The sequence below is a fragment of the Mesorhizobium sp. WSM3626 genome, assembly GCF_000513935.1.
Taxonomy (GTDB): domain Bacteria; phylum Pseudomonadota; class Alphaproteobacteria; order Rhizobiales; family Rhizobiaceae; genus Mesorhizobium; species Mesorhizobium salmacidum.
Genome location: NZ_AZUY01000044.1, coordinates 1 through 52,975, shown reverse-complemented (window position 1 = coordinate 52,975; position 52,975 = coordinate 1). Strand labels below are relative to the sequence as shown.

General features: G+C 63.5%; 50 protein-coding genes. 26 read left to right on the top strand and 24 right to left on the bottom strand.

Features of this window, described 5'->3' with window-relative positions; genetic code table 11:
• A partial coding sequence (locus M653_RS0124735; protein ID WP_027145745.1) for a transposase occupies positions 1 to 270 on the top strand: 270 nt, incomplete at its 5' end.
• A 125-nt stretch (positions 271 to 395) separates the two neighbouring features.
• On the opposite strand, the gene M653_RS0124730 is transcribed toward M653_RS0124735, so the two are convergent.
• The 5 genes from M653_RS0124730 to mnmE form a co-directional block, all read right to left on the bottom strand.
• Complete coding sequence (locus M653_RS0124730) at positions 396 to 1,280, bottom strand: ParB/RepB/Spo0J family partition protein (RefSeq protein ID WP_027145744.1); 885 nt, start codon at positions 1,278 to 1,280, stop codon at positions 396 to 398.
• A 67-nt stretch (positions 1,281 to 1,347) separates the two neighbouring features.
• On the bottom strand, positions 1,348 to 2,148 hold the full coding sequence (locus M653_RS0124725) for a ParA family protein (RefSeq protein ID WP_031240355.1): 801 nt from the start codon (positions 2,146 to 2,148) through the stop codon (positions 1,348 to 1,350).
• A gap of 55 nt (positions 2,149 to 2,203) precedes the next feature.
• Entirely contained in the window at positions 2,204 to 2,836 is a 633-nt protein-coding gene (rsmG, locus tag M653_RS0124720) for a 16S rRNA (guanine(527)-N(7))-methyltransferase RsmG (RefSeq protein WP_027145743.1), read from the bottom strand.
• Positions 2,833 to 4,752 (bottom strand): tRNA uridine-5-carboxymethylaminomethyl(34) synthesis enzyme MnmG, encoded by a 1,920-nt coding sequence (gene mnmG / locus M653_RS0124715; protein WP_027145742.1) that lies wholly within the window; start codon positions 4,750 to 4,752, stop codon positions 2,833 to 2,835. Before mnmG ends, rsmG begins: the two co-directional genes overlap by 4 nt.
• Positions 4,753 to 4,950: 198 nt before the next feature.
• Positions 4,951 to 6,273: a tRNA uridine-5-carboxymethylaminomethyl(34) synthesis GTPase MnmE gene (mnmE, locus tag M653_RS0124710; RefSeq protein ID WP_027145741.1), complete on the bottom strand. Its 1,323-nt coding sequence runs from the start codon at positions 6,271 to 6,273 to the stop codon at positions 4,951 to 4,953.
• A gap of 71 nt (positions 6,274 to 6,344) precedes the next feature.
• Between mnmE and M653_RS01000000133390 the strand changes: the two genes are divergently transcribed.
• On the top strand, positions 6,345 to 8,408 hold the full coding sequence (locus M653_RS01000000133390) for a thioredoxin domain-containing protein (protein WP_051442790.1): 2,064 nt from the start codon (positions 6,345 to 6,347) through the stop codon (positions 8,406 to 8,408).
• 59 nt (positions 8,409 to 8,467) lie between these two features.
• Here M653_RS01000000133390 and rho read toward each other — a convergent pair whose 3' ends face one another.
• From rho to hemE, 3 genes are all read right to left on the bottom strand, one after another.
• Positions 8,468 to 9,733 (bottom strand): transcription termination factor Rho, encoded by a 1,266-nt coding sequence (gene rho / locus M653_RS0124700; protein ID WP_027145740.1) that lies wholly within the window; start codon positions 9,731 to 9,733, stop codon positions 8,468 to 8,470.
• Between the two features lie 166 nt (positions 9,734 to 9,899).
• Positions 9,900 to 10,436, bottom strand: coding sequence for a protoporphyrinogen oxidase HemJ (gene hemJ / locus M653_RS0124695; protein WP_027145739.1), 537 nt, complete (start codon positions 10,434 to 10,436; stop codon positions 9,900 to 9,902).
• Positions 10,436 to 11,467: a uroporphyrinogen decarboxylase gene (hemE, locus tag M653_RS0124690; protein WP_027145738.1), complete on the bottom strand. Its 1,032-nt coding sequence runs from the start codon at positions 11,465 to 11,467 to the stop codon at positions 10,436 to 10,438. Before hemE ends, hemJ begins: the two co-directional genes overlap by 1 nt.
• Before the next feature lie 404 nt (positions 11,468 to 11,871).
• Here hemE and M653_RS0124685 point away from each other — a divergent pair, with 404 nt between their 5' ends.
• The 5 genes from M653_RS0124685 (at position 11,872) to dnaQ (ending at position 15,762) form a co-directional block, all read left to right on the top strand.
• Positions 11,872 to 12,693: a pyruvate, water dikinase regulatory protein gene (locus tag M653_RS0124685; protein ID WP_027145737.1), complete on the top strand. Its 822-nt coding sequence runs from the start codon at positions 11,872 to 11,874 to the stop codon at positions 12,691 to 12,693.
• A gap of 48 nt (positions 12,694 to 12,741) precedes the next feature.
• On the top strand, positions 12,742 to 13,341 hold the full coding sequence (locus M653_RS0124680) for a Maf-like protein (RefSeq protein WP_027145736.1): 600 nt from the start codon (positions 12,742 to 12,744) through the stop codon (positions 13,339 to 13,341).
• Complete coding sequence (locus M653_RS0124675) at positions 13,334 to 14,191, top strand: shikimate dehydrogenase (protein WP_027145735.1); 858 nt, start codon at positions 13,334 to 13,336, stop codon at positions 14,189 to 14,191. The genes M653_RS0124680 and M653_RS0124675 overlap by 8 nt, the downstream gene beginning before the upstream one ends.
• The gene (coaE, locus tag M653_RS0124670) at positions 14,188 to 14,781 is read left to right on the top strand and encodes a dephospho-CoA kinase (protein ID WP_027145734.1); all 594 of its coding nucleotides are present in this window, start codon (positions 14,188 to 14,190) and stop codon (positions 14,779 to 14,781) included. Before M653_RS0124675 ends, coaE begins: the two co-directional genes overlap by 4 nt.
• 252 nt (positions 14,782 to 15,033) lie before the next feature.
• Positions 15,034 to 15,762: a DNA polymerase III subunit epsilon gene (gene dnaQ / locus M653_RS0124665; RefSeq protein WP_027145733.1), complete on the top strand. Its 729-nt coding sequence runs from the start codon at positions 15,034 to 15,036 to the stop codon at positions 15,760 to 15,762.
• 20 nt (positions 15,763 to 15,782) lie between these two features.
• Here the strand turns inward: dnaQ and M653_RS0124660 are convergent, their stop codons facing one another.
• The 6 genes from M653_RS0124660 to M653_RS0124635 form a co-directional block, all read right to left on the bottom strand.
• Positions 15,783 to 16,733 carry an alpha/beta hydrolase gene (locus M653_RS0124660; protein ID WP_027145732.1) on the bottom strand — a complete coding sequence of 317 codons (951 nt, stop codon included), beginning with the start codon at positions 16,731 to 16,733 and terminating at the stop codon, positions 15,783 to 15,785.
• 18 nt (positions 16,734 to 16,751) lie between these two features.
• Positions 16,752 to 17,432: an isochorismatase family protein gene (locus tag M653_RS0124655; protein WP_027145731.1), complete on the bottom strand. Its 681-nt coding sequence runs from the start codon at positions 17,430 to 17,432 to the stop codon at positions 16,752 to 16,754.
• Between the two features lie 262 nt (positions 17,433 to 17,694).
• Positions 17,695 to 18,999: a Xaa-Pro peptidase family protein gene (locus tag M653_RS0124650; protein ID WP_027145730.1), complete on the bottom strand. Its 1,305-nt coding sequence runs from the start codon at positions 18,997 to 18,999 to the stop codon at positions 17,695 to 17,697.
• 314 nt (positions 19,000 to 19,313) lie between these two features.
• Positions 19,314 to 20,279, bottom strand: coding sequence for a GlxA family transcriptional regulator (locus tag M653_RS0124645; RefSeq protein ID WP_027145729.1), 966 nt, complete (start codon positions 20,277 to 20,279; stop codon positions 19,314 to 19,316).
• Positions 20,280 to 20,447: 168 nt separating this feature from the next.
• Positions 20,448 to 21,617 (bottom strand): PLP-dependent aspartate aminotransferase family protein, encoded by a 1,170-nt coding sequence (locus tag M653_RS0124640; protein ID WP_027145728.1) that lies wholly within the window; start codon positions 21,615 to 21,617, stop codon positions 20,448 to 20,450.
• Positions 21,614 to 23,056: a pyridoxal-phosphate dependent enzyme gene (locus tag M653_RS0124635; protein ID WP_027145727.1), complete on the bottom strand. Its 1,443-nt coding sequence runs from the start codon at positions 23,054 to 23,056 to the stop codon at positions 21,614 to 21,616. Before M653_RS0124635 ends, M653_RS0124640 begins: the two co-directional genes overlap by 4 nt.
• A gap of 601 nt (positions 23,057 to 23,657) precedes the next feature.
• On the opposite strand from M653_RS0124635, the gene M653_RS0124625 reads away from it, so the two are divergent.
• On the top strand, positions 23,658 to 24,428 hold the full coding sequence (locus M653_RS0124625) for a type 1 glutamine amidotransferase domain-containing protein (RefSeq protein ID WP_027145726.1): 771 nt from the start codon (positions 23,658 to 23,660) through the stop codon (positions 24,426 to 24,428).
• Between the two features lie 554 nt (positions 24,429 to 24,982).
• Here M653_RS0124625 and M653_RS0124620 read toward each other — a convergent pair.
• Positions 24,983 to 26,332, bottom strand: coding sequence for an FAD/NAD(P)-binding protein (locus M653_RS0124620; RefSeq protein WP_027145725.1), 1,350 nt, complete (start codon positions 26,330 to 26,332; stop codon positions 24,983 to 24,985).
• 31 nt (positions 26,333 to 26,363) lie between these two features.
• The gene (locus tag M653_RS0124615) at positions 26,364 to 26,885 is read right to left on the bottom strand and encodes an Rrf2 family transcriptional regulator (protein WP_027145724.1); all 522 of its coding nucleotides are present in this window, start codon (positions 26,883 to 26,885) and stop codon (positions 26,364 to 26,366) included.
• Between the two features lie 629 nt (positions 26,886 to 27,514).
• Between M653_RS0124615 and tauA the strand changes: the two genes are divergently transcribed.
• The 8 genes from tauA (at position 27,515) to M653_RS0124575 (ending at position 34,469) form a co-directional block, all read left to right on the top strand.
• On the top strand, positions 27,515 to 28,528 hold the full coding sequence (tauA, locus tag M653_RS0124610) for a taurine ABC transporter substrate-binding protein (protein ID WP_027145723.1): 1,014 nt from the start codon (positions 27,515 to 27,517) through the stop codon (positions 28,526 to 28,528).
• A gap of 110 nt (positions 28,529 to 28,638) precedes the next feature.
• Positions 28,639 to 29,412, top strand: coding sequence for a taurine ABC transporter ATP-binding protein (locus tag M653_RS0124605; protein ID WP_027145722.1), 774 nt, complete (start codon positions 28,639 to 28,641; stop codon positions 29,410 to 29,412).
• Positions 29,409 to 30,269, top strand: coding sequence for an ABC transporter permease subunit (locus M653_RS0124600; RefSeq protein WP_027145721.1), 861 nt, complete (start codon positions 29,409 to 29,411; stop codon positions 30,267 to 30,269). The genes M653_RS0124605 and M653_RS0124600 overlap by 4 nt, the downstream gene beginning before the upstream one ends.
• A gap of 19 nt (positions 30,270 to 30,288) precedes the next feature.
• Entirely contained in the window at positions 30,289 to 30,477 is a 189-nt protein-coding gene (locus M653_RS0124595) for a hypothetical protein (RefSeq protein WP_027145720.1), read from the top strand.
• Positions 30,478 to 30,702: 225 nt separating this feature from the next.
• Complete coding sequence (locus M653_RS0124590; RefSeq protein ID WP_027145719.1) at positions 30,703 to 31,656, top strand: sulfonate ABC transporter substrate-binding protein; 954 nt, start codon at positions 30,703 to 30,705, stop codon at positions 31,654 to 31,656.
• Positions 31,657 to 31,733: 77 nt separating this feature from the next.
• Complete coding sequence (gene ssuD, locus M653_RS0124585; protein ID WP_027145718.1) at positions 31,734 to 32,891, top strand: FMNH2-dependent alkanesulfonate monooxygenase; 1,158 nt, start codon at positions 31,734 to 31,736, stop codon at positions 32,889 to 32,891.
• Positions 32,888 to 33,664 (top strand): ABC transporter permease subunit, encoded by a 777-nt coding sequence (locus tag M653_RS0124580; RefSeq protein WP_027145717.1) that lies wholly within the window; start codon positions 32,888 to 32,890, stop codon positions 33,662 to 33,664. Before ssuD ends, M653_RS0124580 begins: the two co-directional genes overlap by 4 nt.
• A gap of 7 nt (positions 33,665 to 33,671) precedes the next feature.
• A complete protein-coding gene (locus M653_RS0124575) occupies positions 33,672 to 34,469 on the top strand; it encodes an ATP-binding cassette domain-containing protein (RefSeq protein WP_027145716.1) in 798 nt (265 codons plus the stop codon).
• A 48-nt stretch (positions 34,470 to 34,517) separates the two neighbouring features.
• Here M653_RS0124575 and M653_RS1000000137400 read toward each other — a convergent pair whose 3' ends face one another.
• On the bottom strand, positions 34,518 to 34,700 hold the full coding sequence (locus tag M653_RS1000000137400) for a hypothetical protein (RefSeq protein WP_027145715.1): 183 nt from the start codon (positions 34,698 to 34,700) through the stop codon (positions 34,518 to 34,520).
• 309 nt (positions 34,701 to 35,009) lie between these two features.
• On the opposite strand from M653_RS1000000137400, the gene M653_RS0124565 reads away from it, so the two are divergent.
• From M653_RS0124565 to M653_RS0124550, 4 genes are all read left to right on the top strand, one after another.
• Positions 35,010 to 35,378, top strand: coding sequence for a septal ring lytic transglycosylase RlpA family protein (locus M653_RS0124565; protein WP_027145714.1), 369 nt, complete (start codon positions 35,010 to 35,012; stop codon positions 35,376 to 35,378).
• Between the two features lie 293 nt (positions 35,379 to 35,671).
• Positions 35,672 to 36,949: a polyhydroxyalkanoate depolymerase gene (locus M653_RS0124560; RefSeq protein WP_027145713.1), complete on the top strand. Its 1,278-nt coding sequence runs from the start codon at positions 35,672 to 35,674 to the stop codon at positions 36,947 to 36,949.
• Positions 36,950 to 37,108: 159 nt separating this feature from the next.
• On the top strand, positions 37,109 to 37,723 hold the full coding sequence (locus M653_RS0124555; RefSeq protein WP_027145712.1) for a transglutaminase-like cysteine peptidase: 615 nt from the start codon (positions 37,109 to 37,111) through the stop codon (positions 37,721 to 37,723).
• A gap of 216 nt (positions 37,724 to 37,939) precedes the next feature.
• Positions 37,940 to 38,179 carry a hypothetical protein gene (locus M653_RS0124550; RefSeq protein ID WP_027145711.1) on the top strand — a complete coding sequence of 80 codons (240 nt, stop codon included), beginning with the start codon at positions 37,940 to 37,942 and terminating at the stop codon, positions 38,177 to 38,179.
• A gap of 96 nt (positions 38,180 to 38,275) precedes the next feature.
• On the opposite strand, the gene M653_RS0124545 is transcribed toward M653_RS0124550, so the two are convergent.
• The 4 genes from M653_RS0124545 to M653_RS0124530 are packed head-to-tail and all read right to left on the bottom strand — an operon-like array spanning position 38,276 to position 41,023.
• Positions 38,276 to 38,644 (bottom strand): helix-turn-helix transcriptional regulator, encoded by a 369-nt coding sequence (locus tag M653_RS0124545; protein WP_027145710.1) that lies wholly within the window; start codon positions 38,642 to 38,644, stop codon positions 38,276 to 38,278.
• Positions 38,645 to 38,666: 22 nt separating this feature from the next.
• The gene (locus tag M653_RS0124540; RefSeq protein ID WP_027145709.1) at positions 38,667 to 39,197 is read right to left on the bottom strand and encodes a Smr/MutS family protein; all 531 of its coding nucleotides are present in this window, start codon (positions 39,195 to 39,197) and stop codon (positions 38,667 to 38,669) included.
• Complete coding sequence (locus tag M653_RS0124535; RefSeq protein WP_027145708.1) at positions 39,194 to 40,294, bottom strand: murein transglycosylase A; 1,101 nt, start codon at positions 40,292 to 40,294, stop codon at positions 39,194 to 39,196. The genes M653_RS0124540 and M653_RS0124535 overlap by 4 nt, the downstream gene beginning before the upstream one ends.
• A 21-nt stretch (positions 40,295 to 40,315) precedes the next feature.
• Positions 40,316 to 41,023, bottom strand: a complete 708-nt coding sequence (locus M653_RS0124530) for a Tim44/TimA family putative adaptor protein (protein WP_027145707.1) — start codon at positions 41,021 to 41,023, stop codon at positions 40,316 to 40,318.
• A gap of 200 nt (positions 41,024 to 41,223) precedes the next feature.
• On the opposite strand from M653_RS0124530, the gene M653_RS0124525 reads away from it, so the two are divergent.
• From M653_RS0124525 to M653_RS0124515, 3 genes are all read left to right on the top strand, one after another.
• Positions 41,224 to 41,721 (top strand): FxsA family protein, encoded by a 498-nt coding sequence (locus tag M653_RS0124525; RefSeq protein WP_027145706.1) that lies wholly within the window; start codon positions 41,224 to 41,226, stop codon positions 41,719 to 41,721.
• A 389-nt stretch (positions 41,722 to 42,110) separates the two neighbouring features.
• Positions 42,111 to 42,608: a protein-export chaperone SecB gene (gene secB / locus M653_RS0124520; protein ID WP_027145705.1), complete on the top strand. Its 498-nt coding sequence runs from the start codon at positions 42,111 to 42,113 to the stop codon at positions 42,606 to 42,608.
• Positions 42,609 to 43,090: 482 nt separating this feature from the next.
• Positions 43,091 to 44,731 (top strand): ABC transporter substrate-binding protein, encoded by a 1,641-nt coding sequence (locus tag M653_RS0124515; protein WP_027145704.1) that lies wholly within the window; start codon positions 43,091 to 43,093, stop codon positions 44,729 to 44,731.
• Positions 44,732 to 45,596: 865 nt separating this feature from the next.
• Here the strand turns inward: M653_RS0124515 and M653_RS1000000137395 are convergent.
• A complete protein-coding gene (locus M653_RS1000000137395; protein WP_027145703.1) occupies positions 45,597 to 46,109 on the bottom strand; it encodes a hypothetical protein in 513 nt (170 codons plus the stop codon).
• Between the two features lie 203 nt (positions 46,110 to 46,312).
• Here M653_RS1000000137395 and M653_RS1000000136895 point away from each other — a divergent pair, with 203 nt between their 5' ends.
• Both M653_RS1000000136895 and M653_RS0124495 read left to right on the top strand, forming a co-directional pair.
• Positions 46,313 to 46,786 (top strand): hypothetical protein, encoded by a 474-nt coding sequence (locus M653_RS1000000136895; protein WP_140715754.1) that lies wholly within the window; start codon positions 46,313 to 46,315, stop codon positions 46,784 to 46,786.
• The gene (locus tag M653_RS0124495) at positions 46,783 to 49,512 is read left to right on the top strand and encodes a hypothetical protein (RefSeq protein ID WP_156938258.1); all 2,730 of its coding nucleotides are present in this window, start codon (positions 46,783 to 46,785) and stop codon (positions 49,510 to 49,512) included. The genes M653_RS1000000136895 and M653_RS0124495 overlap by 4 nt, the downstream gene beginning before the upstream one ends.
• Before the next feature lie 28 nt (positions 49,513 to 49,540).
• Here M653_RS0124495 and lepA read toward each other — a convergent pair whose 3' ends face one another.
• Entirely contained in the window at positions 49,541 to 51,346 is a 1,806-nt protein-coding gene (gene lepA, locus M653_RS0124490; protein WP_027145701.1) for a translation elongation factor 4, read from the bottom strand.
• Between the two features lie 207 nt (positions 51,347 to 51,553).
• Between lepA and M653_RS0124485 the strand changes: the two genes are divergently transcribed.
• Positions 51,554 to 52,636 (top strand): pilus assembly protein TadG-related protein, encoded by a 1,083-nt coding sequence (locus M653_RS0124485; RefSeq protein ID WP_027145700.1) that lies wholly within the window; start codon positions 51,554 to 51,556, stop codon positions 52,634 to 52,636.
• 37 nt (positions 52,637 to 52,673) lie between these two features.
• Here the strand turns inward: M653_RS0124485 and M653_RS01000000133385 are convergent.
• On the bottom strand, positions 52,674 to 52,975 hold a 302-nt coding region (locus tag M653_RS01000000133385), incomplete at its 5' end, for an ISAs1 family transposase (protein ID WP_032935988.1).

The following is a 52,975-nucleotide window of genomic DNA, read 5'->3' as shown; positions in this document are numbered from 1 at the left end:
CTGGCCGGCCTGGCTCCGATCGCCAATGACAGCGGCAAGCGCAGCGGCCGAAGACCGGTGCGTGGCGGCCGTGCGGGACCGCGAGGCGTCCTCTTCCTCGTTGCCAGCATCGTTGCCAAATATGATCCGCATCTGGCCGCTTTCCAGCAAAGGTTGCAGGCNGCCGGAAAGGAAAAGATGGTCATCCGCATCGCTCTCGCCAGAAAGCTGCTCGTCATTCTCAATGCAAAAGCACGCGATGCGCGAAGCGAGTTCGCAAATGCAACTTGACACCTCAGATAGTCGCTCATCCGTCGCCTTCGGCGACACCTTCTCCCACAAGGGGAGAAGGCAAGAAGGGAAGACCGCGCAAAACATTCGCCGGCTAAATACCAGCCTATAATCGTCGGGCCGCTTTAATCCTGTTTCAACCGGCGGCACAGCTCATCCAGCTGTTCCAGGCTTCGATACGCAACGCGCAGCACGCCACCCTTGCCCTTGTGGTCGACCGTGACGATCATGCCGGTCGTATCGGTCAGCAGCTTTTCCAGGGCCAGCGTGTCGGCGTCCTTTTCGACGGCCGGCGCGGCTGACCTGGTGCCGTTGGAACTGGTGCCGGCCGGCATCTGCGCCAGCGCCTCGGCCTGGCGCACGGAAAGACCCTCCTCGACAATGCGCTTGGCAAGGCCGGCCGGATCCTCCGCCGTGACCAGCGTGCGGGCATGCCCGGCCGACAGCGCGCCGTCGACCAGCATGTCGCGGATCACGTCGGGCAGCTTCAACAATCTCAAAGTGTTGGCGACATGGCTGCGGCTCTTGCCGATCACCTGGCCGAGATCGGCCTGGGTGTAGCCATGGTCGTCGATGAGTTGCTGGTAACCCTGTGCCTCTTCGACCGGATTGAGGTCGGCGCGCTGGACGTTCTCGATGATCGCCAGTTCCAGCGCCGTGCGGTCGTTGACTTCGCGGATGATGACCGGGATCTCGGTCAGCCCGGCACGCTGCGCCGCACGCCAGCGCCGCTCGCCGGCGATGAGCTCGTAGCGGCCCGCCTGCGTCGGCGACGGCCGCGCCACGACCGGCTGCACCACGCCATGCTCGCGGATCGACTGGGCGAGATCGGTCAGTTCGGCATCGCCAAAATGCCGGCGCGGATTTCTCGGGTTTGGGCTGAGAAACTCGATCGGCACCTTGCCGTCGGCGCTCATGCCGGGCTTTTCCGGTGCGGCCGGGCGATCGATCTCGCCGATCAGTGCCGCCAGTCCGCGTCCCAGTCTTTTCCTCGAGAGATCTTCGCTCATCTTTATTCCACGTCTATTTCAGATCGTTTCGGTATCGTATCGGCTGTTGATTATGCGGCCGACCTAATCAAGCAGCGCGCAATTTACGCTCGCGGCGGATCACTTCGGAGGCCAGTTGCAGATAGGCCTGGCTGCCGGAGCATTTCAGGTCGTAGAGGATCGCCGGCTTGCCATAGGACGGCGCCTCCGACACCCGCACATTGCGCGGAATGATGGTCTCATAGACCTTGTCGCCCATATGCTCGCGCACATCCTGCACCACCTGGTTGGCGAGGTTGTTGCGGCCGTCATACATGGTCAGCACGATGCCCTGGATGGTGAGATCCGGATTGATCGAGCGACGCACCTGCTCGACCGTTTCGAGCAGCTGGCTGAGACCCTCCAGTGCGAAGAACTCGCATTGCAGCGGCACGAGAACGGAATCGGCTGCCGCCATTGAATTCAATGTCAGAAGATTGAGCGAGGGCGGGCAATCGATCAGCACGTAGCCGAAGGGCGCTCCGCGCTCGGTCGCCGCGCGCAGCGCATTGCGCAGTTTGAGCACCCGGTCCGGCGCCGAAGCGATCTCCATCTCGATGCCGAGCAGGTCGAGCGTCGACGGCACGATCGACAGGCCGGGCACCGCGGTCGGGATGGCGGCGGCCTCCAGCTCCAGTTCGCCGGTCAGCACATCATAGGACGAGACCGTCCGGTCCTTGCGATCGATGCCGAGGCCGGTGCTGGCATTGCCTTGCGGATCGAGATCGACGATCAGCACTTTTTCGCCGATTGCCGCCAGCGCGGTGGCCAGGTTGATGGCGGTCGTGGTCTTGCCGACACCGCCCTTCTGGTTGGCTACGGTGATGATTCGAGGGCCGTTCTTCATCATGGGTTTATGCCAGAAATTCATCTTTGGGTCGCCGAATAATCAGACCGGTCTCGGTTCAGACAGGTCGCACATTGGACAATTCGAGGATGACGCCGCTGGCGTCGGTCACGCTTGGATGTTCTACCAGATCGAAAGTCCACCGGTTAACGCTTTCTTGCACTTCGGCGCGGTAATCCCGGCCTTTGTGGAACAGCGCGCGCGCCCCCGAGGTCAGCCATGGCGCGGACAGGTCCAGCAGGACCGAAAGCGGGGCCAGCGCCCGCGCCGTGACGATTTGCGGCTTCGAAACAAGCACATGGCTGTCCTCGATGCGGCGCGCCACGACCCGCGCCGGCAAGCCGAACTGACCGATGACGGTCTGCAGGAACGAGGCCTTCTTGCGGTTGCTTTCGACCAGATCGATGCTGGCCCCCGGGCGCTCGGCGAGCAGAAAGGCCATGACAAGCCCGGGAAATCCGCCGCCGGAACCAATATCGACCCAATGCGTGGCTTCGGACTCTATCCGTGCAAGCTGCGCACTGTCCAGGATGTGGCGTTGCCAGACATCACCGGAGGTCGATTGCGCGACGAGATTGATGCTGCGGTTCCATTTCTGGAACATCTCTTCGAACGCCACCAGGCGATCGAATGTTTCACGTGAAACCGGACCGGCGGCCTCCTGCAGGCTCTCGCGGGAGAAAGACCTCACGCAACGTCCCTCTGCTCGGCCTTTTCAGCGGTTTCCCCCTTCTGTGCGGTTTCCCGCTTCTGCGCTGTTTCCCAATGACGGACATGCGCGACAATGACCGCCAGCGCCGCCGGCGTCATGCCTTCCATGCGCTGTGCATCGGCGATGGAGCGCGGCCGGCGCGCCTGCATCTTCTGCTTCAGTTCATTGGACAGCCCTGGCACGCCGGCGAAATCAATGGCGTCCGGGATCAGCCGGCTCTCCTCATGCCGTATCTGCGCGACATCTGTGCATTGGCGGTCAAGATAAACCGAATATTTCGCTTCCGTTTCGAGGCGGTCCGCGGTCCTGACGTCGATGTCGCCAAATTTTGGCTCGACCCGGCTTAGCCAGGCAATATCGACGCCGGGATAAGCCAGCAGTTCAAAGCCGGACCGGCGCACGCCATCGCGATTGATCTCCAGGCCGTGCCGTGCCGCCTCGTTCGGCGTCATGGTCAGCGAAAGCGCCAACTGGCGCGCTTCGTCAAGCCGGCGCGTGACGTCGCCATAGCGCTGCAGCCGCCGCGCCGAAGCGATCCCCAGCGTCTGCGCCACCGGCGTCAGCCGCTCATCGGCGTTGTCGGCGCGCAGCGACAGCCGGAACTCGGCCCGCGAGGTGAACATCCGGTAGGGCTCGCTGATGCCGCGACTGGTCAAATCGTCGACCATCACGCCGATATAGGCCCGGGTGCGGCTGAGCACGACCTGTTCGCCGCCCGCGGCGCGGCGCGCTGCGTTGAGGCCGGCGAGCAGGCCCTGCCCGGCGGCCTCTTCATAGCCGGTCGTACCGTTGATCTGCCCGGCGAGAAAGAGCCCGGCAACGCGCTTGGTCTCGAGCGTCTGATGCAGTTCGCGCGGATCGACATGATCATATTCGATGGCATAGCCCGGCTGCAGCATGACAGCGCGCTCCAGCCCCGGAATGGTCTTCAGGATGTCGAGTTGAACATCTTCCGGCAGCGAGGTCGAAATGCCGTTGGGATAGACCGTGTGGTCGTCGAGCCCTTCCGGTTCGAGAAATATCTGGTGCCCGTCGCGGTCGCCGAACTTGACGATCTTGTCCTCGATCGAGGGGCAATAACGCGGCCCAATGCCTTCGATCGAGCCGGAATACATCGCCGAACGGCCAAGATTGGCGCGAATCACCTCATGCGTCGCCGTGGTCGTGCGCGTAATGCCGCAATCGATCTGCGGCGTCACGATGCGGTCGGTCATCAGCGAGAACGGCACCGGGTTCTCGTCCGCCGCCTGGCTTTCCAGCGAAGCCCAGTCGATGGTTCGCCCATCCAGGCGCGGCGGCGTGCCGGTCTTGAGCCGCCCGAGCCTGAAACCGGCGCGGTCCATTGTCGCCGACAGTCCCATGCTGGCCTTCTCGTTCATGCGGCCGGCGACAATCTTCTTTTCGCCGATGTGAATGAGCCCGCGCAGGAAGGTTCCTGTGGTCAGCACCACGGCGCCGCAGGCAAGCCGGCGGCCGTCCGCCAGGAGAACCGCTGCTATCTTCCCATCGGAAATCTCAAAGTCGAGAACTTCGCCCTCGACGACCTCAAGATCGTTCTGCTGCCGAATCGCTTCCTGCATGGCAAGGCGATAGAGTTTTCTGTCGGCCTGTGTGCGAGGTCCGCGCACCGCAGGACCCTTGCGGCGGTTGAGCAGACGAAACTGGATGCCGGCGGCGTCCGCCACGTGGCCCATCAGCCCGTCCATGGCGTCGATCTCGCGCACAAGATGCCCTTTGCCCAGCCCGCCGATTGCAGGGTTGCACGACATTACACCGATCGTGTCGAAACGCAGCGTCACCAGCGCGGTGCTGGCGCCGGCGCGCGCCGCGGCACTGGCCGCCTCGCAACCCGCATGGCCGCCGCCCACCACAACCACATCATAGTGATCGGTCATCTTACATAAGTCCCGGACTCAAAAGAGATCAGCGACACATGTCCCCGCGAAACGGGACTGTCAAGAAAACTTCCGCGCGACGTTTCACGTGAAACAGGGAAACCCTGCTTCTGTCCGCGTTTCACGTGAATCACCGCCAAAGATGTTTCACGTGAGTCAATCGGAGCCCTGCCAACGACCATGCGTGTTTCACGTGAGTCATTTCCCGATGCAGAACTGGGAAAAGATCACGTCGAGCAAGTCTTCGACGTCCACCGCACCCACGATACGCCCCAGGCGATCCGCTGCCAGGCGCAGCTCTTCAGCGCGCAGTTCCTGTGGCGTCCCCTCATCGGCGGCGCGATGCAGATGCCGGTTCGCCGCACCGAGCAACTCGACATGGCGCAGCCGCGATGGCAGCACATCGCCGGCATCGCCGGCCGCCTGCGTGGCGCGGCGCCCGATCTCCGCCAGCAATTCATCCACACCCGTCCCTTCCACCACCGATATGCCAAACTCGTAGCGCCGGGCCGCATCGTAGGCCCCATTAAGCAAGTCGAGCTTGGTGCCGACGCGCAATGCCGGTGTCGACATCGGCATCGTACCGGCGTCCTTGGGGTCCGCGGCGTCCTCGAGCAAAAGCAAGAGATCGGCGCGATCCGCCTTGGCTTTCGCCTTCTCGATGCCGATCGCCTCGATTTTGCCGGGCGCTTCCCGCAACCCCGCCGTGTCGGTCAGTCTGACACGCAGACCTTGGAGATCGAGAACGACCTCCAGCAGGTCGCGGGTGGTGCCGGGTTCATCCGTTACAATAGCCGCATCGCGGCGCGCCAAGGCGTTGAATAGGCTCGACTTGCCGGCATTGGGTGCACCGAGGATGACGACTTCGAAGCCGTCGCGAATGATTTCGGCGGCGTGGAATCCGGCTATGTGGCGGTCAATCTCTGATATCATCGACCGCACGTCGGACCAGACCGCATCCGAAACGGAACCCGGCACATCATCCTCATCGGCAAAGTCGATCTCGGCTTCGATCATCGCCCGCGCATGGATCAGGCGTCGGCGCCAGCCGATATAAAGCTCACTCTGCGCGCCCTCGGCATTCTGGACGGCGAAGCGCCGTTGCGCTTCGGTCTCGGCGTTGACGATATCCGCCAGCGCCTCCGTCTCGACCAGGTCGACCTTCCCGTTCAGAAAGGCGCGGCGCGTGAATTCTCCGGGTTCCGCGTGCCTGACGCCGTCAAATCCTCCGATTGTCTCCAACATTCTGGCCACCACGGCGCGGCCGCCATGAACATGGAACTCGGCGACGTCCTCGCCGGTAAAGCTGGCCGGCCCGGGGAAGAAGACGACCAGCCCGGTGTCGAGAACCGCTCCATCCGTCGCCTTGAACTTGCGCAGCACCGCCGTGCGCTCCTTAACCACACCACCGGCAATCGTTTCGACAACGAATCGAGTCCGAAGGCCGGATATCCGCAGCACGGCGACCCCGGCCGGAAGCCGGCCGCTCGACAACGCCACGATCGAATCGCCTGAAATCATTTGCCCGCTCTACCGAACCGCCCTAGCTATCGTGTCATCACCCATCCCGAGTGCCTCGAAAGTTGGCCATTGTGACATTGCCCGCGCAAAACCTGCTTGCCGACGAGGCCAGCCCCTATCTGCAGCAGCACAGCGGCAATCCCGTGCATTGGCGGGGATGGTCACCGGCATCGCTGGAAGAGGCAAAGGCGCTGGACAGGCCTATCCTGCTCTCCGTCGGCTACGCCGCCTGCCATTGGTGCCATGTCATGGCCCATGAAAGCTTCGAGAACGACGACGTCGCCGCCGTCATGAACCGTCTGTTCGTCAATATCAAGGTCGACCGCGAGGAGCGCCCCGACATCGACCAGATCTATATGGCCGCACTGTCCTCGATGGGCGAGCAAGGCGGCTGGCCGCTGACCATGTTCCTGACGCCCGATGGCAAGCCGTTCTGGGGCGGCACCTATTTCCCGCGCGAGCCGCGCTATGGCCGGCCGGGGTTCATCCAGGTGATGGAAGCGGTCGACAAGGCGTGGCGCGAAAAGAGGGCGAGCCTGCACCAGAGCGCCGACGGCCTGACCTCCCACGTCGAGGCGCGGCTCTCCGCCACGCATTCCAAGGCGCTTCTCGATCGCGATACGCTGTCCGATCTCGCCGGCCGCGTCAGTGGCATGATCGACCGCGATCACGGCGGCCTCGCCGGCGCGCCGAAATTCCCGAACGCGCCGTTCATGCAAACGCTGTGGCTGTCCTGGCTGCGCGACGGCAATGCCGCGCATCGCGACGACGTGCTCATCGGCCTCGAACATATGCTGAGCGGCGGCATCTACGATCACATCGGTGGCGGCCTCAGCCGCTACTCGACGGATGCCGAATGGCTGGTGCCGCATTTCGAGAAGATGCTCTACGACAACGCCCAGCTCATCCGCTTCTGCAATTGGGCTCTTGCGGCGACCGGCAATGATTTGTTCCGGGTACGAATCGAAGACACGGTCGACTGGCTGCTGCGCGAAATGCGCGTCGATGGCGGCGCCTTTGCCGCCAGCCTCGACGCCGACAGCGAGGGCGAGGAGGGCCTGTTCTACACCTGGAGCAGGGAGGAGATCGAATCTGTCCTTGGTGCCGCTTCACCATTGTTTTTCAAATATTTCACGCTTTCCAGCCCACCCGGCTGGGAGGGCAAGCCGGTTGTCCATCAAACCCTCTCCCAGCAAGCGCTTGGGGTGACCGACCGCGAACAGCTGGTGCCGCTCAAGGCAAGGCTTCTCGCAGCCCGGGAAGAACGCGTCAGGCCTGGCCTGGACGCAAAGACCCTTACCGACTGGAACGGCCTGATGATCGCAGCACTCGCGGAGGCCGGCCGCTCGCTGGCACGGCCGGATTGGATCGAGGCCGCGGCAAAGGCGTTTGCCCATATCAGCGCCGCCAGCCGCGACAATCGCTTGCCGCATTCCATGCTTGGTATCAGGAAATTGTTTCCCGCTTTGTCGAGCGACTATGCCGCCATGACCAACGCGGCGATCTCGCTGTTTGAAGCCACAGGCGATTGGAACTATGTCGACAAGGCCAGCCGGTTCCTCGAACAGCTCGACCATTGGCACGCCGACGCGCAGGGCACCGGCTACTACCTGACCGCCTCGGACAGCACCGATGTGCCGATCCGCATCAGGGGCGATGTCGATGAGGCCATTCCGTCAGCCACCAGCCAGATCATCGAGGCGCAGGTGCGGCTCGCCTCCGTCACCGGCAATCTCGATTTGCAGGAGAAGGCGTGGAAAACCGCCGAGCACGCTGCCGGCCGAGCCGCGCACCAGGCCTATGGCCAGGCGGGCATCGTCAATGCCTGCGCGCTTGCCATCGAACCGCTGAAACTGGTCGTCGTGGACGAGCCGGAAGATCAAAAACTCGTTCCGGTCGTTAATCGAAACCCTGATCCCCGCCGCGTCGACATCGTCGTGCCGATCGGTACGGCGGCGAATCGACCCTTGCTGCCCGGCGGAATTCTGCCGCCGACCAACCGGCGCGGCGCCTGGCTGTGCACCGGCCAGGTCTGCCTGCCGGTGGTTGCGGATCCCGATGAGCTGGAAGGATTGTTGCGCAATTCGTCATCCTATAGCGCAGCAAGGAGCGACGCGACGCACCGCGGACCCTAGGACGTCACGGAATGGATCCTCGCCCGAGGATGACGAAGAGAAAGCCCGCCTCGCTTCGATTATGTATTCATCGAATCGAAGAAATCGCCGTTGGTCTTGGTCTGCTTCAGCTTGTCGATCAGGAACTCGATCGCGTCGGTGGTTCCCATCGGCGCCAGGATACGGCGCAGCACGAAGATCTTCTGCAGGTCCTGACGCGACACCAGCAGGTCTTCCTTGCGGGTGCCGGACTTGAGGATGTCGATGGCCGGATAGATGCGCTTGTCGGCCACCTTGCGGTCGAGCTGGATTTCGCAGTTACCGGTGCCCTTGAACTCTTCGAAGATGACTTCGTCCATCCGGCTGCCGGTGTCGATCAGCGCCGTGGCGATGATGGTGAGCGAGCCGCCTTCCTCGATGTTGCGGGCGGCGCCGAAGAAGCGCTTCGGGCGCTGCAGCGCGTTGGCGTCGACACCGCCGGTCAGCACCTTGCCGGAGGACGGCACGACGGTGTTGTAGGCGCGGCCGAGGCGGGTGATGGAATCCAGCAGGATCACCACATCACGGCCGTGCTCGACCAGGCGCTTGGCCTTCTCGATGACCATTTCGGCGACCTGGACGTGGCGCACCGCCGGTTCGTCGAAGGTCGAGGAGATCACTTCGCCCTTCACCGAGCGCTGCATGTCGGTCACTTCTTCCGGACGCTCGTCGATCAGAAGCACGATCAGATAGCATTCCGGATGATTGGCGGTGATCGAGTGCGCGATGTTCTGCAAAAGCACCGTCTTGCCGGTACGCGGCTGTGCGTTGATCAGCGCGCGCTGGCCCTTGCCGATCGGCGCCACCAGGTCGATCACGCGAGGCGATATGTCCTTGCTGGGCGGATTGTCGACCTCCATCTTCAGCCGCGAGGTCGGATAGAGCGGCGTCAGATTGTCGAAGTGGATCTTGTGGCGGATCTTTTCGGGATCATCGAAATTGATCGTGTTGACCTTGAGCAGCGCGAAATAGCGCTCGCCCTCCTTCGGGCTGCGGATCGGTCCTTCGACCGTATCGCCGGTCTTCAGCGAAAAGCGCCGGATCTGCGACGGCGAGATGTAGATGTCGTCGGGACCCGGCAGGTAGTTGGCATTGGCGGAGCGCAGGAAGCCGAAACCGTCCTGCAGCACCTCGACCACGCCGTCACCGATGATTTCGATGTCCTGGGCGGCGAGCTTCTTCAGGATCGCGAACATCAGCTCCTGCTTGCGCATGACGCTGGCGTTCTCGACCTCGAGCGATTCGGCATAAGCGATCAGCTCTGGCGGCTTCTTGTTCTTGAACTCGGTGAGTTTCATTTCTTGCATTAGACGGACTCTGGGTAGGCTTTGGGGAAAAAAATCGGCGGGATGCGACAAATGCCGGGCGCGGCCGAAAGCAATGACGGGCGGCGCATGACGGGAAGGAAGACCCGTCTTGTATCGTCGGTCGGCTGAAAGAGCAAGCCGCCTTTTGAGCGGGTCCGATGAAGCCTCAGAACGGCTTCACGACGACCAGGATCACGATTGCGATCATCAGCAATGTGGGGATCTCGTTGACGATCCGCCAGTGCCTTGCCGGTTTTTCGTTGCGGTCCTCGGCGAATTTGCGCACCGCGGCGGCCAGATAGCCGTGAATGCCAGACAAGATCAGCACCAGGCCGATCTTGGCATGCAGCCAGCCGCCCTGGAACGCAAAGATTTTCCAGGCCAGCCACAGCCCGAACACCCAGGTGAGGATCATCGCCGGATTGATGATGCCGCGCAGCAGACGCCGCTCCATCACCTTGAACGTCTCGGATTGGACGGAGCCCTTCTCCGCGGCGGCGTGATAGACAAACAGCCGCGGCAGATAAAGCATGCCGGCCATCCAGGAGATGACGGCGAGGATATGGATCGCCTTTGCCCAGGGGTAGAAGCTTTCCGGTGCGAAGAAAAACAAAAGCGCGGTGAGAACGACCAGGACAGCGATGCCGATGACCATGCGCCTCATCGCCTGGCCGGTGCTATTGGTGTTGCTTCTGTCAGTCATCAGCGTGCCGCACTCCGCACCTGTTTCACCATCGCCTCGACATGCGCCACCGGCGTGTCGGGCGTGATGCCATGGCCGAGATTGAAGATCAGCGGCCCGTCCCCCAACGCCCGAAGGATCGCCCCGACCCCGTCGGCCAATGCCTGGCCGCCGGCGACGAGCCGCAACGGGTCGAGATTGCCCTGGACGGCTCCCTGCCGCTGCAACGCCTTCGCTGCCTCGAGCGGCACCGTCCAGTCGATGCCCAGACCCGTCACCCCGGTCTTCTCGCGATAACTCTGGTAGCGGGCTCCGGCGCCCTTGGGAAACCCGATGATCGGCACGTCGGGATGGACGGCCCGAACTTGCCTGACGACCTCTGCGACCGGCTCGACGCAGAACTGTTCGAATGTAGCATCGTCGAGCACCCCGGACCAGGAATCGAAGATCTGCACGACATCCGCGCCGGCCTCGATCTGGCGGATCAGGTAGGAAGCCGAATGATCGGCGAGCACTTTCAGCAGCTGTCGAAACGCCGCCGGCTCGCGGTAGGCGAACAGCCGCTCCGGCGCCTGGTCCGGCGTACCGTGGCCGGCGATCATATAGGTCGCCACCGTCCAAGGCGCGCCGCAAAAGCCGATCAGCGTCGTCTCGTCGGGCAATTTCGCCCGCAGCCGGCGAAGCGTCTCGTAGACCGGTTCGAGATTCACGTGAAACATGTCGCTTCCCAGCGCCGCGATCTCCGCCGCTGAAATCGGCGTCAGCAGCGGTCCGCGCCCTTCCTCGAAGCGCACGTCGCGGCCAAGCGCATGGGGAACGACAAGGATGTCCGAGAATACGATCGAAGCGTCGAAGCCGAAACGCTCGATCGGCTGCAGCGTCACTTCGACGGCTAGGTCGGGGTCGTAGCAGAGATCAAGGAACGAACCGGCACGCCTTCGCGTCTCACGATATTCCGGCAGATAGCGCCCGGCCTGGCGCATCATCCAGAGCGGAGGAGGAAACACCGTCTTGCCCTTCAGGACATCCAGCATGATCCGTCTTGCAGGCATCGAGCGCTCGCCTCTCCCGGCTTCCTCTTAATCAAATATCTTATTTTAAAAGAGTCTTCTGATTCTAAGAGTCTGTTGGTTGTGGTGGTTGTCACCTGTCCCGCTTTGGCCGCCAAAACGCCAGCAAGCATATTGTCGCGCACTGCCGATCGCGGTTTGCAGGGTTCTGGGGACAATCAGGAATCTCGCAGGGGAGTCAATGCGCTAGATCGACCGCCCTCGAGACCTGCCCTGTGGACGAACGAAAGGCAAAGCGCTTCGTCCACGGACTTGTCCCCAGCCGTCCGGCGAAGCTGACAGCGCATCGAATTGTGGACAAACCGGCATCTGATACAGTCGCCTTTCGCCGGCATGCCTGCCCGTTCGATCTTATCCACATCCGCCCACAGCCCCAGGTGACCCCTGTGAACAAACCCCAAAGCTTCTTCCACCTGCATCTGATTTCCGACGCCACGGGGGAAACGCTGCTCGCCGCCGGCCGCGCCGCTTCGGCGCAGTACAAGGATGCGCGCGCCATCGAGCACATCTACCCGCTCATCCGGACCGAAAAGCAGATAGCCAAGGTGTTCGAGGACATAGAGGAGGAGCCGGGCATCATCCTCTACACGGTGGTCGACCAGAAGCTGGCGCACGGCATCGACGAACGCTGCGCGGCCATGGGCCTGCCTTGCGTGTCCGTGCTGGAGCCCGTGCTGACCGTCTTCCAATCCTATCTCGGAACGCCGGCCGGCCGCCGCGTCGGCGCCCAGCATGTTCTCGACGCCGAATATTTCCGGCGCATCGATGCGCTCAACTTCACCATGGACCATGATGACGGCCAGCTGCCGGCAAACATGGATGACGCCGATGTCGTGCTGATCGGCATTTCGCGCACCTCGAAGACGCCGACCAGCATCTATCTCGCCAACCGCGGCATCAAGACCGCCAACATCCCGATCGTGCTCGGCGTGCCGGTGCCCGAAAGCCTGGTCAACGCCAGGACACCGCTGATCGTGGGATTGATCGCCACCGCAGAGCGCATATCGCATGTGCGCCAGAACCGCATCCTTGGCAATTCGAGCACCTACGTGCCGACCGACTATGTCGACCGCGCCGCCATCAACGAGGAGCTCGCCTATGCCCGCCAGATCTGCATCCGCCACGGCTGGCCGATGATCGACGTCAGCCGCCGCTCGATCGAGGAGACGGCGGCGGCGATCGTTGCCCTTAGGGGGAAGACGCGCTAGGGCAGACGAGAGAAGTGAGCGACGGAACACCAACCCTGGTGAGTCAGCATGACAGAAAAAATCATCCTCGCTTCGGGCAGCCCGTTCCGCAAGGCGATGCTGGCCGATGCCGGCGTCGACATCGAGGCGGTTCCCGCGACGCTTGACGAGCGGGCGCTGGAAGCCCCTTTGCAGGACAGCGGCGCCTCGCCCGAGGACGTCGCCCTGGTGCTCGCCGAAGCCAAGGCCACCGAAGTCAGCGAGCGCCGGCCCGGCGCGCTGGTGCTCGGCTGCGACCAGACGCTGTCCTTGGGCGACGAGGTGTTCCACAAGCCGGCCGACATGGAGGGCGCGCGCCGCCATCTCCTGGCGCTGTCGGGCAAGACCCATCAACTCAACAGCGCCGCCGTGCTGGTGCGCGACGGCAAGGTGCTGTGGCGCCATGTCGGCATCGCCTCGATGACCATGCGCAAGCTCGACCCCGCCTTCATCGGCCGGCATCTCGCCAGGGTCGGCGCCAAGGCCTTGTCGAGCGTCGGCGCGTATCAAATCGAAGGCGAAGGCGTCCAGCTGTTCGAAAAAATCGAAGGCGACCATTTCACCATTGTCGGCCTGCCACTGCTGCCGTTGCTGGCGGAACTCCGTACCTTNGGAGCCATCGATGGCTGAGGCAATCAAGAAGGCCTTCGTCACCGGCCATCCGATAAAACATTCGCGCTCGCCGATGATTCACGGCCACTGGCTGGCCAAGTACGGCATTGACGGCAGCTACCAGGCGATCGACGTGGCGCCGCGGGACTTCGCCGATTTCCTGGCGAGCATGCAGGCCAACGGCTATCGCGGCGGCAACGTCACCATCCCGCACAAGGAGGCGGCCTTTGCCCGGGTCTCGCGCCGCGACCATGCGGCGGACGAGATCGGCGCCGTCAACACGCTGTGGCTCGATGACGGCACTTTGTGGGGCGGCAATACCGACGGCCATGGCTTTGCCGCCAATCTTGACGATTACGCCGCGGACTGGGCGGCCAATGGCCCGGCCGTGGTGCTGGGTGCCGGCGGCGCTTCCCGTGCCGTTGTCCACGCGTTGAAAGAGCGCGGCGTCGGTGATATCCGCATCGTCAACCGCACGCTCGCCCGGGCGATTGAATTGCGCGACCGCTTTGGCGCCGGCGTCTCGGCGCACGAAATGGCCACGACCGCCGAACTGCTTGGCGACGCCGGCCTGCTGGTCAACACCACCGCGCTGGGCATGCAGGGCAATGAGGGTTTGCCTGCCGACCCCACGCTGCTGCCCGACCACGCCGTGGTCAACGACATCGTCTACGTGCCGCTCGAAACCCCGCTGCTCGCCGCCGCGCGGGCACGGGGGCTGAAGACGGTCGACGGGCTCGGCATGCTGCTCAACCAGGCGGTGCCCGGCTTCGAGCGCTGGTTCGGCGTCAGGCCGAAGGTTACGGCCGAGCTCCGCGCGATCATCGTTGCCGATCTTGTGCCCAAGTCTCCGGTGTCGAAACCATGATCGTGCTCGGCCTCACCGGCTCGATCGGCATGGGCAAGTCGACGACGGCCAAGATGTTCGCCGAGGCCGGCGTGCCGGTGCATGATTCCGACGAGACGGTGCATCGCCTCTATGCCGGCAAGGCGGCCCCCTTGGTCGAGGCCGCCTTTCCCGGCACCACCGTTGGCGGAAGCGTCGACCGCGCAAAACTCGGCGCCCGTGTGTTCGGCGATGCGGCGGCCTTGAAAAGGCTCGAGGCCATCATCCATCCGCTGGTCCGCGCCGATGCCCATGCCTTTCTGGCCAAGCATCGTAACGCGGGCGAATCGATGGCGGTCCTCGACATCCCGCTGCTGTTCGAAACCGGCGGCCGTGGCCGGGTCGACAAGGTCGTCGTCGTCACCGCGCCGGCCGAAGTCCAGCGCCAGCGCGTGCTGGCGCGGCCAGGCATGACCGAGGAAAAACTGGCGTCGATCCTGGCTAAGCAAGTGCCGGATGCCGAAAAGCGAAGGCTGGCCGATTTCGTCGTCGATACCGGCGAGGGGCTGGACGCCGCGCGCGCCGCGGTGGCGGCGATTGTTGCCGAAATCAAGGGGGGTTCTGGCCGCTAGCTTTTTCCTTCTCCCCTTGTGGGAGAAGGTGGATCGGCGCGTAGCGCCGAGACGGTTGAGGGGTGTTCCAGCGAAGTGAGGCGCTGATAATCGCTGTGCGATCCTGGCCGGAAAGCTGTTGCCAAGCTGGAGCACCCCTCATCCGGCCGCTTCGCGGCCACCTTCTCCCACAAGGGGAGAAGGAAAAGAGGCATTGCCCATTGCCATTTTGTTCCGGTCTAACGATTCTGTTCCCAGGAGCGACCTGATTCGATGCGTGAGATCATTTTCGATACGGAAACCACCGGCCTCGATTCGCGCGACGACCGCGTGATCGAGCTTGGCGGTGTCGAGCTGGTCAATCGTTTTCCGACCGGCAGGACCTTCCATCACTATATCAACCCGCAGGGCCGTGCGATCCACGCCGAGGCGCAGTCCGTACACGGCATCAGCGCGGCCGACCTCGCGGGCAAGCCGAGCTTCGCCGAAATCGCCGAGGAATGGCTGAAATTCACGGAAGGCGCCAAGCTGGTCGCCCACAACGCCACGTTCGATATCGGCTTCCTCAATGTCGAATTCGGCCGGCTCGGCCACCCGCCGGTCGATAACGGGCTTGTCGTCGACACGCTGGCCCTGGCGCGCCGCAAGCACCCGATGGGTCCCAATTCGCTCGACGCGCTGTGCCGGCGCTACGGCATCGACAACACGAAGCGCACCAAGCACGGCGCCCTGCTCGATTCCGAATTGCTGGCCGAGGTCTATATCGAGCTGATCGGCGGCAAGCAGGCGGCGCTGATCCTCGACAGCGCAAGCGCACCGGCGCGGGGCGGCGACAATGTCCGCCAGATCGAGATTATCGTCGCCGAGCGCCCGGCGCCACTGCTGCCGCGTCTGACCGAGGCGGAGCGCGCGGCGCATGCCGCCATGGTCGCCACGCTCGGCGAAAAGGCGCTGTGGCTGAACGCCTCCCCCCAGGAAGCAGCCCAGGCGCTGTCCTCATAAAGCCGTCAGTGAAAGCGGCCTCAGTAGGGCCACTCCCCCCGGCCCAGCGCGGCAACCGCCGCGATGATGCGCGCAAAGGCTTCCGCCGCAGCCGGCACGGTCGTGCGGGCGCGCAGGAAACTGTGCACGAGGCGGGGTTCCTCATGCCACCAGGCCTTGCCGCCGGCCTCCAGGATATGGTCGCGATAGGCCTCGCCATCCGACGACAGTGGGTCGCATTCGGCCGTGATGATCACCGTAGGCGGCAGGCCGGAAAAATCGCGGTCGCGCAATGGCGAGAAGGTCGGATCGTCGGGCGATTGCTTCCTGGCTGACCTGACGTCGCGGTAGAAGGCGGCATCGCTTGTCGACAGCAGCGGCGCGTCAGCGTGTTCGACATAGGAGCCCATCGTCTCGTTGCCGCCGAGATCGGGATAGATCAGCACCTGCCCGATCGCGGCGCGCGGATGGTGACGCGTGGCCTGTGCCACCGCCGCCGCCAGGTTGCCGCCGGCACTTTCGCCGCAGAGCACGAGCGGCAGGTCGCTGCTTGCAGCCGCCCATTCGAAAGCCGCCAGCGCATCGTCGAAGGCGGCGGGGTGAAGGTGCTCGGGTGCGAGGCGATAGTCGACCGACAGCACGTCGAAGCCGGTGCCGGCGCAGATTTCGGCGCAGATGTCGTCATGGCTTTCGAGCCCGCCGAGGATGAAACCGCCGCCGTGGAAATAGAGCACCGNCGCACGCGGCGCCGCGCCGGCGAGCCGGTAGCGGCGGACCGGGATGCCATGCTTCGAAGCGGCGATCAGGCTGTCGCTGGCCTTGACCCCGGGCGGACGGCCCTGGTGGAAAGCCCGGCACATCCTGGCATAGACCGCGCGCTGCTTTTCGACCGGCAGGCCGGCGATCTCTAGCGGGTACCAGGCGTTGACGCTGTCGATATAGATCCAGAGCGCCGGATCGAGCCATGGTCCGTATTTGCCGCGGCTGGTCATTTCACTCCGAGGGGCACGTCAAAGCTCGGCATAGAGGCGGGCGGCGTTTTCGAAGGTGAAGCGCAGCGGTACCGAGCCCTCGACCTGCCAGACGGTGACCGTCTCGCCGGCCAGCAGCCGGCAGGCGCCTTCCGTATCGGTGACGGCGCCGCCATAGAGCCGGTTGGCAAGGTTGAGAATGGCGGTCTGATGCATGGCCGCGCTGCCGCTGCCGCAGGCATCCTTGACCAGAAGCACGCGAAAGCCCTTCGCCACCGCGTCCTTGACCGACGCGTCGATGCAGGCCTCGGTCCACACGCCTGATATAGCCAGCCATTCGATGCCGGAAGCCTTGAGCCGGTCGCCCGCCGGACCGGAGCGGAAGGCGCTGGCCTCCGCCTTGATCAGCAGCGCCTCGCTATCCGCCGGTGCCACCTCGCGGCAGATTTCGGTCAGCGGGTCGCTCTTGTCGGAAAAGGCCGACTTGCCGTCTTCGCCGACCGGATGAAAGGGCCGGTCCTGGCTGTCGAGATCGACAATATAGGCCCAGTGATGGAGCGGCACATGGTTTTGCCGCGCCGTCGCCTGCAGGCGCTGGACGTTGGCGAGGATCTTTTCGTAGCCCTCGACGAGATAGCGCGGGTCCTGCCGGTGCTCTTCCTGCAGGTCGATGAAGATGGCGGCCACCGTGCCGCGCTTGATCGAGACAGGGCTTTTCATGCGGATGCGCTTTCGCCCCAAGATATTTCCAAACGCTGGAGGGACAGTGCCCCCCTCTGCCCTGCCGGGCATCTCCCCCTCCAGGGGGGAGATTGGCGGTTGCGAATGCTTTCGCCAATCACCAGCGTTGCAGGAAAAAGCGCTGCAAGCGAAGCTGCCGATCTCCCCCCTAGAGGGGGAGATGTCCGGCAGGACAGAGGGGGGCGCCAACTGAGGCGCTCGTTCTTCAGCTGCGATACGTCGCTGAGGTGAGCAACCAGCATCAAACCTCTTTCTCCAAAAACTCGTCCTCATAGGGAAAGCGCGAGAGAAGCTCGGTGCCGGTGTCGGTGATCAGGATCTCGTCCTCCAGCTTGACGCCCTCGCGGCCGCCCTTCTCGCCAATATAGCTTTCCACGCTCACCACCATGCCTGGCACGATATGGCCGTCGCGGCCATAGGTCTCGTAATCCAGGGCATGCGCGATGAACGGTGTCTCGCCATGCATGCCGACACCGTGCATGACCGAGGTGTAGCGCTGGTCGACGAAGCGGTCCGGAATCTTCCACGCCTTCTCGGCGATCTCGCGGAAGGCCATGCCTGGCTTCACGACCCCGATGTTGTGCTGAACCTGGTCGTGCGCCATGCGGTAGAGCGACTTCTGATAGGGGGTCGGCTTGCCCGGCCCGCAGCGGAAGGTACGCGAGAAGTCCGAGTAATAGCCATAGCAGCCGATCGTGTCGGTATCGAGCGCCAGCAACTCGCCGGGCCTGATCTTGCGGCCGCTGGCCTCGTTGAACCAGGGATTGGTGCGCTGGCCCGAGGTCAGCAGCCGTGTCTCGATGAACTCGCCGCCCTGGCGGATCACCTCGCCATACATGATGGCGAACAGCTCGTTTTCGGAAACGCCGGGCTTGATCGCCTCGCGCACGGCATAGACCGCCGCCTCGGCGCCGGCCATCGACACCTGCAGGCATTTCACCTCCTCAGGCGTCTTCACCGCGCGCACCGCCAGGATTTCGCCTTGGCAATCCTTGACCTCGCAGCCGCGCTTTTCCAGCGCCAGCGCCTGCAGATGGCTGCAGCGGTCGAGCCCGAGCTTCATCGAGCCGCCGCCATGCTTTTTCAGCAGCTCGGCGATCTCGTCGGCGAAGGGACCGGCGGTTTCGTCGTCGCGGCCCGACACGGAAGACCACACAAGCTTGGACGGACGCGCCTCGTCGATCGTGTCGAGCACCATCGAGACATGGTAGCTCTGCGGATATTCGAACAGCACGATCGGCCCGTCGGTCGGAATGAAGAAATAGCGGGTCGAGTTGCGCAGGAAATAGCCGAACATGTTGCGCGAGCCGGTGGCGTAACGCTGGTTATAGGGGTCGAACAGCACCACGCCGCCATAGCCGGCCTCGCGCATCCAGCCGCGCAGTTTTGCCAGCCGGCCTTTGCGCAAGGCGTCGGCATCGATGAAGGATGGCTCAGTGTCGGACAGCCACATGCCGCCCGCCGGATCGGCGGCGGCGGGATGACGCATGCGGTCCTTGAAATCGACGTCTTCGGTGCTGTCGGGGTCGAATACGACGATGCTCATGGGGTTCGGCCTTGGGTGGGTGAAAGGCTTGACCATGGCGCAGCAGGCGCGGAGGGATTGTGCCGAAAACCGCGTGGGTTGTGCGGAATGCCGCTGGAGATGCGGAACGCCAGCGGGACAGCGCCCCCCTCTGCCCTGCCGGGCATCTCCCCCTCAAGTGGGGAGATTGGCAGCGTCGCCAACCTCGCCTTCTTGTTCAACGGTGGAGGATTGGCGAAAGCCCGGACAACATCCGATCTCCCCCCTTGAGGGAGATGCCCGGCAGGGCAGAGGGGGGCGCTGTCCCGCCAGCATTTGAAAGTGTGCTGAGGAACCTAATGCCGTCGCGCCATCTTCGGCGCATGCCCATGCTCCTCGCGAAAAGCCCGGGCAAAGCTCGACATCGAGGCAAACCCACAGGCCAGCGCCACGTCGCGCACGGCCAATGTCGAATGCGCCAAGAGATCGGCGGCGCGCTTCAGCCGGAGCCGCCGGTAGTAGCCGTTCGGCGAGATGGCGAGTTCGGAGCGGAAGGAGCGTTCGAGCTTGTCGGACGAGACGCCAAGCTTCGCGGTCAGCTCGGCCATGCCGAGCCGTTCCTCCACCGCGTCCTCCATGATGGCGATGGCCGACAGCACCAGCTCGTTCTGCACCCCGGTGCGCAGGCGCAGCGGCATCAGCTTGCGGTCGACGCTCGATCGCAAGGGACTGTGCACGAACCATTCGGCGACGCCGGCGGCAAGCTCGGCGCCGTAATCGCGGGTGATGATCTCCAGCATCATATCGAGGCTGCCGACGCCGCCGGCCGAAGTGAAACGCTTGCGGTCGATGACATAGAGGTCGCGTCTAAGCTCGATGTTGGGGAAGGCTTCGGTGAAGGCGGCCTGGCTGGTCCAGTGCAAGGTGCAGGCATGGCCGTCGAGCAGGCCCGCGCGCGCCAGGAAGAACGCCGCGTCCGCCACCGCGCCGATATGGGCGCCGGCGCGCAGGCTGCGGCGAATCCAGCTCGCCGCGTCCTCCGCCACGAGGTGATCGGCATCGCCGCCCGAGCAGACGACGATGCGGTCGACCTTGGGCGCCGCCTCGGCGTAAAACCCCGGCTGGATGACGACGCCGTTGGAAGCCTCGACCGGACCCTGTGTCGCCCCGACGATGATCCAGCGGTAGCATTCCCGCTTCGCCAGTATGTTGGCGGCGCGCAGCGGCTCGATGACCGAGCTGAACGCCATCATCGGAAAGCCGGGGAACACCAGCACCGCGAAGGTGAGGGGTGCGTCTGTGGGTGGTTCGCGCGTGGCCATGGGCGCTACATCTCGGGCAGATGGCGGTTGGGGTCAACGGTGTTTGGCCGACCGCTGCTCGATGCGGCTGCTGATCTTCACCGTTGAGGCGCGTGTCGACGTCCGTGAAAGACCCCGACCTCGCGGTGCAGGTTACCACCGACGCTTCTCGGTCGTGCCGAGAGCCACTCAACCCCCCAGTGCCTGATCCAGGTCCGCGATCAGATCATCGCCGTCCTCGATGCCCGCCGACAACCGCACCAGCGAATCCGATATGCCGATCTCCGCCCGCTTCCCGGCGGGAATGGAGCCATGCGTCATCAGCGCCGGGTGTTCGATCAGGCTTTCCACCCCGCCGAGGCTCTCGGCCAGCGTGAACAGCTGCGTGCGTTCGAGGAAGCGTTTCGTGCCGGCAAGGTCGCGATCGAGCACGGCTGATATCATGCCGCCGAAGGCATGCATCTGCTGGACTGCTATGGCGTGCTGGGGATGGCTGGCGAGGCCGGGATAGATGACGCGGCGCACGTCCCTGCGGGCTTCCAGCCATTGCGCGATCTTCAGGCCGTTGGCGGAATGGCGCTCCATCCTGAGCGCCANGGTCTTCAGCCCGCGCAGCGCCAGGAAACTGTCGAACGGACCCGATATGGCGCCGATGGCGTTCTGCAGGAATTTCAGCCGGTCGGCGAGATCCTTGTTGTCGCCGACGACAGCGACGCCGCCGACCATGTCGGAATGGCCGTTCAGATATTTGGTCGTCGAGTGGACCACGATGTCGATGCCGAGCTCCAGCGGCCGCTGGATGTAAGGGCTGCAGAAGGTGTTGTCGGCGACCGAGAGGATCCCCTTGCGCCTGGCGAGCGCCGCGATGCCCTCGAGGTCGACGATGCGCAGCAGCGGATTGGTCGGCGTCTCGACCCACAGCATCTTGGTCTCCGGCCGGATCGCCGCCTCTACCGCCGCAAGGTCGGTGAAGTCGACGAAGCTCACCTGCAGATTGGCCGAGCGCTTGCGCACCCGCTCCATCAGCCGGAACGAGCCGCCGTAGATGTCGTCGGTGGCGACGATATGGGCGCCGGAATCGAGCAGTTCCAGCACGCTGGCGATCGACGCCAGGCCGGAAGCAAAAGCGAAGGCCGCCGAGCCGCTTTCCAGGTCCGCCACGGCGCGCTCGAAGGCGAAGCGCGTCGGGTTCTGGCTGCGGGCGTATTCGAAGCCCTTGTGCACGCCGGGCGACTGCTGGCCATAGGTCGAGGTGGCGTAGATCGGCACCATCACAGCACCTGTCAGCGGATCGTGGCTCTGGCCGCCATGGATGGTGCGGGTGGAGAAGGCCAGACGGTTCTTGCCGGATGTGGTCATTTTGCGCGGCGCCTCAGATGGTTGATCAGGTCGATACGGGTAATCAGGCCGACGAACTCGTCGCCGTCGAAGATGATGGCGACCTCGTTGCGGTCGAACACCGGCAGCAGCGCGTCCAGCGTCTGGCTGGCCTGCAGCGTGTGCAGGTTGGAGGTCATGGCCGTTCGCACCGGGCCGCTGAAGCGCTCCCAGCGTCCGTCATAGGGACCGTCGACATGGGCCAGGATGTCGCTTTCGTCGACGATGCCGACCAGCTTGCCATTGTCGAGCACCGGCAGCTGCGAGACGTCGGAACGGCGCATGCGGCCATAGGCGTTGAGCAGGCTTTCGTCCGGACCGACATAGACCGTGTCGCCGGTGCGGTGGGTGCGCATGACGAGGTCGCGCAGGTCGCCATGCTGCTCGTGTTCGGCCAGCCCCTGCTCGGCCAGCCAGAAATCGTCGAACACTTTTGACAGGTACTTGTTGCCGCTGTCGCAGACGAAGGTGACGACGCGCTTGGGCACTGTCTGTTCGCGGCAATAGCGCAGGGCCGTCGACAGCAGCGTGCCGGAGGAAGAACCGGCCAGTATGCCTTCCCGGGACAACAGATCCCGCACGGCCAGCATGCTCTGCTTGTCCGTGATGGAATAGGCTTTCCTGACCAGCGCCAAATCGGCATTGGGCGGCACGAAATCCTCGCCGATGCCTTCGACGGTCCAGCTTCCCGCCTCTTCCATCTTGCCGGTCTTGATCAGCGGCGCCAGCACCGAGCCGACCGGATCGGCCAATACCATCTCCGTCTTCGGCGACGCCTTGGCGAAAAAGCGGCCAAGCCCGGTCAGCGTGCCGCCCGAGCCGACGCCGACCACCACCGCGTCGACATCACCGTCAAGCTGCGCGAAAATCTCCGGGCCGGTGGTCGTCTCATGCGCCAGCGGGTTGGCCGGGTTGGCGAACTGGTTGGCATAGAAGGCGCCGGGCAGTTCGGCAGCGATCTTCTCCGCCATGTCCTGGTAATATTCGGCATGACCCTTGCCGACATCGGAGCGCGTCATGTGCACTTCGGCGCCGAGCGCGCGCAGATGCTGGATCTTTTCGCGCGACATCTTGTCGGGAACCACCAGGATGATGCGGTAGCCCTTGGGGATGCCGACCTGGGCGAGGCCAAGGCCGGTATTGCCGGCGGTCGCCTCGACGATGGTGCCGCCGGGCTTCAGCCTGCCGTCCTTCTCGGCCGCCGCGATCATCGACAGCGCGATGCGGTCCTTGATCGAGCCACCCGGGTTCTGGCTCTCGAGCTTGATGAACAGCCGGCATTTTCCCGTGTCGAACTTGGTCAGCTCGACGACGGGCGTCTGGCCGATGAGATCGAGCACCGACGCATAGGGCGGACGCAGGCGGGATGTTGCGGTGTCCGACGGGCCGCCGCCGGCAGTGGCTTTTCTGTGCTCGCTCATATCGGAGCCTCCATGGATCAACCTAGCGTCTTTTCCAGCCGATCGCAGTTGGAAAGAAGATAGATCGTGCCAATCCGGTGGCCAGACGGGGAATGAAATTCCAGCTGCCCCCATCAGGGCGAAGCAGTGCGGTGCCGGATCGAGACGCCGGCGGGACAGCGCCCCCCTCTGCCCTGCCGGGCATCTCCCCCTCCAGGGGGGAGATTGGCAACTCCAACCTCTCGTCTGCCTTCAAACGTCGGAGATTGGCGAAAGCGATGCCACAGCCAATCTCCCCACTTGAGGGGGAGATGGCCGGCAGGCCAGAGGGGGGGCGCCGAAGAGCGCCGACCTTAACGCCCAAGCGCCGCGCCCTCAGGCCCGTCCAACGAACCATCTCGTTCGTTGAAGCCGCCGATTTCGCCATGCTAGCCGAACATACGCCATACCAGTACAAGGAGACGGCCGATGAAGATCCTCGCCTATGACAACTTCAAACCCGGCGTCACCCTCGCCGACTTGAAGCAACGCCCGGCGGCGACGGAAGCATATTTTGCCCGGCCATATGGCCAGATTGCAGCATGAGGCTTTATCGGCGACAGCTTCATAGAGGAGAGCCAGGATGAGTGTACGGGACGCCAATTCGGTCAATGCACGCAAGCCGAAACGCGTGGCGATCGTCATCGCCAATCCGGCCGTCTCGACCACGACCGGCTGGCCAGTCGGCTTTTGGTGGAGCGAGCTGACGCACCCGTGGTTCGCTTTCACCGAGCGTGGTTATGATGTCGAGATATTCTCGCCCGATGGCGGCAGATGCGAGGCCGACGCGCTGAGCGATCCGCGCGATCCCTCGGGCTATTCCGAAACCGACCTCATCTCGCTCGGCTTCATCTCGAGCCCGAAACTGGCGAGCCTGGTCGACAACACAAGGCCGGTGGCGGAGATCGAGCTCGACAGTTTCGACGCGATCGTCGTCGCCGGCGGCCAGGCGCCGATGTTCACCTATGATCGGGCGGAAACGCTGCAGCGAACCTTCGTTGCCTTCCATGAAGCGGGCAAGGTGGCGGCAGCGCTTTGCCATGGCACGGCGCTGCTGCGCTATGCCAGGCGCGCCGACGGATCGCTGCTCGCCGCCGGCAAGACGGTGACCGGGTTCGCCAATATCGAGGAGGATTTTGCCGACAATGCGACCTGGCGGATGGGCGCGCTGGAGCGCGGAAAACATTTGATGCCATGGCGGATCGAGGATGAGCTCAAGGCGATCGGCGCCAACTACATCCAGGCCGGCCTGTGGCGCGCCTTTGCGGTGCGCGACGGCAACCTGATCACCGGCCAGCAGAACTTTTCCGGCGCCGAGACCGCGCGCGCCGTGTGTGAGGCATTGGGCGGCTGAACCGTCTCGTCCGGCGGACAGCGGAAGGGACTTCAGTCTCAGTTGAGCAATAGCTAATATAAATATAGCTTGGTCATGCGGGAGACGATCCCAAATCGAAACCTAACCCGCAATGGCCGGTGCGACCCGCTTTCAACCCAAGCATCCCCGCACCGGCCATTCTTTTTCGTGGGGTAGCCCATGGCCAGCTTGAAATCGCAACCTGGGGGCGCGATGTCGCCACTTCGAGGAGGAAATCCAGTCGAAGGCGGGAGCATCGCGCTCCCTTTGGAAGAGGTCTGCGTCAAGCCGTGAATATCTTAATTGGCTAAAGTGCGGAACGTCCAATGGACAAGTCCGGAACGTTTGAAGGCCCCTCGGACCAAGGCCTACCGGTGCGCAAGACTTTAGTCCTGCCGTCTTATAGCTAAGAACGGAAGCTGTTCGGCCCAGATAGGGGCCGCCTGGGATAAATACCAGACTGCACTCAGCCGACCATGGTGCGATCGCGGAAGACGCTTTCGGGTTGAGCCGGATGCGGGTCTGCCAAATATACGATCGCCGCCGGAATTGCTCTATCCCAGCAATAGCTTGCTCAGCCTGGCGCACTGGACGCGGATATCGGGAATGGCATCGATCTCGAAGAAGGTGCCGCGCGTCAGCGGCCCGACGGCGAGGATTTTTCGCGAGACGGTGCCGTCGGCGGCGATGATCTCGCAATTGGCCGAGACGTCGAGGCCGATGCGCAGCGGATCGGGACGCGCCAGGCCGCGGTCGACCAGCGAGCGCACGACGCTGTTCGACGAGGTCGAGATGTCGCGCACGATGCCGGAGCAATCATAGATGCGGGCGACGTCGAATGTTTCGAGACGCTGTGTGTGGCGCGACTGGACCTCGACCGCGAAGCCGTCGCCCGGCGTGACGCCGACGACGCGCCCGGCGATCGGCCGGATGCGTCCCGATTGCACGGCCTCCGTCACCCTGGCGTAGACCTCGGGTGCCATGCGATGGCGATGGATGTCCCACCACGCCTTGGTGTGTTCGACGAAGCGGCGCTTGGCCGAGGCGGGCCAGTTCTGCCAGATCTTCTGGTTGAAGGGACGCAGGCCGTCGACGACGTCGCGCCAGTCGACGCCGGCCTTCTGGTTCTCGCGGATGAGGTCGCGGAACCAGCCGACGAAATAGGAGAGCTGGGTGCCGAGCGGGATGTCGGCGACGTCGAGCTTGATCGGATTGCCCTTGCGGTGCGGCGAGGGCAGAAGGCCGCGCCGCGATACCGCGATGATGTCGCCGCGATGGCCGCGCTGCTCCAGGGAAAGGAAGGCATCGACCATGCTGAGCCCGGTGCCCAGCACCACGATCCGGCTGTCCTGATCGAGCGCGGTATCGGCCTCCGAGCCCATCCGGATCGCATGGCCCTGCGCGGGCTGTTCGTCATGGCCGGTGGCCAGCACGGCAAGATGGGCAACCACGCTGGTGCCGTTGGCGAGCGCCACCTCGACCCCGGATCCGGTGGGCGAAATCGACAGGCTCTCCTCGCGGATCAGGCGCAGCCGGCCGGTCTCGCGCTCGCGCGTCTCCAGATCGTCGAGCAATTCCTTGAGATAACGCGCATAGAGGCTGCGCGGCGCGTAGACCGGAGCCTGCTCCGCTGTCGCCAGCCCCCGTTCCAGCAGCCAGCGCCAGAAATTGCCGGGGTCGTCGGCATAGGCGCTCATGCCGGCCGCACTGACATTCAGCACATGCGCCGACAGCAGCGTCGAATAGGCGATGCCCTGGCCGAAATGCGGGCGCTTTTCGATCAGTGTGACGCGCAGGTCCGGATTGGGCGATTTGAGCAGATGGGCGGCCAGCACGACGCCGCTGGCGCCGCCGCCGACGATGATGATGGAACTGGGGGTGATGGAATCGATCCGCCCGGTCATGCGCAAGCGAGCCCCGTGCCAGGCGTCGGCTTCAGGCCTGGACCTTCACCACGACCGGCAGGTCGTCCCGCGCGACCGGGAGGTCGCTCATACCCGACGCGATCGTAAGATCGTCGGCGTCCCTCGCGATCGTAAGATCGTCGGCGATGTCGCGCATCTCGGCGAGGCTGCGCTGGTCGAGCACCTCGGCGATCGCCTGCCGGACCTCGAGCATCAGATGTCGGACTTGGCATGTCGCCTCGTTGCAGTCTTCACAGCGCTGATATTGTGTGCGGCTGGCGCAGGGGATCGGGGCCAGCGGCCCGTCGAGGACGCGCACGACGTGGCCGACCTTGATCTCGTCGGCGGGCCGCGCCAGGCGGTAGCCGCCCTCCTTGCCCTTGCGGCTCTGGACGAAGCCGGCATTGCGCAACTCGCCGAGAATGGCGTCGAGAAACTTCTTCGGGATGTTGTTGCCGGTCGCGATATCGCCGACGAAGGCGAGCTGTCCGGCCGGCATCCGCGCGAGATGGACGAGCGCCTTGAGGCCGTACTTGCCTTTTTTGGTGAGCATGAACCGAACGTTTCTCTGTCATGCGATGGCCCTAGGCCATCCGTTGCGAAACGCCTGGCGTGCCTCCCCGCCGCGCCGAAGCATCCATGACACATAAATTCTATTGACATGATATACAAGCCAATTGCGGTTGATCTTGTTTGGTTTTCAAGCCGTTGCGGTGACTTTAGGCCCGCCTTGTGACGCCAGGGACACAGAAGCGTGGCTTGTATGCACGGAGGCTTGCAGCCGGGATCCGACGACGCCGGCGATTGCCCGATAGGCGGGGTATGGCCTGTCATCGGCGCTCACTCCTATGTCGATAAGGTTACTATACTTACCCATCGGCGCGCGGAACGGGATTTTAAATTCTTCCCCATTTGAAGCATCGATTTGCCGGAGGAGGTGCCAAATCGGAATTCTCGTTCAAACCTGTCGGTATCTGGAACGGTCGAGGTATCGAGCGTGGGGCAAAGTGGCCTCGCCGCTCCTGAGCCAGGGCAGCCGCCCTGTCCGCCACGGCGGCCCGCCGCCAGTGGCTTTTTTCCAACATGCCGTTCTTCCTTGGAAGGATTTAACTCTACAAGAACCATAGAATTAGCTGACTATGAACAGGCAATCCGGTTTTCCCCTTTTTCAAGGAGCCTTTCATGTCCAGCATTTCACGCCGCGTCATCCTCCTGTCTTCCGCTGCCCTTGCCGGCGCCGCCTTCCTCGGCCCGGCCATGGCCGACGGCCTCAAGATCACCATCGGCTACCAGACGGTGGTCGAGCCCTCGAAAGTGCCGCAGGCCGACGGTGCTTATGAAAAAGCCACCAAGGCCAGCATCGACTGGCGCAAGTTCGATTCCGGTGCCGATGTCATCGCCGCCGTCGCCTCCGGCTCGGTCGACATCGGCTATGTCGGCTCGAGCCCGCTGGCGGCCGCCGCCAGCCGCGAACTGCCGATCCAGACCATCTTCGTGGTTGGCCTGATCGGACCGTCGGAAGCGCTGGTCGCCCGCGACGGCGCCGGCATCGGGAAGGTCGCCGACCTCGCCGGCAAGAAGGTCGCCGTGCCCTTCGTGTCGACGACGCATTACAGCCTGCTTGCCGCGCTCAAGCATGAGAATGTCGATCCGAGATCGGTCGAGATCCTCAATCTAAGGCCGCCGGAAATCGCCGCTGCCTTCGCGCGTGGCGACATCGACGCCGCCTATGTCTGGGATCCGGCGCTGGGCCAGATCAAGACATCGGGCAAGGTGGTGCTGGATTCCGCGCAAGTCGCCGCCTGGGGCGCGCCGACCTTCGACGCCTGGATCGTGCGCACCGACTTCGCCGAAAAGAACCCGGAAGCCGTACGCGACTTCGTCAAGGTGACGGGTGCGGCCTATGCAGGGTATCTCGCCAAGCCCGACGCCTGGTCGGTGTCGTCGCCGCAAGCCGCTGAGATCGCCAGGCTGACCGGCGCCAAGCGCGAAGAGGTGCCCGAGCTGCTGAAGGGTTATGCCTTCCCCACCCTGGAAGAACAGGCCTCCGACAAATTCCTCGGCGGCGGCACGGTCAAGGCGATCGCGGCGGCATCCGCCTTCCTCAAGGAGCAAGGCAAGGTCGACGCCGTGCTGCCGGACTATTCGAAATACGTGACATCGAAATACGTCACCGAGGCGCTGGCCTCGAACTGACGTCTCGCACACGCGGCTCACCCTCCCTGACGCCGTGTGTTGCCTGCCCCGAAGCCGCTGACAGGCGCGGTTTCGGGGCAGGCGGATTCCCCTCTAATCGGCGAGGGCCCATGCCGCATCTCGTGCTCGACAAGATCTCCATCCACTATGACGGCCAGCCGGCACCCGCCGTCGAGCATGTCTCGATCGGTGTCGACAAGGACGATTTCGTCGTTCTTGTCGGCCGCTCGGGCTGCGGCAAGACCTCGCTGCTCAATGTCGCCGCCGGCCTTGTCGCGCCCGCGCGCGGCACGGCCTCGATCAACGGCCAGCCGATCACCGGGCCCGGTTCGGATCGGGCGGTGGTGTTCCAGAGCGATGCTCTGTTTCCCTGGCTGACGGCGCGCGAAAACGTCGCCTTCGCGCTCAGGCTGCGCGGTGTCAGGCCAGCCGAGCGGGCGCGGCGCGCCGATGAACTGCTGGCGCTGGTCAAGCTCGGTGATGCCGGCGACAAGCGCATCTGGGAGCTTTCCGGCGGCATGCGCCAACGTGTCGGCCTTGCCCGCGCGCTCGCCGCCGAACCCGAATTCCTGCTGCTCGACGAGCCGCTCGGCGCGCTCGACGCGCTGACGCGCGAACGCATGCAGACGACGCTGCTCGACCTTTGGACGGCAAGCCATGCCGGCGTGCTGATGGTGACGCACGGCATCGAGGAGGCGCTGGTGCTCGCCACCCGCATCGTCGTGCTGGCGCCCGGCCCTGGCCGCGTGGTGCGAACCTTCGAGCCGGGTTTCTCCCGGCGCTACGCGTCGGGCGAAGCCATCCGCGCCATCAAGGCCGATCCGGCCTTCGCGGCGGCGCGCGGCGAACTGACCGACGCGATCTTCGAGGGAGAGGCGGCATGACCATTTCCTTCTACACGGAACGGCCCGTTTCAAGGACAGACGAAACCAACGGCCTGTCGGTGCCATGGTCCAGGCCACGGCCGAAACGGACCGGCGTTTCGGCGCGCATGGTCAGCGCCGTCACCATCCTGGCGGTGCTGGCACTCTGGACGCTGTCGGCCCGCCTGCAGCTGGTGTCGCCGGTGTTCCTGCCCTCGCCGCTTGCCGTGTGGAACAAGTTCGTCATGGTTACCAGCGACGGCTTCGTCGACGCGACGCTGCTGCAGCACGTCGTCGCCAGCCTGGGCCGCGTGTTTGCGGCACTGGTCGCCGCCGTCCTGGTCGGCGTGCCGGTGGGGCTCGCCATCGGCATCAGCACGGTGGGGCGCGGTATCTTCGATCCGCTGCTCGAATTCCTGCGGCCGATACCGCCTTTGGCCTATCTGCCGCTGGTCATCATCTGGTTCGGCATCGGCGAGCCGTCGAAAATCCTGGTGATCGCCATCGCCATGCTGGCGCCGGTCGCCCTGTCCACCGCCTCCGGTGTTCGCGGTGTCTCGCGGGAGCGCATCAACGCCGCGCGTTCGCTTGGCGCGACGCGAGTGCAAGTGGTCCGCCATGTGATCCTGCCCAGCGCCCTGCCCTCGATCCTGACCGGCTTGCGCATCGCGCTCGGCGCCGGCTGGTCGACACTGGTCGCGGCCGAACTGGTGGCGGCGACGCGCGGGCTTGGCTTCATGATCCAGTCCGCGGCCCAGTTCCTCGTCACTGACGTGGTGGTGATGGGCATATTGGTGATCGCGGCCATCGCCTTCGTGCTCGAATTCACCATCCGCCGGATCGAGCGCGTGCTCGTCCCGTGGGCCGGACGAGAATAATCGGAAAAGGAGAATGACGATGACCCATTCGACCGCCGTGTTGTTTGCCCATGTCGGCTCCTGGCTGCTCGGCCTTGCCTCCGACGAGAAAGCGGCAAGAGACGACCGCCCGCGATCGCCGACGCCGGTCCAGTTCCTGGCCGGGCACGACCGCCTTCCACCGCGCGACGAGAGTTTTTACTGGGCCTGGCAGTACTGGTCGCAGTGAGTGGCTGACGGGTGGCGACCCGTCGATGACAGGTCCCTTCCCGTGTAGGGAAGAGAGAGTTGCCAACGGCCTTGCCGCTCGATCGAGACGTGGAAAACAATTTCCTCTTGCCGATTCATCTCGCAAAATTCTTTCTCTACTAAATTTATAGACATACCTAGCCTGGTCCCACTCCGGTCGATCGGAAGTTTCTCGGCGCTGCCCGCGCATTGAAGGAGAGGGATCATGTTCAATCTGACGAGACGCGTTTTCGGCATCGGCCTCCTGGCCGCGACGGTCGTGCTGTCGTTCGGCGCTGCCGCGCAGGACCTGAAGCAGTTCAGCATCGGTTACCAGAAGACCGGCCTGCCGGTGATCGCCAGGCAGCAGCAGGTGATCGAGAAGGCGCTCGGCGACAAGGGCGTCACCGTGAAGTGGGTCGAGTTCACCGCCGGGCCGCCATTGGTCGAAGCGCTCAATGTCGGCGCCATCGATGCCGGCTGGACCGGCGACGCGCCGCCGATCTTTGGTCAATCGGCGGGCGCCAACATCGTCTATGCCGCGGCACTGCCGTCCAATGGCGATGGCGAGGCGATCTTCGTCAAGCCGGCCTCGCCGGTCCAGTCGGTCGCCGATCTCAAGGGCAAGCGCGTCGGCGTCGGCAAGGGCACCAGTGCGCACAATCTCCTCGTCGCCGCGCTGGAAAAGGCAGGCGTTGCCTTCGACCAGATCACGCCGGTCTATCTCAGCCCTGCGGATGCGGCCGCCGCCTTCGCCAGCGACCAGATCGATGCCTGGGCGGTCTGGGATCCGTTCTTTGCCATCGCCGAAACCCGCTACCAGCCGCGTGTGCTGGCCCGCTCCAGCGAGGTGCTCAAGGTCAACACCTATTTCCTCGCCAACAAGGATTTCGCCAAGGCGCATCCCGAAATCGTCACCACGACCATCGCCGCGCTTGGCGAGGCGGCGAAATGGGCGGACCAGAATCGCGATAAGGTGGCGCAAGCGCTGCATGAGGTGACCGGGGTGCCGCTCGACGCACAGACCATCGCCGCCAACCGCACCAAGTTCGGCGTCTTTCCGATCACCAGCGAGATCGTTGCCGGCCAGCAGGCTACCGCCGACCGCTTCTACAAGCTCGGCCTGATCCCCAATGCGGTGCGGATTTCCGACGCGATTTGGACAGCGCCGGGCAATTGATGTTGCGTCTCGCGGCGCCGCGTGGAGAAACGCCCGGCGCCGTTGCCGTTTATGCCTTGACCTCCAGGAGGCCCGCCTTGACCACGCCAGCCAAGCCACTCGATTTCTTCTGGTTCATCCCGACCCATGGCGACGGTTCCTATCTCGGCTCCGAGCAACAGCAGCGGCCGCCGGAGTTCGGATATTTCAAGGAGATCGCGCAGGCAGTCGACCGCCTCGGCTTCCCCGGTGTGCTGTTGCCGACCGGGCAGAACTGCGAGGATTCCTGGATCACCGCAACTGGACTGGCGACGCTGACCGAAAGGCTCAAATTCCTCGTCGCGTTGCGGCCGGGCGTGACATTGCCGACCTTCGCGGCGCGGCAGACGGCGGCGCTCGACCGTCTGAGCAACGGCCGCCTGCTGCTCAATGTCGTGGTCGGCGGCAATCCGGCCGAGCTTGCCGGCGATGGCGTCTTCCTGCCCCATGACGAGCGCTATGCGCAGGCGCAGGAGTTCCTGACCATCTGGCGCGGCCTGGTGTCCGGCGAGCGCGTCAATTTCGACGGCAAATATTACCGCGTCGAGAATGGCCGCCTCGACCTTCTGCCATCACAGGAACGGCCGCCGCTTTATTTCGGCGGTTCGTCCGATGCCGGGCAGGATCTCGCCGCCGATCTGGTTGATATGTATCTGACCTGGGGCGAGCCACCGGCGCAGGTCGCCGAGAAGCTGGCATCGGCGCGCGCGAAAGCGGCATCGCGCGGTCGCGAATTGCGTTTCGGCATTCGGCTGCATTTCATTGTTCGCGAAACCGAGGACGAAGCCTGGCGTGCCGCCGACCGGTTGATCAGCCACGTCACCGATGCCCAGATCGAGAACGCGCAGGCGCGGTTCCTCAACCAGATGGACTCGGTCGGCCAGCGCCGGATGGCCGAACTGCATGGCGGCCGCCGCGACAGACTGGTCGTCTCGCCCAATCTGTGGGCTGGCGTCGGGCTGGTGCGCGGCGGCGCCGGCACCGCGCTGGTCGGCACGCCGGAGCAGGTTGCCGACCGCGTCCGCGAATACCAGGCGATCGGCATCGATACGATCATCGGCTCCGGCTATCCGCATCTCGAGGAAGCTTATCGCGTCGCCGAGCTGCTCTTCCCCAAGCTCGGGCTCGGCACCAGGCGGCTCAAGCCGCGCGAAGACATCGCCAACGAATTCTCGGTCGGCTTCCATGGCGCGGCCCGCCTGCAGGCCGCGTCATGAGCTTTTCCGCACGCCTGCGCGGGAATGGCATCGGCTGGCTATTGCCGGTGCTGGTGATTGCCGGCTGGGAGGTGGCTTCCCGCGCGGGCGTCATGCCGGCCAACGTGCTTCCGGCACCAAGTGCCGTCGCCGAGGCCTTCTGGCGGTTGACGCTGTCGGGTGAACTGATCCGGAACATCGGCGTCTCGACGGCGCGCGCCCTTGCCGGCTTCGCCGTCGGTGGCTCGATCGGCTTTGCGCTCGGCCTTGCCAACGGGCTATCGACGCTCAGCCGCGGCCTGACCGACACCACGCTGCAGATGATCCGCAACATTCCGCACCTGGCGCTGATCCCGCTGGTCATCCTCTGGTTCGGCATCGACGAAGAAGCAAAACTGTTCCTGGTGGCGCTCGGCGTGTTCTTTCCGATCTACGTCAACACGCTGCTCGGCATCCAGAGCGTCGACCCGCAACTCGTCGAGATGGGCCGCGTCTACGGCATGGACCGGCGCGCGCTGTTCGTCCGCGTCATCCTGCCCGGCGCGCTGCCGGCGATCTTCGTCGGCCTGCGCTACGCCTTGGGCATCATGTGGCTGACGCTGATCGTCGCCGAAACCATCTCGGCCAGCTCCGGGCTCGGCTACATGGCCATGCAGGCGCGCGAATTCCTGCTGATCGATGTCGTCGTGCTGTCGATCCTGATTTACGCGCTGCTCGGCAAGCTCGCCGACAGTCTCGCCCGCCTGCTCGAGCGCCTGTCGCTCGGCTGGCATCCCGCCTTTCAGAACGGATGAGTATTCGATGCCAGCCGCCAGTCTGACCTCCGTCCGCTCCTTTGTCACCGCGCCAGCGCCCGCGCGCCCGGCGAGATCGGTCGAAGGCCGGCGCGCCTTCGCCTTCAAGGGCGTGGGGAAACGCTTTGGCGACAAGACCGTTCTCGATGGGATCGACCTCGACGTGCCGGTCGGGCAGTTCGTCGCCGTCATCGGCAAAAGCGGCTGCGGCAAGAGCACGCTGCTCAGGTTGCTCGCGGGGCTCGACCGGCCGACATCGGGATCGCTGACGCTGGCAGCCGAGGAAGAGGGCCACAGCCGCACGCGCTTCATGTTCCAGGAGCCGCGCCTGCTGCCCTGGGCCAGCGTGGTGAAAAATGTCGAGGTCGGGTTGACCGGCATCGCCTCCGGCTCGGAAGCAAGGCAACGCGCGCTCGGCATTCTCGGCGAGGTTGGCCTCGCCGACCGAGCCGATGAATGGCCCTCGGTGCTGTCCGGCGGCCAGAAGCAGCGCGTGGCGCTGGCCCGCGCGCTGGTCGGTCACCCGCAGGTCCTGGCGCTCGACGAGCCGCTCNGGGCGCTCGACGCGCTGACCCGCATCGAGATGCAGCAATTGCTGGAGCGTATCTGGATTGCCCAGAAATTCACCGCCGTGCTGGTCACGCATGATGTCGCCGAAGCGGTTGCGCTCGCCGACCGGGTGGTGGTGGTCAGCGGCGGCAAGATCGCGCTCGATCTGGATGTGCCGGTGGAACGACCGCGCCGCCGCGGTTCCGCCGAGCTTGCCCGTCTCGAAGGCAGGATTCTCGACCAACTGTTCGGTTAAGGTCATTTCGGAAAAGTATGAAACGACTTTTCGCGCCAAACAAGAGTTTCAGGGTGAACGGTTCGCCCACACCAGCCCGGCCAGGCCGGCCAGCATGGCGGCGAGACCGATATAGAGCCATTGCGACTGGCCGGTCATGAAGCTGCCGCCGACCACGCCGATGCCTTGCAGCGACCACAGGACACCCATGGCCAGAACGATCAAGGCCAGCAGATTTTTTGTCAGTCTCATTGTCTGATCCCGTTTTTCAAGTCGATCGATTGCGGCGCTATTGCCGTGATGAAAGAGCCGAAGGAAGTGGCCAGATCGTGCAGACTTCTATTTGAAGATCAACGCTCGATCTTGTCATAAAAGTCCTCCGTGCCGATCAAAACATGATCGGAACTGGTTTCGGCGCGCCAAAAAGTCCCTGACAGACTGTTACCCGATGACTCCAAACGTGTGATCTTGCCATGGAACCGCCAGATCACCGCCGCATTTCGTGCCTTATTCCTTTCCTAACGGCTGGGGTCTGTCAAAAAACGGAGCCATCCCCCAAATATGAAGACCCCAAAACAGACTGCGCTTGTCGCGGTAACGATCGCTGCTGGCCTGATGGTCGGCGCCTCCGCCACTTCGGCAACCGCCGCCGCCGGCCAGTGTGGCCGCGCTTCCTGGTACGCGCTGCACTCGAAAACCGCATCGGGCGAACGTATGAACCCCTTGGCGCTGACCGCCGCCCACCGCACGCTGCCTTTCGGCACCAAATTGCGGGTCACCAACAAGAACAACGGCCGCAGCGTCGTCGTGCGCATCAACGATCGTGGTCCCTTCATCAAGGGCCGCGTGCTCGACCTGTCGAAGGGCGCCGCCGGCCAGCTCGGCTTCATCGGCTCCGGTCAGACTTCCGTCTGCATGGCGCGCGTCTGATCTGATCGTCTCCTGGCCATGATCTCTGCCAACCGCGGGCCAGCGGAGCAAAACGGGAACTTTCCAAGATCATGGTCGGGTGTCCGGCGCGAAGGCCTGACACATATCCTACACATTTCGGCACTGCACATTGAGCCGGCTGTGCCGTCCGGCGCCGGTTTTCAAGGCTTTGGACGAAATTAGCATTAGTCACGCCACGTGACGTATTGCATCGCAGCAATTAGTTGTTAACTTCCCCGCGAGACATCTAGGGATCGGCGCTGTTCGCCGTCCCTTCGGTCGCGGGGTAACGGATGTTTTACCAGCTCTACGAAATGAACCACGCCGCCCTGCAGCCGGCACGGCTCTATGCCGATGCGGTCCGGTTGTTCTACTCCAATCCGCTCAACCCGGTTTCGCATACGCATTGGGGCCGTTCGGTCGCGGCGGGCGCCGAACTGTTCGAGCGCACCACGCGCCGCTACAGCAAGCCGCAATTCGGCCTGGACAAGACGGTGGTCGACTGGAAGAGCGTCGCTGTCACCGAAAAGACAGTCTGGTCGAAGCCGTTCTGCAATCTCGTCCGTTTCGAGCGCGCCGTTCCAGCCGGACGCAAGGCCGACCCGAAGCTTTTGATCGTGGCGCCGATGTCGGGCCATTACGCGACGCTGCTGCGCGGCACGGTCGAGGCGATGCTGCCCTATGCCGATGTCCATATCACCGACTGGGTCGATGCCCGCATGGTGCCGCTGGCCGACGGCAGCTTCGATCTCGACGACTATATCGACTACGTCGTCGACATGCTGCACACGCTGGGTCCGGACACGCATGTGATGGCCGTGTGCCAGCCTTCCGTGCCGGTGCTTGCGGCCGTGGCGCTGATGGAGGCGAAGGGCGACCCTTTCGTCCCTTCGACGATGACCCTGATGGGCGGGCCGATCGACACCCGCCGCAACCCGACCGCCGTCAATCTGCTGGCCAAGGAAAAGGGCATCGACTGGTTCCGCGACAACGTCGTCATGCGCGCGCCTTGGCCGGTGCCGGGCTTCGGCCGCGAGGTTTATCCCGGCTTCCTGCAGCTCTCGGGTTTCATGAGCATGAACCTCGACCGCCACATCATCGCTCACAAGGAGTTCTTCATGCACCTTGTGAAGCACGATGGCGACAACGCCGAAAAGCACCGTGACTTCTATGACGAATATCTGGCGGTGATGGACCTGACGGCGGAGTTCTACCTGCAGACCGTCGACACCGTCTTCGTGCGCCACGCCCTGCCCAAGGGCGAGATGACGCATCGCGGCACCAGGATCGATCCGTCGGTCATCCGCAACGTCGCCCTGTTCACGGTCGAGGGCGAGAACGACGACATTTCGGGCCTTGGCCAGACCAAGGCGGCGCAGGACCTGTGCGTCAACATCCCCGCCGACAAGAAGGCGCACTATGTGCAGCCGGCGGTCGGCCATTACGGCGTCTTCAACGGCTCGCGCTTCCGCTCCGAGATCGTGCCGCGCATCGTCGACTTCATCACCAGCTATGGCCGCCAGACCCGGGTGGCGGTGAAGCCGAAACTGGTCCGCACCGCCAAGCGATAGGCGGTTTTGAAACAGGGCCGGCCGCGGGTCCGATTCTGTTGCGCAAGTGCCGCTGTCCCTCCCCGCAGGTAACCATGCCGCAAATCAACTCGATGTCTTAATTGACACGGAGTGTAAATCGCCCTTAACGTTTCGTTAACAACAGGGCGAGCGGGGACAATGAATTCCTCAATCACGCGAAGGCTGCGCGTATGCGCGGCAGCCGGGCTGGCGTTAACGGGGGGCTGGATGACACCGGCCTGGGCTTCGGACGCGATGGCGACCGGGGGCCTCACCTCGCAGCCGATCGGCCATTACGATTTTTGCAAGCAGCGGCCGGGCGAATGCTCGATCCGCCCGGCCAATCTCGCGCCGGTGGCCCTGACCGACGGGTTGATGCGCAAGCTGGTCAACGTCACCGCCAGGGTCAATGCCGCCGTCAAGCCGATGAGCGACATGGACATCTACGGCAAGGACGAGGTCTGGGCCTATCCCGACAAGGGCGTCGGCGACTGCGAGGATTACGTGCTGGAGAAGCGGCGCCAGCTGTCCCGCATGGGCATGTCGCTCGCCGATCTCTTGATGACCGTGGTGCGCAAGCCCGACGGGGAAGGCCACGCCGTGCTGACCGTGCGCACGGACGGCGGCGACTATGTGCTCGACAATTTGACCGACAAGGTCAAGCCCTGGGACGAGACCGGCTACCGCTTCCTCAAGCGCCAGGCGATCGACAACACCGGCCGCTGGGTCTCGATCCGCGGCGGCCAGCAGGTTCTGGTCGGCTCGGTACAGTAGGGGAAAGCCGCCCGGTTAGGGCTGCGCACTCCCAGCGCTTCGTCATCCTCGGGTCTACGCGTCCGCTTCGCTCCCGCTCCGCCCGTGGATGACGAAGGCGAGGAGGCTCCGCCGCGCACCTCCGTCCAAAAAATTCGCACCTCTCCGTGAACCATTTCCGTTCGCCCGGCGACACACAGCCGTGGACGATAGAAACCCAAACCATGGAGACCTCGAATGACTGCTTTTCTGCGCAAGACCCTTCTCGCCGCCGCTGCCGTTTCGGCCCTGACCGGATCCGCTCTGGCCGGCCAGACCATTCCAAGCTGCGCCAACACCAACCTCAACGACCTGTGGGCCGGCCGCTGTTGCGGCGCCGCCGGCGCGTCGGACTGCCTGGGCGGCGGACATGGCGGCCAGGATCATGGCGACCATGGTCGCGGCGGCAATGGCGGCAGCACGGCCGGCAAGAAATGATCTCACCACGGCTGCCCGCCGGCTGCGCGCCGGCGGGCGCTGTCTTGCGATCGGGCGATCGCCCGGCCGCCGCAAAGTCCGGGCGGAAACCCGATTCTAGGATCGCCGGCCGAGTGCCGCGCGGATCGACGCGGTGATGCGCAGAAGCGCGGCCTCATCCAGCTTTTCGATGTTCTCGGCCAGAAGATTGGCAAGTTCGGTGGCGGCGGGGGAAAGACCCGACGTATCGAGTTTCACGCGCGGATGCGAGGTTTCAGCCAGCCGCGCCAGTTCCTCGGCGTCGTCCCAGATGATGTTGAAATAGCCGATGATCTTCTGGATCAGCGTCCAGGTCGGCGCGCCGCGCCTGCCATGCTCGAGCGCCGACAGATAGGCGGCGCTGACGCCGATCGCCGCCGCCATGTCTTTCTGGCTGACGCCGCGTTCGGCCCTCAGCGTCCGCAGCTTCTCACCGAACGGCGTCATGCGCCCGGCCTCCTGAGAGCCCTCATGAGCGTGCCCGCCGCAGCCTGATGTAGAGCGCGCCCGAGCCGCCATGGTTGCGGGCGGCATGGTCGTGGCTGGAGACCAGCGGCCGGAACGCCGGTGTCGACAGCCAGGCCGGCACGGCGCGCCGCAGGACGCCATCGCCGCCCGAGGACGACCCCTTGCCTGTGATGACCAGCACATAGCGGACGCCGCCGGCATGCGCCCGGTGCAGGAACGAGAACAGCAGCGAATAGGCCTCGTCCTGCGTCATGCCATGCAGGTCGACGCGGCCCTCGATCGGCAGCCGGCCTTTTTGCAGCTTGTCCAGCGTCGGCTCGTCGAGCCGGTGCGTGACATGCTGGACCTTCGGCTTTGCCGCGCCAGCCGGCCCGGCGGCGGGCTGGGCCGGTTGCGAGGGCGTCGGCCTGGCATCGACGGCCAAGTCTGGAATGTCGACGGCGGCGCGGCCCTTGAGCGGCTTGGCGGTGCGCGCCACCAGGTTCCACAGCACCCGGTCATCCTCGCTGAGTTTATCCGGGCGCCTGCTCATTTTGCGCCCCCGGCCAGCGCGCGTGGCACCAGCACGTAAAAATCGGCGGCGTTGCGCACCACCCCGGCGATCTCGCCGGCGGCGTCGCCCGAGCCGGCGAACAGGTCGCCGCGCGCCGGCCCGGTGATCGCCGAGCCGGTGTCCTGCGCGATCATCAACCGCCGGAACGGTCGTTTGTCGAAGGCGGCAAGCGTCGGCGCGTCGATGTAAAAAGGCGTGCCGAATGTGTGCAGCAGGCGGTCGACGGCCATCGATCGGCCCGGCGTCAGCGGCACCTTGGCGGCCGCGATCGGCCCCAGCGCCGCGTCGTCCACCGCGGCCTCGCGAAAGAAGATATAGGAGCGGTTCTGCCACAGGATCTCGTCGACCCGCTCCGGATGCGCCTTGAACCAGCCGCGGATCGACTGCATCGTCACCTCGGCGAGCGGAATTTCGCCCAGCTCGCTCAGGATTTTGCCGGGCCCGGTGAAGCGCTGGCCGGATTTGGCGGCGTAGGTGACGCGGCAAAGCCGGCCATCGGTCATGGCAAGCCGCGCCGCGCCTTGCACATGGATGAAAAAGGCGTCGACCTTGTCGGCCAGCCAGGCGATCTCCAGCCCCTGGCCGGCGAGCGCGCCGCGCTCGATCGCGCCACGGTCGGGATATTCGGTCAGCCCGTCGGCGGTCCGGCGGGCGAAGGCAAGGTAAGAATCCATCCCGGTGGGCCGATTGGCATCGTCGACATCGACGAGGTCGGCCGGACGCGACAGCAGCGGCACGGCAAAATGCTCGCTCCGCACCGGCGAGGCCTCGACTTGCGGCTCGTAGAAACCGGTGACGAGGCCGGTGCCGGTCTCCGGCCGGACCAGCATGGGCACGAAATGACGCTCGAAGAAGGCGCGGGCCTCGGATCGGTTCGCCGGCGCGGCGCCGCGCGCTTGCGCATAGGCCTCGGCGAAGGCGCCGAAATCGACACCCAGCGCACCGCTGCGATAGGGTTTTACCGGCACGTGGAAGGCGGAGCGGGCAAAGGCCTCGAAGGCCGGCAGATGGTCGTCGTCGCCCCAGCCGGGCAGGTCGCCGAAGGACCTTTCAACAAGGAGAGGCGACAGCGACACCGGAGCCCGCCTGTTCCGGACTCAATCTTCTTCTTCGGTGGCGACGAGCTTCCAGTTCGGATCGCGCGAGCGCGTGTCGCGGGCGAAGGTCCAGACATCCTTGACCTCGGCCACCGTTTCGGGGTCGCCGTCGATGACCGTGCCGGCCTGGTCGCGCGTCGCCGAGATCAGCTCGCTGATGATGCGCAGCGTCACATGCGCCTCGCCGCCCTTCATCTCGGCCGAGACGATGTCCGCCTTGTCGATGCCGACGAAGGAGGACTGGATTTTTTCCGACTTGGCCTCGCGCTCGCCGATCGCCGCGACGAAGCCGTCATAAACCTCTCGCGACAGAAGGTTCTTCAGCGTTTTGCGGTCGCCGTCGGCATAGGCCATGACGATCATCTCATAGGCCATCTTGGCGCCGTCGACGAACCCCTTCGGGTCGAAGGACGGGTCATTGTCCTTGATCGCGCGCAGGCCCTTGTTGAGATCGGTGTCGGGCTTGGCGAAGGCGTCGATGGCCGTATAGGTGTCGGCCGGCGCCAGCTCGCCGGGCCCCCGCTTGCGCGGCAGCGACACCACGTTTTCGGGCTTCTGCGTGGCGTCCTTGTCGGTGCGCGCCGCCGTGTAGGGATCGAAGGGCGGCCGCTCGCTACCGGTCCGACGGCCCAGCACGTTGCGCAGCTGGAAGAAGATCACCACCGCCGCGATCAGGAAGAAAATCGTGCCGAAGTCGAAGAAGCCCATATTTTCCGCCAATCAATCCCTGCCTCTAGGCCGGACCGTCCCAGCCAACAGGCCGCGGTCGCATAGCGTTCACCATTCAAAGCATATAGAACGCAAGGCGCAATCATTCAAATCAAAGGCAGGCATACCTATCTAACAGCCTCCGTGCCAGCGGCGATTGGTCGCCGGCGGGACAAAACAATCGAATGGTCGGTAAAGACTTGCGCATTTCGCTGCTTCCCTTCTTTCTCCTCGCGCTTCCGCTGCTGGAAATCGCCGGTTTCGTCGTCGTCGGCCGCGAGGTCGGCGCGCTGGCCACGGTCGGCCTGGTGCTGGCCTCGAGCTTCGCCGGCGTGCTTTTGCTGCGCCACCAGGGTTTCGGCGTCATGACCCGCATCCGCGCCGAGATGGCCGCCGGCCGCGACCCCAGCGGCCAGCTCGCCCATGGCGCCATGATCGTGGTCGCGGCGATCCTTTTGATCATCCCCGGCTTCATCACCGACATCATCGGCCTGCTCCTGTTCCTGCCGCCGGTGCGCGACCTTGCCTGGAGCAGGCTTAAGGGCCGCATCGTCGTGGCCACCGATTTCTCCACCGGCGGCTTCCGCCGCCAGCGCGACAAGGTCATCGACCTCGAAGACGGCGACTATTCGCGCGAGGACGACCTGAAGCGCGGTCCGGACCACAATTCGCCGTGGCGGCGGCTGAAGGACGATTGAGGCTTCTCATCGTCATACTGGGGCGGAGCAAGGAGCGGAGCGACGCGGCGTAGACCCCAGGATCCGTGCCGTGACATGGACGCGCTGCGACGGTGCAGAATTTTGCTCTGCTCCAACTCGAAGTCCGTCGCGGCGAAGTCACTGGCAAGTTGTGCGTCGGCCATTCGGCTGCTTCGAGCCGCTGCATTCCTTGGCCGGTGTCGCGGCATGGATCCCAGGGTCTCCGCGACGCCGCTGCGCGCCTGCTTCGCCCGGGGATGACGACGCGACAAGCAAGGCGGCAAACCTTGTCTTGTCATGCCGGCCATGGTAGCGAACGCCCGATTTCAATTCGGTCAGCCCCGATCATTCGGTGAGCGAGACTGCCTAGGGGAAAAGGATATCGGCTCATGGCCAGCAATGATGACGCGCCGGTCGGCGCCAATGGCAACGGCAACGCGACGCAGCCCTCGCTCAACGTCCTGGCCCAGTATGTCAAGGACCTGTCCTTCGAAAGCCCCGGCGCGCCGAATTCGCTGCGCGGCCGCGACAAGGCGCCCGGCATCGCCATCAATGTCAACGTCAATGCCAACCCGCTCTCCGACAAGCAGTTCGACGTCAACCTGACGCTGAACGCCAAGGCCTCCTTCGACCAGGAAGTGCTGTTCAACGTCGAGCTGGTCTATGGCGGCGTCTTCGCCATTTCGGGCTTCCCGCAGGAGCACATGCTGCCGATCCTGTTCATCGAATGCCCGCGCCTTCTGTTCCCCTTCGCCCGCCAGATCATCGCCGAGGCGACGCGCAATGGCGGCTTCCCGCCGCTGATGCTCGACCCGATCGATTTCGCGCAGATGTTCCAGCAGAAGATCGCCGAAGACCAGGCGGCGTCGCAGACTAAGGTGAGCTGAGGCTCGGCTGATCGGAATAGCTTGAGAAACCCGGCCTCGCGCCGGGTTTTTTGTTGGCGTTATCCCCTTTGTCATCCTCGGCAACGCTGGCGGGACAGCACCCCCCTCTGGCCTGCCGGCCATCTCCCCCGCAAGGGGGGAGATCGGATGTCGTGTTTTGCCTTCGCCGATCTCCAACGTCTCAGAGTCGGCCGAGCGCTGAAGCCGCCAATCTCCCCCCTTGCGGGGGAGATGTCCGGCAGGACAGAGGGGGGTGTGAAGGAACTCGGCGGTCGACCAGTTCTGAACCGTCCGGCTCCCCTGCCAACCCTGCGGAGCGCCGCACAACTCCTGCGGATTCCAGAACATTTCGCCACGTTACCCCGCTTTATCATTCCCTCAGCAATGGCGCCCCGGCGGTCGCAGCCGCCCCGCGTTGGCGAGCCTGTGCATGACCGCTGGGCACCTTGGGCGGCATGCACCAACAAAAGAGGGAAACGACGATGAAATTCATGCTGACCGACCGCAAGCTTCACCCGCGGGCCAAACCCGTCGCCGACGATTTCAGGACCGGCGGCATCAGCCGTCGCGAATATCTGGCGCTGATGGCCGGGCTCGGCGTCAGCGCCGCCGGCGCCTTTGCCCTGGGCGGCATCGCCGCGACGCCGGCCCGCGCCGCCGAGCCGAAGAAGGGCGGAACCTTGCGCGTCGCCATGAACGTCAAGGGCTTCAAGGACCCGCGCACCTTCGACGGCGTCGAAATGTCCAACGTCGCGCGCCACTGCAACGAATATCTGGTGCGCTGGAACACCGATTTTTCGTTCGAGCCCTGGCTGCTGGAAAAATGGGAGATGAGCGACGACGCCAGGACGCTGACGCTGCATGTGCGCAAGGGCATCACCTGGTCGAATGGCGACGCCTTCAATGCCGACGATGTCGTCCACAACCTCACCCGCTGGTGCGAGGCCGGCGTTGCCGGCAATTCGGTCGCCGCGCGCATGGGCGCGCTGGTCAATGCCGACACCAAGAAGGTGGTCGATGGCGGCATCGAGAAGGTCGACGACTTCACCATCAAGCTCAATTTGCCAAAACCCGACATCTCGCTGATCGCCGGCATGGCCGACTATCCCGCGCTGATCATGCACCGCTCCTATGATGGCGATGGCGACCCGATGAAGGCGCTTGCGATCACCACGGGCCCCTGCGAGCTGGTCAAATGGGACGCGGAGACTGGCGCGGAGGTCAAGCGCAAGGACAAGCCGTGGTGGAGGGGGGAGTTCTACCTCGATGGCATCCAGTGGATCGACTACGGCTCCGACCCCAACGCCATGCTGTCGGCGTTCGAATCCGGCGAGATCGACACCGACCACGAGACCGCTTCCGATGCCGTCTCGCAGACCGACAAGATGGGGTTGAAGAATTCCGAGATCGCCACGGGGTCCACCATCGTCGCCCGCTTCAATGTCGGCAATCCGCCTTATGACGACGTCAAGGTGCGCCGCGCCGCCCAGCTCGCCGTCGACAATTCGGCCGTGCTGAAGCTCGGCCTCGATGGCCGCGGCAAGCCCGCCGACAACCACCATGTCGGCCCCATGCACCCCGAATACGCCGATATCGGCCCGGCCAAACGCGATGTGGAGCAGGCCAAGAAACTCCTCGCCGACTCCGGCAAGGCGGACCACGAATACGAGCTGATCTCGGTCGACATCGAATGGCAGAAGAACACAGGGGACGCCATCGCCGCGCAGATCCGCGAGGCCGGCCTCAAGATCAAGCGCACCGTGCTGCCCGCCGCCACCTTCTGGAACGACTGGAGCAAGTTCCCCTATTCCTGCACCGAATGGCTCGGCCGCCCGCTCGGCGTCCAGGTGCTGGCGCTGGCGTACAAGTCCGGCGCCGCCTGGAACGAAAGCGCCTATGCCAACAAGGAATTTGACGAGCTGCTCGACAAGGCCCTGGCCATGCCCGACCCCAAGGCCCGCAAGGAGATCATGGCCAAGATCGAGCAGAATTTGCGCGATTCAGGCATCATCATCCAGCCCTACTGGCGCTCGGTCTACCGCACCTACCGCAAAGGCATCGAAGGCTGCGAACAGCACCAGGCGCTGGAACAGCATTTCGAGAAGGTTTGGATTGAAAGCTGAGGCGGGCGCCTCTTCCTTCCCCCTTTGTGAGGGAAGGTGGCCTCGCGAAGCGAGGTCGGATGAGGGGTGTTCCAGCTTGGCAACATTCGTTTGACTGCGAGCACATCGAGGCGACGCGAAACCATCACCGCCTCACTCCGTACCGCACTCGTCTCGGCGCTGCGCGCCGATCCACCTTCCCCCACGAGGGGGGGGAAGGAAGAGGCGCTGCGCCCCAGCCGAACTCACCGCGCCGACTTGAGCAGCGTCCGGATCCAGCCTGCGAAGGTCAGCATCAGGGAGCTCCGAACAATGCGGAGCGCCTTTGGCCCACACTCATATGTTTTTTGGGGAAGATGGCCGGCGCGCATGCCGGTGAGACAATTGCCTGAGCCCCGCGCCGGCCACTAGCGACCTGATGAAGGTCCGCCGCCCGATTTATGTACCGGGCCTATGCCGGGTGATCAACCGAGCCGGGCAGTCGGTATGAATTCGTACCAATCCGGGATTATCGCGCGACCGGCGGCAACAGGCTCTCGGGAAACGGCGAACGTTTCTGGTGTGGGCAGACCGACACTGGACACGCGACAGCCGTCACGGCCGAAAGCTTCTCGCGCTTGCTCAGCGTCGGCTTCGCATAGATCTTTTTCATGCCGGCAGTGGCGCTGGCCTTTCCTTCCCCCCTTGCGGGGGAAGGTGGATTGCCGCGAAGCGGCAAGACGGATGAGGGGTGTTCCAGCTTGGCGGCACCATCAAAGACCGCACCAAATCGGCGCGCAATACGTCACCGCCCCACTCTGTACGACCCCTCATCCGTCTCGGCGCTACGCGCCGATCCACCTTCCCCCACAAGGGGGGAAGGAAGAGGCGTCGCGCCCCTCCGCCCTCACCGTTCAGGCCTCAGCAGCGTCCAGATCCAGCCGGCGAAGGTCAGCACCAGGAAGGGATAGCCGGCGGCCGGCAGCGGCGCCGAGGTCGGCAGCAAGGGCGCGCCCCACAGCACCATGCCCACCGACACTAGGAACAGCACGGCGGCGATGAACGCAGTCAGCCGCATCCACAGCGCAAAAGTTTTCGGCGCGCTGACCATGATCAGCGCGGCCGCCCAAAGCGAGATGCCGCCGACATAGGAAGGCACGCTGGCCTGCAGCCCTGCTGCATTGCCAGCCAGAAGCAGGCTCTCGCCGGCGAGGAAGGTCAGGAAGCCCGCAGCCACGCAATCATTGCCGAGGCGCTGGTATTTCATCGTGAGAAGTGCGGCCGCCACCACCAGCGCCACGCCATCGATCGCCCACAGCGTTTCGCGCAGCGCATTGCTCGCCACGAAAGTGCCAGCAAGGCCGAAGATGCCGCCGATGGCGAGACCGAGGGAGGCGACGGTGTCGGAAGTTGAGCGCATGTGATGTCTCCCCAAGCCGGGAAAAGAATACGCTAAGGCGCAGACAAGGTGAAGCACGGCGATGCAACCGGACCGCGGTGCTGCGCTTGCAAATCGTGTAGCGTCATACCGCATTTGTGTGTTGTAACCTTTTGTGGCTTCTGAGTCGTGCGTACAAGCCATCTGGCAGTGGCTTTGGCCCAAACGAGAGTAGAAACTCACTCATGCTGAAAGTGCTTCAGGACGAACATCGTAAGAACTTCTGGAATTTGCTCGCAAGCATTTCGGCCACCCGTAAGGCAAAAGCGCTAGGGGAGGTTCCTTCAGCCAGCGCCACCAACCTCCTTCATTTCTATGCCGCAGAGGTCGGCCTGAAGTACCTCTTGAGTAAAAGTGCAAAAATACCATTTCGACATGAAATCACTGGAAAGGTCGAACATGTCGAATTTTTTAGCCATAGAATCGTAGATATGATTGCCCGTTTGAAGGTGCCGGCGGCTAGAGTTCCTGCGCCACCTAAAGCGACCTTTAGGTGTGTGCCTGGCTTTAACGATGGTACTGGGGGGCAGCGATTTTCGCTAGGCGAAGCTCATGAGGCTTGGAGATACGGGTTAACAATCGACGTCGCTGATGAAGTCAATATTACTGGCTATCTGGCACATGTTACCGCGTACTTGGAGAAGGAATTGCCCAAATGATTGTGCGCGACTCTTTGCGAGTAGCCGAACTGATTTCTTGGGTGGATGTTGCAAGGAGATTGTACAGCATTGATCCCATAGGTGGTCCGTTGTCCCCGCCCAACGGGCTGATTTCTACATCTGCTTATTGGAGCGGATTGGAAGTCGTCATCACGCGAGATGCTGACGAAACCGCAATGCGTGATTGGCTCAAAGCAGTGTTCGGCAGTTGGTTGAATGTCGCAGACGGGCATGAAATGCGCATAGAGCTTTCGGCGCCGCATGGCATGGAAACGCTCCCGGTAGTTATTGTTCGGAGCCAAGAAACCCAATCTACAAAAAAAACCTTTGAGCCGAGTGCCGCCCTTAATGGGGAGCGGTATTTTGATATCGACTTCCCGCCCCGAACAGACAAAGGCGGGCCACCGATATTCGCGTTCCACAGTGTTAAGGGCGGTGTTGGAAGGACAACTACGGCGTTGGCGTTTTCACTCGAATTGGCAAAAGAGAATACTGGGCCCGTCTTGCTAGTGGATGCTGACTTCGAGGCTCCGGGAGTCAGTTTTCTGCTCCAGAGCAGAAAGGCTGGCTTTACGATCTCGTTGGAAGACTTGCTAGCGCTTGCTCATGCTGATCGATCTGATGGTTTTGAAGCTACTATCGACTTCGTTGCAACACGAATGGTCGACCAACTGGTAAATGGAATCTATGTGTTGCCTGTTAAGCGCCTGCTTGACGACCTGTCTGGTTTTGCTATCCGGCCCGAAAATTTGCAAGCCGCTCGCAGCGACGACCCCTTCGTCGTGCCGGACTTGGTCCGCGATCTTGCAAAGCATTTAGGTTGCCAAGCGGCAGTCGTGGATCTGCGCGCAGGTTTGGTTGATGTCTCGATCCAGTTTCTCGCCGATCCATCTGTTGACCGAGTTTTCGTCTCGAGCACTTCCGGACAATCCGTAGCGGCGCTAACGAGTATGATGCGGACGCTCGGAATGCTCGAAGAACAGACTGGCGTCCCAGGACGTCAACCGTTCGTATTGTTTAATCAGCTTCCGATATCACGTTTTGGGGATTTTAAATATCGCGGTGATCTGGCAGGACAGCTCACGTTAAGGGCGGCTGAGGATTTCGCTTCCTTCGCCGATAATGACTATACAGAGGCGAGCCCTGTCGCGGTCGGATTTATTCCGCATCTAGCCGAACTTATAGGCATGTCAGGCGAATGGGATACTTTCGTAAGAGAGCTTTCTGCATCTAGCTTTCTCCCGCAGCTCAAATCTGAAATGGCAAATTGGTCAGGATGGGAAGCGTTCAATGACTCAGGTCGACAACAGCCGATAGCTGCTGCGCCACCGCAAGACGCGGACAAACGGTGTCGGAAATTAGAAGAATTTGCTTTCAAGTTGACGTTTGCAGAGACTGCTGATGAGCTTGCGACGCCGCTTGTGACTCCACCCCTTGAGAGGCTTGCCACCGACTTCTTGAGTCAGCCGCCCGTGGTGGTCGTCGAGGGAGCTAAGGGAACGGGAAAGACGCTCACAGCACGGTTCCTCTTGGAGCGCAGAAGCTGGAAAGCCGCAGTAGCAGCCTTACAAACCACAAATCAGAGTTCGTTCGATGGTCCATTCATACCCATGTTCGGTTCTCTTACCAGCGACAAGATTACGTCGCTTGTTGCCGACGGAAGGACTCGAGCCAGTGGGGGGCTCGAAGGTGGCAAGCCTTCAACGCTGTCTGAAACAACACAGGCAATTCGCGGCCAACTGGTGTCTTCGCCACAAACCAGTTGGCTAGATTTTTGGCTGTCGCAAATAGCAGGCTCCGCAGGGTTCCACGGCGGAGGGGCTTGGTCTGATTTTATTGCGGCAGCAAAGAAGTCGGCGGTCCGGCCAGTCGTGCTGATAGAAGGGCTTGAGGAAGTTCTCACTGATCCGTTCAACCGGCCGAACGAGGCTGCGGCTCTTGCTTCACTTCTGGTAGACGTACCATTGAGGCTGAGGGAGGAGGCGGGCCGACCGGTCGGTTACATTGCGTTCGTGCGTGCAGACATGATTCAAGCCGCGATCACTCAGAATTCAGCGCAGTTCCGTGCAGTCTTTTCTAACTATGCCCTAACTTGGCGCGACATCGATATAAAAGAATTGGTAGTGTGGTTAGTTAGCAACAGTGGAGCGATCCCAGGTCTATGGGCCGGTGACTGGCGACTTTCCCACTCCTCACCTGAGTTGCAAGAAAACGACCTGCGGCGCATATGGGGAATGAAATTGGGCCGGGACGACAGCCGCGAAGCGAGGACGACTGAATGGGTTATTTCCGTGCTCACGGACCTTACTGGTCGACTCACCGCTCGCGACCTTGTTCGCTTCGTTAGTGAAGCGGCTAAGCATTCACGAGGAATAAGGCTTGAAGATAGGCTATTGGCTGCGTCTGCGCTGAAAACCGCAGTCGACTTTACGAGCGAAAAGAAGGTGGAGGAGTACCCGAAAGAGGTAACGCAACTTGAGGTTATCTTCGATAAATTCAAGAAAGCACCTGGTTTTGTTACACCATTCACACGCATAGAAGCGCAGACGGTCGGGTTGTTTGATGCCGACTTGGAGAGCTTGGAGAAGTACGGAGTCGCCTATCAAGAGGACGGGCGCTTCGAAGTCCCAGAATTGTTTAGAATCGGCCTTCAGATGAGGCGTGGCGGGGCTAGGCCAAACATCATTAGTTTGACTAGGCGAGCACGTGAACGAGCGCGGGCGTGATCGCAGAGCCGCTTCGAGTCCGCCCCCCTCAATCGCCCATCTTCAGCGCCTGGATAAACGCCTCCTGCGGAATATCGACCTTGCCGAACTGCCGCATCCGCTTCTTGCCCTCTTTCTGCTTGTCCAAGAGCTTGCGCTTGCGGCTCACGTCGCCGCCGTAGCACTTCGCCGTGACGTCCTTGCGCAGCGCGGAGATGGTTTCGCGGGCGATGACCTTGCCGCCGATCGCGGCCTGGATCGGGATCTTGAAGAGGTGGTGCGGGATCAGCTCCTTCAGCTTTTCGCACATCTGTCGGCCGCGCTTTTCCGCCGCCGTGCGGTGCACCAGCATCGACAGCGCGTCGACCGGCTCCTCATTGACCAGGATCGACATCTTCACCAGGTCGCCCTCGCGGTAGTCGGTCAGGTGGTAGTCGAAGGAGGCGTAGCCTTTTGAAATCGACTTCAGCCGGTCGTAGAAATCGAAGACGACTTCGTTGAGCGGCAGATCGTAGGTCAGCATGGCGCGTTTGCCGACATAGGAGAGGTCGGCCTGGATGCCGCGCCGGTCCTGGCAGAGTTTCAATATGCCGCCGAGATAGTCGTCGGGGGTCAATATGGTGGCGCGGATCCATGGCTCCTCAATCGCGGAGATTTTCACCACGTCGGGCATGTCGGCCGGGTTGTGCAGTTCCTTGACCGAGCCGTCATTGAGCAGCAGCCGGTAGACGACGCTCGGTGCGGTGGCGATCAGGTCGAGGTTGAACTCGCGCTCCAGCCGCTCCTGGATGATTTCGAGATGCAAGAGGCCAAGGAAGCCGCAGCGATAACCGAAGCCGAGCGCGGCACTGGTTTCCATCTCATAAGAGAAAGAAGCGTCGTTGAGGCGCAGTTTGCCGACGGCGGCGCGCAGATCCTCGAAATCGGCGGCGTCGACCGGGAACAGGCCGCAGAACACCACCGGCTGTGCCGGCTTGAAGCCGGGCAGGGCATGCGCGGTCTGGCGCTTGTCCTCGGTGATGGTGTCGCCGACGCGGGTGTCGGCCACTTCCTTGATCGAGCCGGTGAAGAAGCCGAACTCGCCGGGGCCGAGCTCCTCGACATTGATGCGGGCGGGCGTGAACACGCCGGTGCGCTCGACCAGGTATTTCGCGCCCGTGCCCATCATGCGGATGGTCTGGCCCTTCTTCAGCACGCCGTCGATGATGCGCACCAGCACGATGACGCCGAGATAGGCGTCGTACCAGCTGTCGACCAGCATCGCCTTCAGGGGTGCCGTGGCGTCGCCCTCGCGCGGCGGCGGCAATTGGTGGAGGATGGCTTCCAGCACGTCGGGAATGCCGAGGCCTGTCTTGGCCGAGATCAGCACGGCGCCCGAGGCGTCGATGCCGATCACCTCCTCGACCTGCTCGCGGATGCGCTCGGGCTCGGCGGCCGGCAGGTCGACCTTGTTCAGCACCACGACGATCTCGTGATTGTTGTCGATCGCCTGGTAGACATTGGCCAACGTCTGCGCCTCGACGCCTTGGGAGGCGTCGACGACCAGCAGCGAGCCCTCGCAGGCGGCCAGCGACCGTGACACTTCATAGGCGAAGTCGACATGGCCGGGCGTGTCTATCAGGTTGAGGATATAGTCCTCGCCATTGTTGGCGCGGTATTTCAGCCGCACCGTCTGCGCCTTGATGGTGATGCCGCGCTCGCGCTCGATGTCCATCGAGTCCAGCACCTGCTCTTTCATGTCGCGCAGCTCCAGCCCGCCGGTGGACTGGATCAGGCGGTCGGCAAGCGTGGATTTGCCATGGTCGATATGGGCGACAATGGAAAAATTGCGGATGTGGTCGAGGGGCGTGCTCATGCCGCGCGCTTTAGCAGGGGCGGCAATCGGCGGCAAGGCTTGCGGCGCAAGGGCTGCCTTGCGGGTCACAAAGCGGTGAGATCGGCCGAAAAATCGGGAAAACCGGCCCGCGGGCGAAGAATGCGTAAACTTTGATCGATCACATTAGACCTTGGTTTGCCGGCTGTGTGGTAATTGCACGAACGCTAATGTCTGTTGGGGGTCGAAATGTTCAGGATCTTGCGCGGTTTTGCCCGCTCCCGCAGCGGGTCGATGATGCCGCTCTTCCTGGTGATGCTGATGCCGCTGATCGCGGCCGTCGGCTTCTCGGTCGACTATACCAGCGCGGTCCAGACCAAGTCCAACCAGCAGCAGGCGCTGGATGCCGCGATCCTGACGATCACCACCATGGACACCACGGCGACACTTTCGCAGCGCCAGACGATGCTCCAGGATTCCTTCGTCGCCAACGGCGGACAAGGCAGCGCGACGCTGACCAACTTCGTGGGCGGCACCGCCACCACCGCCACCACCGCGCGGGCCACGGCAAGTTTCGCCATGCCGACCGTTTTCATGACCATCGCCAGGATTGACACCGTACCGATCGGCGTGGCCTCGGCGGTCAGCAAGCCGCCGGCGCTGGTCAAGGCGGACTTCAAGGTCACCGGGGTGTCGGGTTACTGGAACAAGACGATGACGCTCTACGGTACGCAGTTCGGTGCGACGGTGGCCAAGCCGCTGATGACGATCGACTACGTCTATGGCAAGACCGGAGACCCGAAGGGCTATGGCACCACCACCGCCAGCATCCTTACGACTGATTCAACCGGCAAGACCGTCGCCACGGTGGCCCAGACGCAGGTCTGCAAGCTCGCCGGCTCCAACCCGCCCGCTGGTGCGGTGATCCAGACCGACAAGTTTCTGACGAAATTTTACTGTGTCGACACGATGTATCCNGCCAATGGGACCGGCGCGTCCATCGATGTCAGCCAGATGGGTGGCCTCAGTTTGCAGATGTATGTGCCATCAGGGAACCCGCAATACCTCAAGTCGAATGATCCGGCCACCTCCAACCGGCTCTACAACGGGATCAAGGATCCGACGACCAACACGGTCAACTATGATGAGATCGCGACCGGCCAGGTCGTCGATATCTTCGGCCTCGTGCCTTGCGGCTCGACAGCCTATCAGGCCTGGGAAGACGGCGGCAACTCGGTTCCGGCGCCTGTCGGCAACGCCGACTTTTTCTACAACGTCACCGGCAAATGCGACTTCAACAAGCGGCCCTCGGACACTGCGCTGACGCAGTGATGTAGACGCGTCTTCCTTCTCCCCGTGAACGGCAGGGCTATCGCATATGAGTGATGGCATTGATGAGATAGTCGTCATTCCAGGCGCATTTCTTGATGCGGTGGCTGATGGGGACTTTGTCTGTATCGGCGATCTGGAGGATGTTTCTGGCGATGCGGTTGAAGAGCGCGGTGTTGGCNGGGGCATTGTCCTTGCGGGCGCGGCTGAGATCCTCGGCGAGATGCACGTCCAATATCCAATGCAGCCCGTTCTCGATCTGCCAGTGAGCTCTGGTGAGATCGAGCGCCTGGGCTGGCGACAGCAGGCTGGAGGCCATGAACAGGCGCGTCAGCGGCTTGG

Excerpts from the sequence above, each read along its gene's own strand:
- M653_RS0124730 (WP_027145744.1), bottom strand. The coding sequence starts at position 1,280 with ATGAGCGAAGATCTCTCGAGGAAAAGACTGGGACGCGGACTGGCGGCA.
- M653_RS0124725 (WP_031240355.1), bottom strand. The coding sequence starts at position 2,148 with ATGATGAAGAACGGCCCTCGAATCATCACCGTAGCCAACCAGAAGGGC.
- mnmG (WP_027145742.1), bottom strand. The coding sequence starts at position 4,752 with ATGACCGATCACTATGATGTGGTTGTGGTGGGCGGCGGCCATGCGGGT.
- mnmE (WP_027145741.1), bottom strand. The coding sequence starts at position 6,273 with ATGATTTCAGGCGATTCGATCGTGGCGTTGTCGAGCGGCCGGCTTCCG.
- rho (WP_027145740.1), bottom strand. The coding sequence starts at position 9,733 with ATGCAAGAAATGAAACTCACCGAGTTCAAGAACAAGAAGCCGCCAGAG.
- hemJ (WP_027145739.1), bottom strand. The coding sequence starts at position 10,436 with ATGACTGACAGAAGCAACACCAATAGCACCGGCCAGGCGATGAGGCGC.
- hemE (WP_027145738.1), bottom strand. The coding sequence starts at position 11,467 with ATGCCTGCAAGACGGATCATGCTGGATGTCCTGAAGGGCAAGACGGTG.
- M653_RS0124675 (WP_027145735.1), top strand. The coding sequence starts at position 13,334 with ATGGCTGAGGCAATCAAGAAGGCCTTCGTCACCGGCCATCCGATAAAA.
- coaE (WP_027145734.1), top strand. The coding sequence starts at position 14,188 with ATGATCGTGCTCGGCCTCACCGGCTCGATCGGCATGGGCAAGTCGACG.
- dnaQ (WP_027145733.1), top strand. The coding sequence starts at position 15,034 with ATGCGTGAGATCATTTTCGATACGGAAACCACCGGCCTCGATTCGCGC.
- M653_RS0124655 (WP_027145731.1), bottom strand. The coding sequence starts at position 17,432 with ATGAAAAGCCCTGTCTCGATCAAGCGCGGCACGGTGGCCGCCATCTTC.
- M653_RS0124650 (WP_027145730.1), bottom strand. The coding sequence starts at position 18,999 with ATGAGCATCGTCGTATTCGACCCCGACAGCACCGAAGACGTCGATTTC.
- M653_RS0124645 (WP_027145729.1), bottom strand. The coding sequence starts at position 20,279 with ATGGCCACGCGCGAACCACCCACAGACGCACCCCTCACCTTCGCGGTG.
- M653_RS0124635 (WP_027145727.1), bottom strand. The coding sequence starts at position 23,056 with ATGAGCGAGCACAGAAAAGCCACTGCCGGCGGCGGCCCGTCGGACACC.
- M653_RS0124625 (WP_027145726.1), top strand. The coding sequence starts at position 23,658 with ATGAGTGTACGGGACGCCAATTCGGTCAATGCACGCAAGCCGAAACGC.
- M653_RS0124620 (WP_027145725.1), bottom strand. The coding sequence starts at position 26,332 with ATGACCGGGCGGATCGATTCCATCACCCCCAGTTCCATCATCATCGTC.
- M653_RS0124615 (WP_027145724.1), bottom strand. The coding sequence starts at position 26,885 with ATGCTCACCAAAAAAGGCAAGTACGGCCTCAAGGCGCTCGTCCATCTC.
- tauA (WP_027145723.1), top strand. The coding sequence starts at position 27,515 with ATGTCCAGCATTTCACGCCGCGTCATCCTCCTGTCTTCCGCTGCCCTT.
- M653_RS0124605 (WP_027145722.1), top strand. The coding sequence starts at position 28,639 with ATGCCGCATCTCGTGCTCGACAAGATCTCCATCCACTATGACGGCCAG.
- M653_RS0124600 (WP_027145721.1), top strand. The coding sequence starts at position 29,409 with ATGACCATTTCCTTCTACACGGAACGGCCCGTTTCAAGGACAGACGAA.
- M653_RS0124595 (WP_027145720.1), top strand. The coding sequence starts at position 30,289 with ATGACCCATTCGACCGCCGTGTTGTTTGCCCATGTCGGCTCCTGGCTG.
- M653_RS0124590 (WP_027145719.1), top strand. The coding sequence starts at position 30,703 with ATGTTCAATCTGACGAGACGCGTTTTCGGCATCGGCCTCCTGGCCGCG.
- M653_RS0124580 (WP_027145717.1), top strand. The coding sequence starts at position 32,888 with ATGAGCTTTTCCGCACGCCTGCGCGGGAATGGCATCGGCTGGCTATTG.
- M653_RS1000000137400 (WP_027145715.1), bottom strand. The coding sequence starts at position 34,700 with ATGAGACTGACAAAAAATCTGCTGGCCTTGATCGTTCTGGCCATGGGT.
- M653_RS0124565 (WP_027145714.1), top strand. The coding sequence starts at position 35,010 with ATGAAGACCCCAAAACAGACTGCGCTTGTCGCGGTAACGATCGCTGCT.
- M653_RS0124560 (WP_027145713.1), top strand. The coding sequence starts at position 35,672 with ATGTTTTACCAGCTCTACGAAATGAACCACGCCGCCCTGCAGCCGGCA.
- M653_RS0124555 (WP_027145712.1), top strand. The coding sequence starts at position 37,109 with ATGAATTCCTCAATCACGCGAAGGCTGCGCGTATGCGCGGCAGCCGGG.
- M653_RS0124550 (WP_027145711.1), top strand. The coding sequence starts at position 37,940 with ATGACTGCTTTTCTGCGCAAGACCCTTCTCGCCGCCGCTGCCGTTTCG.
- M653_RS0124545 (WP_027145710.1), bottom strand. The coding sequence starts at position 38,644 with ATGACGCCGTTCGGTGAGAAGCTGCGGACGCTGAGGGCCGAACGCGGC.
- M653_RS0124540 (WP_027145709.1), bottom strand. The coding sequence starts at position 39,197 with ATGAGCAGGCGCCCGGATAAACTCAGCGAGGATGACCGGGTGCTGTGG.
- M653_RS0124530 (WP_027145707.1), bottom strand. The coding sequence starts at position 41,023 with ATGGGCTTCTTCGACTTCGGCACGATTTTCTTCCTGATCGCGGCGGTG.
- secB (WP_027145705.1), top strand. The coding sequence starts at position 42,111 with ATGGCCAGCAATGATGACGCGCCGGTCGGCGCCAATGGCAACGGCAAC.
- M653_RS0124515 (WP_027145704.1), top strand. The coding sequence starts at position 43,091 with ATGAAATTCATGCTGACCGACCGCAAGCTTCACCCGCGGGCCAAACCC.
- M653_RS1000000137395 (WP_027145703.1), bottom strand. The coding sequence starts at position 46,109 with ATGCGCTCAACTTCCGACACCGTCGCCTCCCTCGGTCTCGCCATCGGC.
- M653_RS1000000136895 (WP_140715754.1), top strand. The coding sequence starts at position 46,313 with ATGCTGAAAGTGCTTCAGGACGAACATCGTAAGAACTTCTGGAATTTG.
- M653_RS0124495 (WP_156938258.1), top strand. The coding sequence starts at position 46,783 with ATGATTGTGCGCGACTCTTTGCGAGTAGCCGAACTGATTTCTTGGGTG.
- lepA (WP_027145701.1), bottom strand. The coding sequence starts at position 51,346 with ATGAGCACGCCCCTCGACCACATCCGCAATTTTTCCATTGTCGCCCAT.